Source organism: Paenibacillus sp. FSL R7-0048 (genome assembly GCF_038004505.1).
In the GTDB taxonomy this organism is placed as follows: domain Bacteria; phylum Bacillota; class Bacilli; order Paenibacillales; family Paenibacillaceae; genus Paenibacillus_AQ; species Paenibacillus_AQ odorifer.
In genome coordinates, this window is record NZ_JBBORF010000001.1 from 519,045 (window position 1) to 576,715 (window position 57,671).

The window sequence follows — 57,671 nt, forward strand, 5'->3', positions numbered from 1 at the left end:
TGATAATATTACCTCGTTCTCCATCGATAGTGAGAGTGGCAGATTAATCCCTACAGGAAATGAATTGGAAATGAAGTCACCTGTTTGTGTGCAAGCGTTGTAGGCTGAGACTAGGTTATTGTATGTCGTAAAAATAAGGGCTATTCCCGTATCCATTCATTTTTTCGTGAGTGGAGGTTGGGAATAGCCCTATTTTGCAAATGAAGACCTAAGGATAATAGCAAGTGATTTTTTAAAATGTATTTCGGATACCTAAATCGTAAAAACCGATGTCATCCAGCATGATCCGGTCGCCTTCTTCATCAAGATAGAAGGTGATTTCCGTCAGGTTGTCAGGATCCAGCTCTGGTTCTTCCTCTTGAAATTGTTCGAACGGCATCTCGTAGGTTTGAAATACAGCTTCGGAAAGGTCACCGTATTTGCCATCGTTTATCCGCTCTTCAAGCCATGGGAATAACGTGAACTGAGTTTGTGGAAGCGGCAGTATGTCCATTACTTCATCCAGCGTCAAGCGGGCTGAGGTATCATTATGGTCAGTTAACTCCACCTCAACCTTTGGAGGTAGTGGAACATCCATTTCTTCACTAATGTCACCATTCAGATTTGCCATAGAGAACGTAAGGCCATCTGCCCCTAAAAGAGCAGTTTCAGTACGGACACTGTCGTTAAGCTTAATGTTGTAATAAGCTTCTTCGTTTTTGCTGGCTGTGCGTTCAAGGACAACACCATAGGTGGCTTTGCTTTTCGACTCCCGGTCTTTAGCTAGCTCTTCTGACCAAGAAACACCCGATGCTTCTGCTGTTCCTAGTTCTACTGTGTTTTTGTTACGGTCATCGTCGAATGTGGCTACAGGACGATATCCCCCGCTTTGGAATCGATTGTAGTAGGCGGTATCTGGTAACCACTTCAGCCCGCTGCGATAATCCCGGAACAAGCTTTGGTATTCCTCTTTTTTATGCAAGGTGGTCTCCAAGAAAGCTGATACATAGACCTTAGCGATTTGCCGTTGTTTGTCTGCATCCATGATTTGTGCCCGATTTAAAAAGAGTCCAGCTGGCAAGGTCTGATCATACCCGCCCCAATCGCTGTTGAATTGACTGTGATTGGCGTCCGCAATATACAGCGAGCTTTTGAAAGCAGACGATCCTTGGGAATAGGAGGTACGTATATACTGCCGATCACCATAGAAATCATGTACATCTCCATCGCGGGCTCCCTGCAGGGTCAAATAATTGATGTCTTTGAGACGGGCTTGCTGGTCATCTATCGTTTTGTCCGTTGGTGCAAGCGCGATTACAGAGGTTATATTAAAGCGATTAACTGCCGCCATCACCGGATCATCCTTGAACCAACGAGTGGCATCCGCGGCCATAGCTACGGCTTGTCCTCCGCGGCTATGGCCGAGCAGGGCGGTTTTTGTGAAATCTATTTTCTGATAAAAAGGACTGCTCGGATCATCTGAAAAATCTGCTAGCTGCTCTAAATGTTTCAGTAGGATCCAAGTCCGTACTTTAAAATCATTGTCCGGAATACCGGACCAAGCAGAATAATTCAGAAAATTCTCATCGAGCGAGATCGCGATAAATCCCCGGCTTGCCAATAGTTCGCCAAGATAAGCGTACCCGCCATCAGAGTAATCTTCCATCATATGATTGCCGTGCACCATCAGTACTACTGGATATGGGCCTTCGCCTTCTGGCATCCATACGCGACCATTCAAGGGAAGTGCCTTATAATCGAAACCCCAGAATAAAGTGCGCAGCTTTGACCAATCCTTAATATAAGCAGAAGCATCGGCCGTAGAGGATATCAAGCTTGTATCCTTACCGTATTCGGCACGATGTAGATCGGTACCACTGGCATAGGTGAAGGTCTGATAAGCTAGATTACCTGGTTTTCCCGGATCGGAGGCTGTAAGTGGAACAACTTCCGTATCGTTGATGTCGACCGACTCTGAAATAGGCAGTTCTTGCACTCCGCTTGCCAGCGCAAGTGGGGAAAAAGTCACTGCCACTGTTAGCAGAAGTCCTAATGTTATTCTTTTGCTGCGGAGCAGGCCAATGGCTAATCCGCCTAGTGCTCCTAGCAGTGCAAGCACGACCGCAATGACAACCGCAGCCTCAATTTCAAAATCTGCATAATATAAGATTAGTAGAATAGCTCCAAAATCACTCAATACACAGCCTGCGAATAATCTTGGGATACGCAGTCCGGTCAACGCTAGCAGAACAGCCAAGATATTGCCGGAAATCGCCAGCAGGACAGTGCCTGCACCTGCAGCAAGAGCGATATCGGTAGGTTTACCTAATCCAGTAGGAATGCCTAACACGGCAGTACTAAAGGCTAAAAAGCATACTATCCACAGACCGGCTATAGCTGTTCTCCAAACTGCTGTATCGTAACGGTAGGTTCCCCTAATTCTTCGTCCAATTTCTTGAGCCATACGTCTGTGGAGCCGCGGTTTCAACGGCGCAGGGACGTACTCTAAATCCATACCCATGACTCTCTCCCCTGACATAAAGCGGTAATTTCTCTTAACCCATAAGCTGTAGCAATAATATTACTTTATAGCATCAATAACAAGTGGATCTTACAGGAACCGACCCCATAGCTTGTATGGTGTGGTGTGTGTGAGTTTTCTTTGACATAGGCTGGAAAAAAAGGTTTGACACAGTTAAAGGGTTTCAGTATTATATCCATATAAACCAACTAAGTAGATAGGAATAATTGAAGAAAGTTCTTACCGTACGAACGGAGGAACGCCTGCATTAGGCTCGCAGACACGGTCTTAGGACCGGTTTGACCTGCCATACGTAGGCTTTCCTCCGTTCTTTTTGTGTTACCCAAGGGTTTGTCTGGTACGAAAAAACATGGGGGAGTGGAAAAAATGAAGAAAAAGATGAATAAAGGGCTTCTTGTAGGGTTTAGCTTGTTGCTGACGGCAGGGCTTACTGCTGCTTGCGGCAGTAATAACAATAACGGCAATAGTGCTAGTCCGGCAACAGACGCACCAGCAACAACCAATTCAGCGGAGGCCACAAATGCGGCTGAAGCCACCAAAACTCCATCTAAAGATCCAGTAGAACTACTGAACGTATCTTATGACCCTACTCGCGAATTGTACGAGAATTATAATAAAGCTTTTGCTGCCTATTGGGAGAAAGAAACAGGACAGAAGGTCACCATTAAACAATCCCACGGTGGATCGGGGAAACAAAGCCGTGCTGTGCTTGATGGCCTGGAAGCGGATGTTGTGACATTAGCACTTGGTTATGATATTGATGCCTTGCAGGAAAAGGGACTGATCAACGAGGGCTGGCAAAGTAAATTCGATCATAACAGCTCGCCTTACACCTCGACTATCGTGTTCCTTGTACGCAAAGGGAATCCGAAAGGAATCAAGGATTGGCCAGATCTGCTCAAAGAGGGCGTAGAGGTTATTACACCAAACCCGAAAACATCAGGTGGAGCACGCTGGAACTACTTGGCGGCTTGGGGTTATGCACTAGACCAGAACAATAACGATGAGGCTAAGGCTGAGGAATTTGTAAAAGAACTGTTCAAGCATGTGCCAGTGCTGGATACCGGCGCGCGTGGATCTACGACAACGTTTGTGGAACGTGGAATTGGTGATGTGCTGATCGCATGGGAGAATGAAGCTTATTTATCCGTGGAAGAGCTGGGACCAGACAAATTTGATATCGTGAATCCTTCGGAGAGCATTCTGGCTGAACCGCCAGTAGCTATAGTAGATAAGGTTGTGGACAAAAGAGACACGCGTGAGGTATCCGAGGCGTACCTGAAGTATCTCTATAGTGAAGAGGGACAAAAAATCGCGGCTGAGAACTATTACCGTCCTACATTAGATAGTGTGAAAGAAGAATACAAAGATAAGTTCCCGGAAATCAAGCTGTTTACATTGGCTGACAAATTCGGAACCTGGAAAGAAACGCAAGAGAAGCATTTTAATGATGGCGGGATCTTTGACAAGATTTATGTGCCGGGTGCCAAATAACAGATGAATGAAATGCAGGATATGATCATTGAGATTTGTCCCGGTAGGGGCTGATCGGCTAAAAGGCCGAAGGCGAGAAAGGATGAATAGGGGATGAATGTCACCACTACGGCTGCACCAGCAGCAACGCGGCGCAAAATACTGCCCGGCTTCGGGCTGACGATGGGCTACAGTGTTTTATACCTGAGTCTAGTGGTTCTACTGCCACTTTCGGCGCTACTGTTCAATTCTACAGGTCTGAGCTGGGCGAAATTCTGGGATGTAGCTACGGACCCGCGGGTATTAGCTTCGTATCGTGTGAGCCTGTCGACAGCTGCTGCGGCTGCTTTTGTAGATGCAATTCTAGGTCTTTTGCTGGCGTGGGTACTGGTACGTTATGAATTTCCGGGCAAAAGAATATTTGATGCGCTGATCGATCTCCCGTTTGCCTTGCCGACAGCTGTAGCTGGTGTCTCCTTGACGGCGCTCTATGCAGGCAATGGCTGGATTGGGTCTTGGCTTGAGCCGCTGGGATTAAAGGTGGCATTCACTCCGCTCGGGATTACCTTGGCTTTGATGTTCATCGGCATACCGTTCGTTGTCCGGACGGTGCAGCCGGTGCTGGAGGATTTGGACAGAGATATGGAGGAGGCTTCGGCAACCCTTGGCGCAGGCCGCTGGAGAACCTTTCGCTCAGTAGTCCTGCCCGAGCTGTTCCCGCCATTGCTAACAGGTTTTGCTCTAGCTTTTGCTCGGGGCATCGGTGAATTCGGCTCCGTCGTGTTCATCTCCGGTAACATGCCGATGAGGACGGAGATTGCTCCGCTGCTTATTATGTCTAAACTGGAGCAATATGATTATGCCGGAGCTACCGCCGTAGCCCTGCTATTGCTCCTCATCTCTTTCTTAATGTTACTTGTTATTAACACACTTCAGCGCTGGGTTCGTAAGACTTCTCGTTGAGGTAATTGCCATGACAGCAGACGTCCGAACATGTTCAAACTTACTCGGAGACACTCGATATCTGCCGTCGATACTGAATTTTCCAAGCTATCTTGTCTTCGTAAAACCCTTTAAAGGAGGAATAATTTTGGCCGGTACCGTCCCTCTCCATACCCCCCGGCTACAAAAGAATGCGTCCTCGTCCGCGACAACGGAAACCCCAATTGTAAAATGGGTGTTGATCGGAGCGGCTGGGCTAGTCCTTTTTTGGCTGATTGCTCTGCCATTAGTTGTTGTGTTAACCGAGGCACTTAAGAAGGGCTGGGACGTATATATTGCTGCCCTGACTGATCCGGATGCCCGCTCAGCGCTGCGATTGACGCTGCTTGTTGCGGCGATAACTGTGCCTCTGAATACCTTTTTTGGTGTAACAGCGGCGTGGGCTGTAACCAAGTTCCGTTTCCGCGGCAAAGGGTTTCTGATCACCTTGATTGATCTCCCTTTTGCAGTCTCGCCAGTCATCGGCGGCCTAATCTTTGTACTCGTCTTCGGAGCAAACGGATGGTTTGGCCCTTGGCTGAGCGCCCATGATATTAAGATCGTATTTGCGCTTCCGGGTATCGTGCTAGCCACGTTGTTTGTGACGTTTCCTTTTGTAGCGCGTGAGTTAATCCCGCTGATGGAGGATCAGGGTACACAGGAGGAAGAAGCGGCAATTACACTCGGCGCACATGGGTGGCAAATCTTTTTCAGAGTCACGCTGCCTAATATTAAATGGGGGTTACTATACGGCATTATTTTGTGTAATGCGCGGGCCATGGGTGAGTTTGGTGCGGTTTCTGTGGTGTCCGGGCACATCCGTGGGGAGACGAATACGCTGCCGCTGCATGTTGAGATTTTGTACAACGAATATCAATTTTCAGCATCTTTTGCAGTAGCTTCTTTGCTCCTGTTATTGGCTTTGGTAACGATGATTATTAAAAGCTGGTTGTCGCGAAAAAATGCCCATTGACATGACTTTTAGTTCCATGCTAAGTTAATTCATAGTATACTGGTTGGTAATAACGGAATTGAGGAAAAAAGGAATTTAGGCGGATATAATCCTTTGGTGAGAAAGGGAGGCTAGAGAATGGCTAAACCGCTGAAAGTGGACGATTTATGGCTTACGCGGATTGCAGGACTTCTGGATGATATGGAATTTGGCTCATTGCATATTGTGGTTCATGAAGGTCAGATTGTTCAGATGGAGCGTACGGAACGCAAACGGTTTGAGAATAGCAGTGGCAACGCAAATGGACGTTATATTGGTGAAAGCGGCAGCCGGCGGGCCGATTCTCAATCGGCGGGACGTTGATTCAATCTCTGGGCAATCATAAAGGTATATATCATCTTTTTGGATAAAAGATTATGGAGTTGTCACATAAGCCACGAAATGGCTGCTGGGGCAACTCCTTTTTCTTCGTATGCTTGATATTTGGCACGTATGACGCACCATATGACGCACCCCATCGGACTCAGTTGACACTAAACGCAGTATTATGCCACATTTGCCCCGCTAACGGACCGCATAGCCGCTATTGGCATAAAAAACACCACATATGGACCTGATTCTAAGCAATAACGTCCCTGGAGTCCGAAACCACGCTCCAAAAGCTGAAAAGGTGCAAATAACGTCATCTGGGTCCCTAGGTTGCAGGAATGATGATTGTTGAAGCAGACCGCTCATGAGTAAAAACACAGCAATATGTCATCTGGGTCCGCAGGTCGCCGGGAATGATGATTGTTGAAGCAGACCGCTCATGAGTAAGAACACAGCAATATGTCATCTGGGTCCGTAAGTCGCCGGGAATGATGAGTGTTGAAGCAGACCGCTCATTAGTAAGAACATACAATACGTCATCTGTGTCCGTAAGTCGCAGGAATGATGAGTGTTGAAGCAGACCGCCCATGAGTAAGAACACACAATACGTCATCTGGATCCGTAGGTAGGTCGCAGAGGATGATCTGTCTTTTTACGACTTTTACAAATGATTCGGCCCGTGGGATAGCTACATATTTTGATGACGCAGTACGTTTGTTAATAACGAGGGGCTTGGCGTGAGGCGGATACGCCCTCCATCAACAGGATGAACGCAGTAATGGCGTGCATAATCCAACCAACGATCGGAACAAAAGCTAAAATCGAGGTGATAATGCCCAGAACGTTCCCCATGAATGGTTTATGTTCTCTTTGCAGCACAACAACGGCTACAGCATGAAGCAAAAAGGCAATGGCCAAAGGGACCCAACCATTAGCAATGATAAAGAGTCCGCCAATCAACGGCAGAGCCAGAAAAGCTTCATAAAGGCATGTTCCCCATTTAAACAGCTTGGCTACAGGAGACATAATGCTTCACCCACCCTTTTAAAAATATTGTTACAGATACTATTCCACACAGTCAGTAAAGGAATTCAAGAATATAATGCTTATCCCTCAGTTTCAAAAACATCCCTAGCAGTGAGCCTTGCCTGTGAACCATGCAGTCGTATATAGTGGGAACAGCAATGCTGAACGGAGGAGTGCGGATGGAAACAACTAGTAAGCTTGATATACGCCATGAACAGCCTTCAGTGGAACAGTATTTGGCGCTGAGAAAAGAAGCTGGGCTGAGTGAAATGAGTGTGGAAGGTGCAGCGATCGGTTTGCCTCGTTCTATTTTTGCGGTAACTTTGTATGAGGAGAATAACTTAATCGGGATGGGACGGGTGATTGGCGATGGGGGATGCTTTTTTCAGGTCACGGATATCGCGGTCAAGCCTTCACATCAAGGACGAGGTTTGGGAAAGCTGATCATGCGGGAAATCAGGGAGTTCCTTAATACTGTACCTGACAAGGCTTATGTAAGTCTGATTGCAGATGGAGAAGCCTCGAAGCTCTATGCACAATACGGATTTGAATCGGTTATGCCACGTTCTCAGGGAATGTTTTTGCGTCGCTAAGCTAAGGCGAATTCATGCTGCTTTTTTAGTAGGAGTGCCCCTTGTATTGGTTAAGGGGTTTTTGGTCTGGAAGTGGAGTAGTAGGTGCGATCTGGTTTCGATTGGATCTCAGGGGATAAATAATGTTTAAAGGCTGTAAGGGAAAAGCTATTCAGATGAGCATCAAAAAAATAATTGAGCAGAAGGCTGCACGATAATGGTCTTGCTCGTAGAATGTGAGGAACAACAAGATGGATGTTGTAATATTGGGCGCTTCAGGAACGATTGGAAAGGCAATTGTACAGGAGGCATTAAAAAGAAAACACGAAGTAACAGCTGCGGTACGCAATCCAGAGTCAGTAACTCTCGAACACGAGCGTTTACATGTCACAACGGTGGATATTCTTGATCCGGCTTCAGTAGCAGCTGCGGTCCGTGGCCATGAAGAGGTAATCAGTGCTTATGGACCAGGAGCGGGCCACGAGCAGGATCTGATTACGGCGGCAAAAGCGTTGGTGGAGGGTATGCAGACGGCAGGGTTAAATCGGCTGTTGGTTATTGGAGGTGCAGGTAGCTTAAAGACTGAAACTGGAGAGCTGCTGATGAATACACCGGATTTTCCGGAAGAGTTTAAACCAGTTGCAGAGGCGCATGCGCAGGCTTATGAGATTTACAAAAATACAGAATTGGATTATACGTATCTCAGTCCTGCTGCGGTAGTTCATCCAGGTCGTCGTACAGGTCATTTCCGCATCGGATTGGACCGTCTTATTCTAGATGAGAATGGTGAAAGCAAGATTAGTGTGGAGGATTTCGCTGTAGCTATGGTGGACGAGCTGGAGGAAGGGAATTTTAGTCGGGCCAGATTTACTGTCGCTTACTGATATCAGACTTGCGCCGGACTTGCGCTCGGGATTGTACTTGGAATTGCGTGTGAAGCTTTGGAACGGTAGATAGCGGAAAGGGGCTAAATCATGTATCTGGTAACTGCTGAGCAAATGAGGCAGCTGGACAGCGAAACGATCCAGCAGCTGGGGATTCCAGCGATTGCGCTGATGGAGAATGCGGGAAGAGTTATCGCAGAGGAGATCATCGCGCTTTGCCGGGAGAGAGGCGGGGCAGGCTGCAGAGATGCAGCCGAAGGGAACGATGCCGGGCTAAAGCAGGCCGCGCTGGGTGACCCAGGCAAGGCATTTAAGGTCAGCGCAGATCATGCGCTGACGCTTGCCTCTGCCGCCGCCGAGCGATGGTTCATCCTCGTCGGCAAAGGCAACAACGGCGGCGATGGCCTCGCCGCCGCACGGTACCTTCGCGAGACCGGCATCGCCGTCACGCTCGTCTATGCGGTGCCGCCGGAGTCGCTCTCCGGCGAGGCCGCCCTGCAGCGCGATGCGGCTGCAGCCATGGGCCTGCCTGCCGTAGTATACGGCAGGGATCGGCTGGACCTTGCCGAGTGCAGCGGCATCCTGGATGCGCTGCTCGGCACCGGCGGCGCGGGAGCCCCGCGCGGCGCCTATGCGGAGCTGATTGCCGCAGCGAACAGCAGCGGCAAGGTCATTGTGTCCGCGGACATCCCCAGTGGTCTGAACGCGGACACAGGAGAGACGCATGGGCCTTGCATTCATGCGTCAGTGACGGTATGCCTCGCGTTTCTCAAGCGAGGCCTCCTGCAATACCCCGGTGCAGGCGCAGCGGGGCATGTCAAGGTACGGGCCATCGGCATTCCGACTGCTCTGGCTCTTAACAGCGGTGTGCAGACTCATCTGCTGACACCGGAAGTGCTGCATGCCCATCTGGGGGTCGATCTGGCCCGGCGGCGGTCGCCAGAAGGCCATAAGGGAACTTATGGGCATGTACTCCTTGCTGCCGGCACCTTACGGATGAGCGGCGCCGGACTACTGGCAGCCCGTGCTGCGCTGCGCACGGGCTGCGGATTGGTGACGTGGGCGCTTCCTAAGAAGCTGTTACCTTCCGTCATCGGTGTTGTTCCTGAACTCATGCTGGCTGATGTAGGTGGCAGTGAAGAGGGAAACTGGGAGGCTGAGACCGCGCCCGAGCTACTGAAGTTAAGCGAAGAGCGAGATGTAATCGCTGTGGGACCAGGTCTTGGACGGTTCCCGGGTGATACAGATTGGCTTCGCAGTCTTTGGGAAGGCAGTGATTGCCCGCTGGTTATCGATGCGGATGCTTTAAATATTCTGGCTGACTCCGATTATAAGAGTTGGGCGCGGCGCCGTCATTCTGTAATTCTGACACCTCACCCAGGCGAAATGGCTCGCCTGGCTAACCTAACTACGGCTGAGGTCCAACGTGACCGAATCGGTCTGGCTATGGACTATGCCAAGGAGCATGGGGTTACGCTTGTGTTAAAAGGAGCACATACCGTGATAGCAACTCCTGAAGGGCAAGCTTATGTAAATACCACAGGCCATCCCGGCATGGGCACTGGTGGAGCTGGTGATGTGCTAACGGGCATGATTTCCAGCCTGCTGGCTCAGGGACTTCATGCTACGCAGGCAGCAGCTTTTGGGGTATACCTGCACGGATTAGCAGGAGAGGAAGCAGCCCGTCAGCGGAATAATCCGGCGGCTATTATTGCCGGAGATATCATTGAAGCGCTTTGAGTATCCCTAATAAGGCTTATGACAGCAGTAAGCAGAGCAGTGGCAGAAATAGGGCGAATACTGGCAGCAACAGAGGAAACCTTTCTACACCAAGCTGGGTCACTCTGAGAAGGAGTAGTCCAAGGACTCCACCCAGACCCCATAGCAGATACTCTGCACCTTGTTCCGCTGCCAGCCATAGACCTGCACCAAAACCCGTGACGACATATACAGCAAGGGGCAGGATAGGGGATTTGGAGCGCAGAATACGCAGCAGTACATCTGCTACTAACGCCGCAGGCAATCCATAAGCATAAATGGCATAAGGAATCGATAGTGGCCAGCCTTCAGGAATTCCATCGGATTGTGGAAATCCAAGCATAAGTAAGGTAATAAGGACGTAAGTTAGCCCTGCGCAGGCTAATTTGGTTAATGCGTACATGCCACTGCTTAGGCGGACAGAAGAGATATCATAATCATTTATCTTATTCATTTGATATACATTCCTCTCGTGGTGTAATGCATCAGCTGGTGACCATGTCTCCACCATTGACATGAATACATGTCCCGGTAACATACGAAGAATCCGGTCCCGCTAAATAAAGATAGGCTCCTGCTAACTCATATGGCTGTGCGGCACGTTTAAAGGGTGTATCCGTCCCAAATACACTAACCTCATCTGCAGAGTAGCTGGAGGGAATTAGTGGTGTCCATACAGGTCCGGGAGCTACGCTATTGACACGAATGCCAGAGTCTACGAGTGATAAGGCTAAAGAGCGGGTAAAGGAGACGATCGCGCCTTTAGTTGAGGAATAATCTATAAGCTCTTTATTTCCTTGATAGGCAGTAATGGAAGCAGTGTTGATGATGGCTGCGCCTTTTTTTAGATGTGGAAGTGCGGCTTGTGTCAGGTAAAAGAATGGAAATATATTCGTCTGAAACGTTTGGTAGAGCTGTGCTTCCGTGATATCCAGAATACTTTTTTGCGGATACTGGACACCATGATTGTTGACGAGGATGTCCAGCTTGCCAAAAGTGCGAAGGGTATGCTCCACAGCCTTGAAGCAGTTTTCCTTATGGCGTAAATCAACTTCGATCCGCAAACAACGTTGCCCTAATTCTTCAATTCGCCGCTGAGTGACCTCTGCATCTGAAGCTTCGTATAAATAAGCTATAGCGACATCTGCGCCTTCCTTTGCAAAAGCAATGGCCGCCGCTTTACCAATTCCGCTGTCGCCTCCGGTGATGAGCGCAATTTTTCCTTTTAGCTTTCCGCTGCTGGTGATCTCCGGATTTTCACTGATGGGGCGAGGATTCATTAGACTCTCTAGACCAGGCTGACGGTCTTGGTGCTGTGGGGGAAAAGCAATAGGCTGTTCCTTACATATCGTTTGTTCCCCATAATAGGGGTAGGTGGGGTTCATTTTTACATACACTCCTCCTTGCCTTCTATCTTCCGTATATTTCTATGCATGCGCCTAGAAAAGCGTGCGCTGTTATCCGGTCCTGCCTGTGTTTATAACCTAGTTCGAGGGAGCGTTTGTCAGAGATGAATGATTGGCGAAACATAGATTATCTGAATTGTGGAACTCCAGTGCAAAAAGAGGTCTATACCCTGTTAAGAAAATTAAATATTATGAGTTTGCTGGCCGACTATAACCCGGTGCTGGTTGGCACAGTGCCGCTTGGAATTCAGGTGAAGGGCAGCGATCTGGATATTATTTGTGAGGTGCATGATTCCGTAAAGTTTACGGACGTTGTTAGTCGATATTTCGGAACCATGGATGAGTTTACTAGTGTATCGCGTGTGGTTGATGGGGTCCCACGAACGAAAATTAACTTTATGGCCGGTGGCTGGCCTATAGAACTGTTTGGGCAGCCGCGACCCACAGCTCTGCAGAATGGTTACTTACATATGATCATTGAAGCGGAAATTCTAGCTCAGCTGGATAATGATTTTCGCCAGCAGATCATTACAATGAAAACAAACGGGTGGAAGACCGAACCTGCCTTCGCGCAAGTGCTGGGCTTGGAAGGTGACCCTTATGAAGCGCTGCTGATGCTGGAAAAGCTTCCGCGGAGTGCTCTTTATGCTTTTTGTCATTCTATACAAGCGAGGGGATAGACATGAATTATCGAGAGATGATTGCGGATGATTATGAAGCTGCCTACCAGCTATGGGAAAATACAGAGGGAATGGGACTTAGTGAAGCGGATTCGAGACTGGAGATTGCGCGTTATCTGGAGCGTAATGCTGGCTTCAGCCAGATCTGCGAGAATGAAGACGGCCGGATTGTAGGAACTGCATTGTGTGGACATGATGGGCGAAGAGGTTATATGTATCATGTTGCAGTTAGTAATGACTGCCGAGGCATGGGCATCGGGCGTGAGCTTGTAAAGCGTTGCCTCGGTAATTTACATGCAGCTGGTATCGCAAAATGTCATCTGATGGTGATTGGAACCAATGAACAAGGAAGAGGATTCTGGGAAGGGATAGGCTGGCAGTATAGAGGTGGAATTATGTTATACTCCCAGGATATCTTGTGATACATAAGATGTGAAATGAAAATACTATCTAAGTAAAATATCATTAGATTAGAAGTGGATATATCACAGCAAATGTAACGGTGAACTCCGACTGCCAGTGCAGTATACTATATATGAGTTTGATAATTGCCTATTTTGCAGGCAGGAGGTCTTTTATGCGTTTTAAAGATGTGTTTTCAATTATTGGTCCGGCCATGGTCGGGCCTTCAAGCTCGCATACAGCCGGTGCGGCACGGATCGGAAGGGCTGCAAGGCAGGTGCTGGGTGAAGTGCCGCGTGTGGCAGAAGTGACGTTTTTTGGTTCTTTTGCAGCTACTTATCAGGGCCATGGCACAGACAGGGCTATTGTCGGAGGACTTTTGGATTACGCTACCGATGATCATCGGTTACCCGACTCTCTGGAGTTAGCGGCTGAAGCTGGGATGGAAGTATCTTTTGAGCAAGGAACGGGATTGTTTCCTCATCCTAACACAGTTAAACTGCATCTTATCGGACAAGAGACAGGAAGTGAGCTGACTTTAACGGGGACATCCATCGGTGGTGGAAACATTGAGATCGTCGATGTGGATGGTTTTGGAGTAAAGCTTACGGGAATGTATCCGACGGTATTGATTCATCATATGGATTATTTAGGTGTTCTGGCGAGTGTTACAGAAGTGATGCGTAACGGACAATTTAATATAGGGCATATGTCTCTGGATCGGAAGAATCGCAGCGGTGCAGCCTTAACGGTACTGGAGCTGGATGAAGCTGCTACTCCAGAGCTTATTGAAGCGCTTAAAGCGCTCACTGCGGTGAAATCAGTGAAATTGGTTAATTTAAACGAGGGTAAGCAAGATGAGAAGGGGAAGGAAAGCTTAACATGAATTTTCAAACACTTAGTCAACTGGCTGTATTATGTGAGGAACGTGGCCTTACCATTGGAGCCCTTATGCTTGAAGAGCAAAGCGCGGAATCGGGACGTTCCAGTGAACAGGAATTTGCCACTATGCGTGAATATTATGGGGTGATGAAAGAGGCTGTTCATCGTGGGATGCATGAAGATACCACTTCGCGCAGCGGTCTTACGGGAATGGATGCCCAGCGTGTAGGAGCCTATAACGCAGCAGATGAACCATGCCTAGGTGGACCCGCTGGTCAAGCAATGGCCTATGCCTTGGCTGTGTCCGAGGTTAATGCCTCAATGGGCCGCATAATTGCTACACCTACCGCAGGTTCATGCGGAATTATTCCGGGTGTATTTCTCAGCTGCCAGGAACGGTTTGGCTGGGATGATGACTATATGGTTTCCGGTTTGTTCGCTGCAGGAGCGATCGGTTATGTCATTGCCAACAATTCGTTTGTATCTGGTGCAGAGGGTGGCTGTCAGGCGGAGGTCGGGTCGGCCATCGGGATGGCGGCAGGAGCTTTAACCGAACTGCGTGGAGGAACGCCTGCACAAGCAGTGCATGCTGTTGGACTGGCGCTTAAGAACACATTAGGACTGATTTGTGATCCGGTGGGAGGACTTGTAGAGATTCCTTGTATCGTTAGAAACGGATTCGGTGCAGTGACCGCGCTCGCCGCCGCCGATATGGCACTGGCTGGCGTACGTAGCGTGATTCCTTCAGATGAAGTAATCAAGGTCATGCTTGAGGTAGGCTCAGCTATGCCAGAAAAACACCGCGAGACCGCAGGTGGCGGATTAGCACAGACACCTACCGGCCGCAAGATCATGCAGGATTTACGTAAAAAGAAGTGATTTTAGAGCATTTTGAAACGTTCCAACTGTTCCCATAATCCTTCCTTCCGAAGGATTTCTGCTTGTTTGGGTCCCAAAAGGTCAAAGTGGGGGAATGGCGAACGATTATGAATATATTTAGCCGGCAGTCCATTTTCCTCACACCAATATGTTAGTCTGGTTAGGTCACTACAGCCGACCTTGGTGACAGTAGTCATGCCGGGAAAACGCGGGTCTAGCCAGTAATGGGTTAAGAAAGCGATCTCTCCTGCGGAGACAGCCTTTTTCCAGCGGGTTAATTCTTCTCTGTTGATGCCAAAGGCCATTACGTCTCCTCCTTATGTAGTATAGTTGACAACATTATAACCCATTGAAAGGGGATTACATCATGAACGGACAGGTAAGAGCCGATATTCGTCCTGGGCTTGAAGTGGATATTGTGCTTAAGCAGGATCAGCCGACGGGTAAGCTAACACATGGAACGGTAAAGGATATTCTCACGAACTCACCTCGACATCCGCATGGCATCAAGGTGCGTTTAACCAGTGGACAGGTAGGACGAGTTAAGAATATTGTTGCTAACTAACAACAATAAACTTTACTTTTGATTTTTATAAAAAAGCGCCCCTAATCAACAGAGATTGGGGCGCTTTTCTTTTTTATCTGCTCATAAAATCCTCAACGGACTGATCGGCTTTGGTCTGATTACATAACGTACAAGCGCAAACGCAATTATCCGGAGTAGTATGGCCACCTTTAGCACGGGGGAGCAAGTGATCTATAGTGTCTCCATAGGAGCCACAGAAGTAGCAAGTATAGTTGTCTCTGGTCAATATATAAGCACGGAAATCCTTATTGCTGTAAATCCGGCGGATGGTTCGGCGATTCACTACGATAGCGGCATGTTCTCTGACTAGAGTAACTGCAAGCTCGTAGTCAATTTCCTGATGCCAGCGCCGTCCTTTATCACTGTGGCCACGCATTAGAATTTTCCCTTTGGCAGAGGGAATCAATTGCGTTGGATCTTCGGGACTCAGTTTCGCGCCTTGAGAATGAGAATGTTTCCTTCGTTGTTCCAAGCCCCGTATGCGCTGATTTGGGTTGGATTGCGGTGAAGAAGCAACCGTAGGCTTTCCTTGTTTGGAGCGTTCCTTGACAGCCAAAGAAGGGGATTGAATGGTATCAGTTTGTACTGGAATGGGACCTGCTGCAAGAGTGAGATCTATGTTTTGTCGTTGATTGCGGCACTCCCGACAAGCGCCACGGCGAGACTGACCTTTGGAACGTTTGCCGGTACGTTTACGAAATTCAGAGAGCGGCTTCTGTTGCTGGCAATAGGTACATTGTTTGGTGGATAAAAGATGGGTATCGTTCATAGATATGTTAGGTTCAGCGCAACTTAGCGCCCGTCCTGTCTCCTTGTTTTTTAGGATCCAATGTATTTTATTTATTAGATTCAGTCGGCAGGGTTAACATTTCGTTCTAATCTTAGTATAGCGTAAAATACAATCGTTCACATCGCACTCAAAAAAAGCTTAAATACGGCTTTTTGTGTGATATCTGTCTTGGTGACATTCAGGAAAAACATGTAAAATCGAAAAGAGCTGTAAGGAATGCTCTACTTTTTAAACATGGGAAGGGGTACTGAAATGAAGCCAACCAAAAGAAGGCCGTTTACGGTAACATTGCTTTATATTTTTCATATATTTTTGGGGGTTGGAGCGTTAGCAGGAGGCGGGTCAATGGTCATAGATCCTAGTGGTGATCTGATACACATACCCACATCTATGCTGGAAAGATCGCCATTTTCAGATTTTTTAATTCCGGGTATTTTGCTATTCATCGTATTTGGTATCCTGCCCATGCTCGTGTTATATGGGTTGATCAAGAGACCAGAATGGCATTGGGTGAATACTTTGAATCCCTTTAAGAAATTATATAGCTTCTGGGCATTGTCCCTATATATCGGCTTTGGTCTAATTATTTGGATTATGGTACAGACGTATATGCTCGACAGTGTGGTAATCATACATCTGGTCTATATGAGTCTAGGGCTTTTGATCCAAGCTGTTACGCTGCTTCCTTCCGTACAAAGTTACTTTTTGCTGGACGGCGGTACCGAAAGACGTTAAAATTGCAGTGAACAGAAGGTATTTCATTAGTCTGGGCAAGGAGTGAACCGGATTGACAACTATATACGATATTGCCAAAAGAACCGGTTACTCTCCTACAACGGTATCCAAGGCGTTTAATAATTATTCCGATGTACGGGAGAAGACTCGCCAGGAAATTTTTCGGGTTGCCCAAGAAATGGGATATTTGCCGAATTCCCATGCCCGTACACTGACTACTAAGAAATCATGGACCATTGGTGTATTGTTTGTAGAGAATACGGGATTTGGTATTCGCCATCCCTTTTTTAGCGCTGTGATTGAGAGCTTTAAGAAGGTTGCTGTGGATAAGGGGTATGCCCTCATGTTTATTTCCAAGGATGTTGGGGGTAAACAAAGTGGGTATTTGGAGAATTGCCGAATCCGTGGTGTAGATGGTGTTGTCGTTTTCTTGTCTGATTACGAGGACCCCTATTTCCGTGAGCTGCTAGAGAGTGATATTCCTACTGTGATTCTGGATTTTGAGACTAACCAGTCGCATACGGTATGTTCGGATAATACGGCTGGAGCTCAGCTTGCGATAGAGTATTTAATTTCTTTGGGTCATCGCAAGATTGCTCATATTTCCGGGGGGATGAACACTTTTCCCGGTAAAACTCGGGAGTTAGGGTATAAGAACGCTATGAAGCAGCAGGGGCTTGAAGTGCCGGCGTCCTATGTTGTGAATGGAGCTTTTTATTCTCGTGAAAGTGGTTATAACGCGATGCTGGAGCTTCTTAAGCTGCCTGATCGGCCAACCGCTGTTTTTGCTTCGGGTGACATGTTAGCTTTAGGGGCTATTATGGCGGCAAAAGATAGTGGACTTTCCGTACCGCGGGACCTTTCAGTTGTGGGTTACGATGATATTGATCTAGCTGAGTATGTTACACCTGCATTGACAACCATTCGTCAGGATACGGCACTTTTAGGAAGCCGGGCAGCGGACATTCTTTTAGCATCGATTGAAGGGAAACAGTTGGATAAGGAAGCGGTTTTAGTTCCGGTAGAAGTGATCGAACGGGAATCCTGTGCGCCTCCGGCTAGAAGGAATTAGAGCTGTATCAAATTCCATAACTACAGAGAGCGGGCTGCTATCCACAGGATAAATCTTGACGTAGAGAAAAGAGTCCTGATAAAGTAGAGGACATCATAGCTTGAATTTTTTCTATGCGGTATTTGCTACAGCGTATTCAGAGGAATAGGGCTATAATGGGCATATTGTTATGCCGCTTTTTACCTGCTCTCGTTAGATCATTTTTTTTCGTTATAATCGAAACCGGTTTCGATTATAGGTTTCGAATTGAGATGAAATCAAAATTTACCGAGGGCTTCCTTGAATTTTCTCAAACGTTTCAGTGGCCCATCGCTTCGAACCCTAACATCGGATGGTGATCCAGTAAAGGCAGTGCTTGTTGTTAGTAACAAAACAATTAGAGGAGATGGATGAAATGGCAAAAGTTCAAACTGTAGTAACTGCAAAAGATACAGGGGAACGCTTAACTCCGAAAGAGGCAATTGTTTTTAGCACAAGAGTAGATTCTGGATCTGCCGATGTAGAGCTTAGGCCAGAGCAGGAGTTCCAAAAGATGATCGGATTTGGCGGCGCTTTCACAGAAGCTGCGGCCTATACGTTGTCACGGCTCAGTCCTGAGAAACGGGCAGAGGTTATTCACCGCTATTTTCATCCGGTAGAGGGATTAGGCTATAACATGGGTCGTGTTCATATCCATAGCTGTGACTTTGCTCTTGGAAATTATACTTATGTCGCTGATCATGATACGGAGCTGGCTACCTTTGATATCTCTCATGATCATAAGTGGGTGCTTCCGCTGATTAAGGATGCAATGCAGGTAAAAGGCGGACCGTTCACGATGTTGGCGTCTCCTTGGAGCCCTCCGGCATGGATGAAAACAAATGGTGAAATGAATAATGGAGGATCACTCAAGCCAGAATACGCTGAAGTTTGGGCACGCTATTATACCAAATTTATCGAAGCTTATGGGAAGGAAGGCGTACCTATTTGGGCGGTTTCCGTGCAAAATGAGCCGGCTGCTGTTCAAGTCTGGGATTCTTGCATTTATAGTGCGGAAGAGGAACGCGATTTTGTTAAAAATCATCTCGGTCCAGTGATGCAGCAGGCAGGCCATTCCGATGTGAACATTGTCATCTGGGATCATAACCGCGATATTATGGTCGAACGTGCTTCGGTCGTGTTGTCTGATCCTGAAGCTGCACAATATGTGTGGGGTACAGGTATCCACTGGTATGGTGGTGAGGAGTTCGACAAGGTAGAGAAGGTACATGATCTATTTCCTGACAAACATCTATTGTTCACTGAGGGCTGTCAAGAGGGCGGCGTCAAGCTTGGCGAATGGTTTACAGGTGAACGTTACGGCAGAAATATGATTGGGGATCTCAATGCATGGACAGAAGGGTACCTGGACTGGAACCTGGTACTGGATGAGACCGGCGGGCCCAATCATGTAGGGAATCTCTGTGATGCCCCAATTATTGCAGATACAACAACAGACGAATTGCACTATAACAGCTCTTATTATTATATCGGGCATTTCAGTAAATTTATCGCGCCAGGTGCGGTACGGATTGGCTTTACTTCTGAAGCGGAAGGAATCCTATCCACAGCATTCCGTAATCCGGACGGCAGCATTGCTGTCATATTGATGAATGAGAGCGAAGAAGTTCGCACAGTAACCCTGGGGCTTGGCGATGAGATTGCCAACTGCGAGCTATCCCCTCATTCTATCGTAACGCATCTGATTTCATAAATAAGTAACAGTTTAGGAGGACATTAACGTGAGTAATTATTATTTCCAATCAGGTAACTTTGTAATGGAGCAGTTTGATACAGGAAAGCCTTTCTCTAGTTTCCTGCCAGGTCTTGCAGGTCTTAAGGGAATTCCAATGTGGACTTTTTATGTAAACCGGGGGCAAGCGATTTGCAGCTTTGGGGTACGCGACAAGAACTCGCCAATCATGGAATTCTCTCCAGCAAATATCTCTTATAAAGACGTAGGAACCACCGGATTCCGAACCTTTATTAAAATAAAAGGCGAGCAAGAGATTTATGAGCCATTTCAATCGGCACGTCCAGATTCTGCCGCCAAGCGGATCATGACCATTTTGCCTAACGGACTGACCCTTGAAGAAAGCCATGCCGGGCATGGGCTGAAGACGACTGTACACTATTTCAATCTGCCTAATGATGATTATGCCGCGTTGGTACGTCGGGTGGAGATTGAGAATATCGGTGGCAAAGAGATTGAGCTGGAGCTGATGGATGGTCTGCCTGAGATTTTGCCTTACGGAGTAGAAAACAGCGGCTACAAGGAGATTGGTAACCTGCTGCGCAGCTGGATGGACGTATACAATCTGGAGAACGGTATTCCGTTCTATAAGCTGCGTTCCAGCACCAATGATAGTGCACAGGTTAGCGAAATCACAAATGGACATTTCTATCTGTCGTTTACTGGAGAAGGAGAAAAAGTCGCGCCAATCGTTGATTTCGAACTTATTTTCGGCGGCAATACCTCTCTTACTTACCCAGACCGTTTTGCGGAATTAACGCTTTCGGAGCTGAGTGAGCTTCCACAATATCCAGTCAATAAGGTTCCTTGCGGCTTCAGTGGTGTGGCTAGACGTTTGGCACCCGGCAGCAGCTTGACCCTGAATACTTTGGTTGGGCATGTAAATGACATCGACAAAATCAATAAAAAGGCGGAGCAGTTATGCCGGGATGAATATATCCTGTCCAAATCCAAGGAAGCCGCAGGTCTGACAGAGCAATTAACAGAAGACATTGCCACGCACACTTCATCGGCTGTGTTCGATGCTTATTGCCGTCAGTCCTATCTCGATAACTTCCTGCGCGGAGGCTATCCTTTTATTTTTGACAATGGCGGAGATGGCTTTGTAGTTCATTTATATTCCCGCAAGCATGGCGATTTGGAGCGCGACTATAACTTCTTCTCACTTGCCCCAGAATATTATTCACAGGGGAATGGTAACTTCCGTGACATGAATCAGAACCGCCGGAATGATGTGTTTTTTAATCCGAAGGTGGGCAGCTTCAACATCAAAATGTTCTATAGCTTGATTCAAGCAGATGGCTACAACCCACTAAGTGTTCAAGGAACAACCTTTGAAGTGAAGCCAGACAGCAAAGCGAAGGCTGCGGAATGGATCGGAGAAGCGGCTGCGGATCATCAAGCTGAGCTTGTTAAGCTATGCAACAGCCGGTTCACCCCAGGCAGCCTGATCAATTACATTGCGGATCAAAACGTTACGCTGAAGGTTAGTGAGCAGGAGTTTCTGTCGGGTCTGCTGGCTCTTTCACAGCAAAACATTGAGGCTGCTTTTGGCGAAGGCTTCTGGTCTGATCACTGGACATATAATTTGGATCTCGTAGTAGGTTATTTGGACATTTTCCCTGACAAGAAGCAGGAGCTTTTATTTGGGGATAGTACTTATGCGTTCTATGACAGCCCAGCATATGTGCTGCCACGTAGTGAGAAGTATGTAATTAGTGACGGAAAAGCCCGGCAATATGGCGCCCTCCTTGAGGATGAGGAGAAGCTGCATAAGCTGAAATGGAAAGCTGGAGATACCCATTGGCTGCGTACCAAAGGTGGGCAAGGTGCTATTTACCACACCAATCTGTTCGTGAAGATGTTGTCTCTTGCTTTGAATAAATTTGCTACGCTTGACCCTTACGGCATGGGTGTGGAGATGGAAGGCAACAAGCCGGGCTGGAACGATGCTATGAACGGTCTGCCGGGATTGTTTGGCTCCGGAATGAGTGAGACTTTTGAGCTGAAGCGTACTGTAGTCTTTTTGCTGGATGTGCTGAACGGTGCTGAGAATGTACAGGGAGCTGTAAAGCTGCCAGAAGAAATCGCGGAGCTGCTTGAAGCGGTATATCACGCGGTAACTGCTGTCCTAGCAGGAGAAGTGGAACAATTCAACTATTGGGATACAGTAGCTTCAGCCCGTGAAGCTTATAGAGCAAGTATCCGGTTTGGAATTACTGGTGCTGAAACTGAAGTAACCTTGGAACACATCCGCGAAGCCCTTTCCAAGTTCCTGGTTAAAATTGATGAGGGGATCAACAAGGCGGTAGAAATGGGCAATGGACTTACCCCAACCTATTTCCGTTTTGAAGCGGAGAAATTCCATCAGGTAACAGATGCTGAGGGTCAGCCAGTCATTAGCGGATACGGATTGCCAAAGGCTGTGGTAGAGGAGTTTAAGGCTTATGCCTTGCCTTATTTCCTTGAAGGACCTACCCGCTGGTTGAAGACGATGAAGAACCCGGTGCAGGCAAAAAAAATCTATAATCTGATTAAGCAAACAGAGCTGTATGATCAGGCAACATCTATGTATCAGACCTCTGTTAGTCTAGAAGGTGAATCGCATGAAATCGGACGGATGAGAGCCTTCACACCAGGCTGGCTAGAACGGGAGTCTAACTTCCTGCACATGTCCTATAAGTATTTGCTTGAGCTGCTGAAGGGCGGGCTGTATGAGGAATTCTACGGCGAGCTGAAGACGTCGCTGGTGCCATTCCTTGATCCTGCTGTTTATGGACGCAGTACACTGGAGAATTCATCATTTATCGCAACTGGAGGCAATCCTGATCCAAATAACCATGGTAGGGGGTTCGTAGCGAGACTTAGTGGATCGACCGCGGAATTCTTAAGCATGTGGAGAACAATGATGGCTGGAAGCCATGTTTTCAGAATGGAGGATGGAGCGCTTACGCTGTCTCTCGATCCGGTATTGCCAGGATGGCTGTTTGATGAAGAGGGCAAACTGTCTTTCACTTTCCTAGGGAATACGGAGGTAATCTATTCTAACCCAAAACGTGAAAATACCTTTGGCGAGAAGAAGGTCAGCATTCAATCTTTGATGCTTGTATACCGTAATGGAACTGTGACTAAAATATCTGGAGCGTTCGTGCGCGGTGAAGAGGCAGAGGCTCTGCGGCGTGGAGAAATTGCACAAATTCAAGCAGTATTAGCATAAAAATAGAGGGGCGAGCTGCGGCTCGCCCTTAAATTTTCACTCAATCCGAAAAATGGTACCTATAATCCGAAATTCAAAGCCTTACGGAGACAGGCAAAAGCAAATACAATGGATACATAACCATTGTAAGCGCTTTAGATTAAATACAGATATAGAGCCTGGAGGTCCAAAGGATGGAGAACAAAAAAAGCATGGAAGTAAGCTCAGCGATGAAGCCGTTAATTCCTGGCAATTTCGAAACCGGTAAAGTAAATCGGAGCCCGCTTTGGAAGAGGTTCATTGCCCAGCGTCATTTGCAGACAATGGCTCTACTCGGCATTGCGTGGATGATAATCTTTAACTACATTCCCATGTATGGAATTATCATTGCTTTTAAAGATTACAACATCGTTAAAACGATTGCAGAAGCCCCATGGGTGGGACTCACACATTTCAAAGAGTTCATGGATGATGACAATCTCTCGAATGTAATTAAAAATACGCTCGGCATCAGCTTGTTTAAGCTAATTATCGGATTTCCATTGCCAATAATATTTGCTCTATTTCTGAATGAAGTTCGTTCAATGAAATTCAAGAAGACCATACAGACGATTTCGTATTTGCCCCACTTTCTCTCATGGGTGGTACTCGGAGGGATTTTGGCTACATGGCTTGCTGATGTAGGAATTATCAATAACATTTTGCTAGCGCTTCATCTGATTGATCAGCCAATTACATACTTGGCTGAGCCTGGTTACTTCTGGACAATTATTATCTCCTCTGATATCTGGAAAGAACTTGGATGGTCAGCGATTATCTATTTAGCAGCAATTTCCGGTGTATCTCCTGAAATGTACGAGGCGGCGACAATCGACGGCGCGGGCAGATTTCAGAAGATGTGGTATGTTACCTTGCCGGCGATTAAATCGACAATCAGCATTCTCTTCATTCTCGCGGTCAGCGGAGTGCTGAACTCCAACTTTGATCAGATTCTGGTCCTGCGCAACTCACTGAATGATAGTGCAAGTAATGTAATTGATTACTATGTGTACTATACAGGGATTCTCTCAGGCCGATTCTCTTACTCAACTGCAGTTGGATTGTTAAAATCGGTTATCGCTCTAATATTGCTGCTGATTGCCAACCAAGTATCTAAAAAAATCAACGATACATCGTTGTTCTAGGATAAGGAGGACCATATATGTTTGCACTTAAGCGTAAAACCAAGGGCGAGGCCCTGTTCGATATCATCAATAACCTCATCATGTTATGTATCTGCTTCATAACGCTTTACCCGATCTGGTACGTATTGGTTAACGCCTTCAATAACGGTAATGACGCCATGCGGGGAGGAATCTACTGGTGGCCGCGGATGTTCAGCTTTGAGAATTTCGAGGCCGTGTTTGCCAGCCCCGGCATCATGCAGGCGATGTGGGTTACTGTCGCCAAAACACTTTTGGGTACTGTACTGCATGTATTTTTCACAGCGATGGTAGCTTATGCATTCTCCAGAAAAAACCTCATTGGCGGTAAGTTCTACATGCTGATGGGTACAGTGACTCTCTTTTTTGGCGGGGGACTCATTCCTACCTTCCTGCTGATGAAGGACCTTCACCTATTGGAGAATTTCCTAGTCTATATTATTCCGGTTATGTTTAGCTTCTTTGATCTTATTATCTTCATGACCTTCTTCCGGGAGATTCCCGATGGGCTGGAAGAAGCGGCACGGATTGACGGTGCTAATGATTGGTCCATCTTTCTAAGAATCGTACTTCCAGTATCCATGCCTGTAATTGCTACCATTGCGCTGTTCCATGGCGTGTATCAGTGGAATGATTACTTCACGGGCATGATCTATATCAATAATACTGATCTGCAGCCGATTCAGACGTATTTGTTCCGGGTCGTCGCACAATCGAGCTCTAGTCAAATGATGGTCGCTGTACAAGGCAGCAGCGTTACGAGAAGCGTAACGTCACAGTCCATTAAGCTGGCGACGATGGTAGTGACCACATTGCCGATAGTATTCGTGTATCCGTTCCTGCAGCGTTATTTCGTTAAAGGGATGATGATCGGCTCCATTAAGGGCTGATATCTAGCAGTGATAACTCCTCCGGTTGCCTACAGCTGTAGGCACTGGGGTTGAGCTTATAATTAACATTCATAGAAAAGGGGTAAACAAGCATGGGCATGAAACGTAAGCCAAAAGCAATGGGAGTTCTGCTTCTCGCAATAATGATGTCATTGTCAGCCGCAGGCTGCTCCAGCGGGAATAATGCTGGCAAGAATGCCGAAGGTAATGCTAACAGCGCTAAAGCTACTAATACGGAGGCAAGTGCTGAACCGACTGCTGCTGCATTATCAGCAGATGAACCGGGATGGAAGATTGATACTTCACCCATTACATTTGACTGGTACCTGAACTTCTCATGGTTCCCTAATAAATGGGGCGTGGACCCAACCTCCCAATATGTAACTAAGAAGACCGGAGTTGATATTAATTTCATCGTTCCGGCTGGTAACGAGAATGAGAAGCTTAACACGCTGATTGCATCCGGTAAATTGCCTGATTTCATCACTTTGGGCTTCTGGGAAGATGCGATTAAGAAAATGGTCGAAGGTGAACTTGTTCTTCCATTGAACAAACTTGCTGATGAATATGATCCGTACTTCTTTAAAGTATCCGATGCTGATAAGCTGGGCTGGTATACACAAGAAGACGGCAATGTGTATGGCTATCCTAACTCTTCTTCCTCTCCTGCCGACTATGAGAAATATGGAGAAAATTACGTATCCAACCAAGTATTCGCTGTCCGCAAGGATATGTATGAAGCTATTGGAAGTCCAGATATGCGCACACCAGAAGGTTTCTTGAATGCGCTTAAATTAGCGAAAGAGAAATTCCCTGACGTAAATGGACAGCCGCTTATTCCACTTGGTTTGCATGAATTTACCGAGAACGGTAACGATTCTTTGGAAGGTTACCTGCAGAACTTCTTGGCAATCCCAAGAGAAAAAGATGGCAAGGTATATGCTCGTGAAACCGATCCTGAATATATCCGCTGGATGAAGGCACTTCGTCAAGCGAATCAAGACGGTCTGCTGGCTAAAGATATCTTTATCGACAAACGCCCACAAATGGAAGAAAAAATTGCCCAAGGCCGTTATTTCGCAATGCTGTATCAACGTACAGACTTTGCAGCACAACTAGGAACGATTTACCAACAGGATCCAACTAAAACGTATATCGCTGTTGACGGACCTTCCAATACCAACTTGGATAAACCAACCCTTGATGGCCCTGGTATCTCCGGTTGGACGGTAACACTGATCTCCAAAGATGTTAAGGATAAAGCACGTGCTATCCGCTTCCTCAGCTACTTGAACAGTGAAGAAGGCAACAAAGACTTGTTCTTAGGCGAAAAAGGTGTCAGCTACGATACGATTGATGGAAAAGATCAATTTAAACCAGAAGTGTTTGATTTGATGAATAAAGACCGTTCGACGTTTGATAAGCAAATCGGATCTTCCTTTACATTCTGGATGCTGCAAAATACGAATATCACAGACCAATGGGCTCCTAAATCGGTAGAACCATTTAAGCAATTGGAAGATTGGACTAGAGGTAAATCCATAGGCTCCTCGGAGTTCCAACAAATCGAACCAACAGGAAACTCTCCTGAAGGTATCATCGCTTCGAAGCTGAAACAGCTGCGCGGTAAAACTATGCCGAAATTGCTCATGGCTTCCTCCGATGCGGAATTCGATAAGATTTGGAATGAGTATTTAGAGAAGAGAAAGAAGGAAGGCGAAGATGTATTTGATGCCTACCAACAAAAGAAATATGAAGAGAATAAAGTGAAGCTGTCCATAAAATAAAAAGTATGACCCAAAATGCCCGCTAACTGCGGGCTTTTGGGTTATTTTCGAATTATAATAAGGAATAGATATTAAGTATTTGAATATTCACTATTTTAGCGAGGTGGACAGGACAGAAGTGTATAAAGTGAATAGGCGAGATCGAACCAGAGCATTATGGCATTCTTTTAGTTATTGGTGGGGGCGAAGATCACTTCAGAGCCGTTTAATTGCAGCTTATGTTTTTATTGTTTTAGGCCCGTGTATGCTGGTTTCTGTCTACTCCTATAAAGCCATTAATAATACCTATCTCCGCGATGCCGTCGAGAAAAATGATTATTTGTCGCAAATGGAGAAGCTGCATATTCATAATCAGATCGAAGCGATGGAACGGGCGGCGCAAATGGCTTATTCTGATGCCGAAGTAGAAAAATTCTTAGCGAATGAAACCGAACCGCAGCTAGTAGATTTGGTTGATTTTAATACAAATGCTTATGTGAATATGACTCGTATTCAATTTAATAATCCGAATATTGAGCATTTAAGACTGTATTCGAGAAGTAATAAGGTGCATGAAATTTGGCCGATTATCTTTCGCGAAGAGCGGGTTTCTTCCACCCCATGGTTTCAGAAAGCGCTTCAATTGAAGGGGCAGGAATACTGGTCTTTTCAGAAAAATGATCCGGATTTGATGCAGAGATACTTGGGAGCACCGACGGAGAGTCTGCCAAAGGTTTCTTTGCTGCGTGAGAAGAGTCGGCCAGCAGACAATCATATCGGCATGGTGCAGGTGGATATGCTGCTTAGTCGATTTACACCCAAGACGTATACAGATGTACGGGATAATCAGACCCAGATGTTTCTTGTGGATAGTGAGCTGCAGCTTTTCACCAGGCCGGACAATTCTTTTTTGCAGGATAATCTAGAGATGGCTGATATGATTGCAGAACGGTATAAGCAGTTCCGGGAAACTGGCGAATGGGACAGTAATTACTCGGAGAATGGTAAATCGTTTTTGTTAATTAACACTCCGCTAGAACGAATTGATGCTTATTTGTTAAATGTAGTGTCAATGGAAGGAGTGATGAAGGATATCTCCCGCACGCGCAACTTAATCATTGGAGCCAATGTTGGTTTTATTACTTTACTAACGCTGATCGCTTATGTGACAAATGCCTTTATTCTAAAAAATCTGCGTAGATTGACCGAAACGATGAAAAAAGTGCGTAGAGGTGAAGCGTACACTGGAATAATGATTCGTGGTGGAGGGGAAGTCGGGGAGCTTGCCCATCATTTCTCCAAGCTGATGAACACCATCAATACGTTGGTGGCTCAGGCAGTGAGCAAGCAGGCGTTGTCTAAAGAGGCTGAGCTGCGTACGCTGCATAACCAGATTGACGCACATTTTTTGTATAATACGCTGGAAAATATAAAAATGCTGGCTGAAATTGAGAACCAGCGAACGATCTCGGACGCACTGACCTCGCTGGGTGGGATGATGCGCTATAATTTTAAATGGTCCGGAGAGTATGTGAAGCTGCGGGATGAAGTCCGCCACATTGAAAATTACATTGAAGTGATGAATATTCGTTTTGAATATCCGGTTAAGTTAGTGCTTCATATTGAACCTCGATATTTGGAGCTGGAGGTGCTGAAAATGTCACTGCAGCCTATTGTAGAGAACAGTGTTAAGCATGCTTGGTGCGACGAGAAAGAGAATTTACAGGACCCGAACATTCATATTCATATTTCGGAAACGGAAGGTGATATTTGCATAGAGCTTCGTGATAATGGCATCGGCTTAACTCCAGAGCGTTTGGTTGCTTTGAACGAGGCGATTTATGCGAAAGATGAGCGCTGTGAGAGTGCTTCAGAACAGAGGGATGTTGACCGCCGAACAGGTGGTATTGGACTGAGAAATGTACATCAGCGACTGCAAATCTTTTATGGTGATGAATATGGGCTTGTAGTACAGAGTGAAGCAGGGAGTTGGACGATGGTACGTCTGACCTTGCCGAAAGTTCTTTTGACAGGAGAAAAACAACTATGAAGAAGCTACTGATCATTGATGATGAAAAGAATATCCGTTACGGTCTCAAGACTATGATAGAAAGAGAATTTCCGTCCATGTATACCATCACAATGGCGAGTAATGGCGCAGAGGGTTTCGAGATATTTAAGACCGAAGGTGCAGATATTATTATTACAGATATACGTATGCCAGTGATGGATGGAATTACACTGTTGGAGCAGATATCTAAGCTAACAAGTGGTGAGAAAAGCCCAGCAGTGCTCATCTTAAGCGGTTATGATGATTTCGAATATGCCAAAAGCGCGATTCGTTATCGCGTAAAGGATTACTTGCTGAAGCCGATTCGCCGAGATGAGTTGTTCGAAATTTTGAAGAATATCGATAAGGAACAGGAAGAACAGGATCTCAGCGCAAGGCAGCTGGAACAGGAAACGGAACACTTCCGCAGGGAACTGCGGTCCAGTCGTTTACGGGGACTGCTAATGCAGCAGGAGGTTCCGCTGGAGCGTGAGCAGCAAGAGTGGCTAAGTGATCTGCAAGCACCTTTTACAGTTGGTGTGTTGAATTACTATTACAATGACGGAACAAGAATGAAGTCGGGGGATGTTCAGGGACTGGCGGAACGATTGATCGGACCGCTTGAAAAGTTTTTCTCGGAAATCACAACGGATTGGGATGGCAAATTAGTCTTGATCGGGAGCAGAAAACAGGATTTTATAGAGCTGTCCAGACAAGCTGAAGCTAAGGAAATAAAGGGATTATCGATTGGGATTAGCAGCGAAGGAGGAAGTCTTGAGGACCTCCGTTCCTGTTATAAGGAAGCATGCCGGGCACTGCAATATACTTTTTTATATCCGCAAGTGAGTTTGTTGGATTATGGGGATGTTGGTCAGGGACGGTCTAACTTTCCGTTACCTAAGGAAGAGCTTCGCAAGCTGCTCAATATGCTGGGAACAGAACGCGAGAAGGAGATGAAGCATCTTCTATCTGTGATTTTTCAAACTGAGCATTTGAAGGAACTGGACCTAGCTTATCTGGAGTCCGTGGGACAGAATGTAAACGAACTGGTGTTGGATGAAGTATTTCGGGTACATGGCGAAGCCTCGGTAGAGGTATTGAAGCTGTATCGTACGGTAGGCAATATGTACAACTATCGTCATTTCCACGAATATTATCGTGCGCTGGAGAACTTACTCTTGAGTGTGAATGAATACATTGTAGGCGTAAGGTCCGCGCATACCGAGCATGCGGATATGGAAGAGGCACTGAGCTATATTGAAGCCAACTATGCCCGTCCACTGAATATGGCTATGGTCAGCAATCATGTATCCTTGAATTATTCTTATTTTAGCGAAGCCTTTAAGGCATATACCGGTGAGAATTTTGTTATCTATTTAAAAAAGGTCCGCATCCGTCATGCTAAAGAGCTATTGGCAAAAGGCTGCAGTAAGCTCGCAACAGTCTCAGAAGAAGTAGGCTTCGAGAACAGTAAACAATTTGCCCGTGTTTTTAAAGAGCTGGAGGGGATTTCCCCAGGTGATTATAGAGCGAAAATAGTATCCGAAGAGTGTTGAGGCTATTGAAGATGCATTTAGAAGCGGCCCTCCTATATAATGGATTTGAGAAGATTCATTGGAGGAATGAAGGGTGGAAGAAATACAAGGCAATTTGATTACGGTTCAGACATTAGCAGCGGATTTTCGTCGACTGGGCGTTAAGGCGGGCATGACGATTTTATTGCATTCTTCTTTTAAATCGTTAGGCCAATGGGTAGCCGGGGGCCCGGTCGCTGTTATTTTGGCATTGGAGGAGGTCCTCGGAGAATCTGGCACGCTAGTAATGCCCACACATTCCAGTGACCTGACTGATCCCGCAGGCTGGAGCAACCCACCGGTGCCGGAGGCGTGGTGGCAGAGTATCCGCGAGCAGATGCCGGCTTATGATCCAGACCTGACCCAACTTAGAGGAATGGGGGTTATTCCGGACTGCTTCCGTAAACAAAAAGGAGTAAAACGCAGTGACCATCCGATTCATTCGTTTGCCGCTTGGGGCAAGCATAGAGACGAAATTATGTATGGTCATTCGCTTGAAATGGGTCTGGGGGAAGATTCTCCGCTGGCTCGGATTTACGATTTGGGCGGACATGTACTGTTGCTGGGTGTTGGCAATCTTAATAATACTTCTCTGCATCTTGCCGAATGCCGCGCATCTTATGCTGGCAAGAAGGAAACCCTTGGCGGGGCGCCCATTATGGTGGATGGAGTTAGGCAGTGGGTGGAATTTAAGGAGCTGGATTGGGATTCTGACGATTTCGTTCAGCTGGCAGATCAGTTTGGACAAGAGACGGGACTTATTACATATGGACAGGTTGCTTCCGCAACCGCTCAATTGATTCCGCAACGGGAAATCGTAGATTATGCAGTGAACTGGATGGAACAGAACAGGAAGTAAAACCTCATTGGATAGGGGAAACGGAAGGAGAAGCTGGCATGAGTACAACAACGATATTTTTAACCCGGCATGGTCAAACGGAATGGAACGTGCAGCATCGGATGCAGGGACATATGGATTCTGAACTGACGGCTCTTGGTGTGCAACAGGCAGAATGGCTGAGCCGGGGGATGCACACTGAACAGCTGGATGTCATCTATGCAAGCCCCAGCCCAAGGGCGCTGCGCACAGCTGAAATTATTCGAGGAGAGCGGAGTACTCCGCTTAAGACCTCTGAGGCGTTCAAAGAGATTGGCATGGGGGTATGGGAAGGCCGTGATTCTACTGAGCTGGAAAGCGAGTATTCGGAGCAGCATCGCAATTTCTGGCAAGACCCTGAGCAGTTTAAAGTGGAGGGTAGTGAGACCTTTGCAGAGGTGCAGGCACGGGCGCTGGGCAAGCTTCAGGAAATTCTCATTGCCCATCAGGGTGAGACCATTCTTATCGTCACACATACAGTAGTGATTAAGCTGTTAATGGCCTATTTTGAGGGCAGAGCGTTGCCTAAGCTCTGGGATCTGCCTTACATTTATCCGACCTGCTTATGCAGGGTTGATTTTACGGATGGTGTGCCGGAAATCCTGCTGCATGGGGATACGAGCCATTACGAAGAGAGTGAAGCTGGGATGGAATCATAACACTTCCTACAGATCAGATTGGGTTTATAAAAAAAGGCGGTTCCTCGGGTGCATTACGCACTCGAAGAACCGCCTTTTTGACTTCAGAGCTGGAGATCAGCTTTTGCTAGTTGATAAACTGGAGAGATTTCAATGTCTTCTCCAGCATCGTAACCGCTTCGGCACGAGTTGCCAGCTTCTGTGGAGCAAAGGATCCATCTGTTGCTCCTTGGATAATTCCCTCAGCAGCGATTTCTGCTACTGCTGCTTGGGACCAAGCTGGAATGCTTGCTGCGTCACTGAATTTAGCCAGTGCTGCAGGGTCGGCATTTAAGGTTTTCCCTGTGTACTTAATAGCTTTCGCTAATACCGAGGCCATTTCCTGACGAGTGATTGGGCTACCCGGCTTAAAGCTGCCATCGGTATAACCGGAAATCAATTCGGCTTCTGCTGCGGTGCGAATAGCATCAGCATACCAAGCACTTGGGTTTACATCTTTAAATGTGGTCTCACCATTAGCTGTCGCAAGTCCCAGAGAACGCGTAATTAATGCCGCGAACTCAGCACGCGTGATCGACTGTGAAGGAGAGAACGTATCGTTGCTTGTTCCGCTGACAATTAGTTTGGTAGCTAATAGATCAATGGATGATTTAGCCCAGTGTCCGTTAGTATCTGCGAACGTTTTGGAAGACTTAACAACGGTGTAGTAGCTGTTGCTGTTCCGTTTAATCGTAACGTCCGTTGTTCCATCTGCTTTAGGAACAAAGATAGCAGGCACGAAGGAGATCTTACCTGAAGCAGGATCGAAGACCACTGCCGTTGCGTTATTTGAATTTAAGACGGCAGGTACATTGATCGTGCGCTTCACGTAAGTGCTGCCGAAATTGTTCAACTGCACACTCTTAGTTCCGGCTTGTGCTGAAACGCTGAATTCGATTACTGGAGCAGCTAAAGTAGCATTACCCAGCTGTGAGGCTATAGCTTGGTTTGTGCTGCTTAGTGTTCCCGAATTCGCTACTTGAATGGATACCGTAATTGTAAAGTCGCTGGTGCCTAATTGAGCGGCAAGTGCTGCGCTGTTTACAACACGGAGTGGCAAGGAATAAGAAGCACCATCAGTAGTAAAGGTAAGAACTGTGTTAGGTTGTGCTGCTGCTTGTTTTACAAGCACACTGCCTGGAAGCACTACTTGAGCGCCGCCTGTAGTGGCTTTAACCGGAATAACCAGCTCTTGGCTACCCGCTGGCAGTTCAGCAAGTTGTTTGGTTAGATCAGCAGCATCAATTGTTGTTACTTGTGCTGAAGCAATTGGAGCCACAGTTGGAGCAACAGTTGGTGATGGTGTAGCTGTTGGTACTGTTGGAGCCGATGTTGGTACTGATGTTGGTACTGAAGTTGGATCTGGTGTTGGTACTGGTGTTGGGTCTGGTGTCGGAGTTGGATTTGTCTCCGGCAGTGGTGCACCTTTTAGATCAACAATCCGGCCTTCAACGGTGGAAGTGTTCGCAGTGACCGTTCCAACCTTCTGCAGATACTTCGTAAATACATCAAAGTCCGGTAGGTACAGCAGATTCACGCGGCCTTCTTTATAAGCCTTTTCAAGTGAAGTATAGAAATCTCCACCCTTAGCTGTGAAAGCATTAGTAGCTACTTCATAAGATGCTTTTAGATCTAGAGGAACGTATTTCTCCCCGTTTTTCACTTCAATACGCAATACACGTTCGTTCACAGGTTTCGTAGAGTCGTAATAGAATTTCAACCCTGCAACGTGTGGGAAACGTCCGTCTGCTGCCGGCGTTTTGGAAACCCCGTTCTCCATAGCATCCTTAATTTCTTGTCCAGTCAAAGTGATCGTAACCAGATCGTTGTTGAATGGAAGTACGCCGAGTACTTCGCCTTGTGTGATCGGTCCTTCGTTGATGGATTCGCGAATACCGCCGCCGTTTTGCAAGGCGATTACGGCATTAGTGCCCGCTTTTTGAGCTGCATAAAGCATGCCATCGGCAATCAGGTTACCAAGATTAGTTTCCTTTGTGCGCACATTATCACGAACTCCGTTTAGAACAACCTCTGAATTTCCTACTACCTCATTGGTTAGTTCTTGAATACCCGGCTTATACTCGGTATCCAGGATCTTTTTAGCTTCAGGATCCTCTGCGATAACGTAGTTAGTACCGTTTTTAGCATCGATGGAGATTAATTGGTCTTTCCAATCGGTCAGTACGCCATCTTTGTTAAATTTAACTTCAAGTTGGCCAAGGAAAAGACCTTTTTCACCAGTTTGTACAATTAGCTTCGGTGCTTTTGGATCGGTGTTATCAACAACGGCTTGATTCAGTTGCGTGTGGCTGTGACCCCCAACGATAATATCAATGCCGTTAACGGCTTTGGCTAGCTTGAGATCTTCTTCATAGCCAAGGTGAGAGAGAACAATGATCTTGTTAACTTTCTCTTTTTCAAGCATAGCGACCGTTGCTTCCGCTTTAGCGAAGGCATTCTCAAAGGTCACTTTACCTGGTGAAGCAATGTTCGCCGTATCTTCTGTCGTCAGACCCATGATACCGACCTGTTGGCCGTCTACTTCTTTGATCAGCGCAGGGTAGATGGTTCCAGCATTACCTGACCGGCCGATTTCATTGGTGAACATTTTGCTAAGAATATCATCCGCTGAGAAGTTCACATTGGAGGAGACAAATGGGAACTTTGCGTTGCCAATGAATTTGGACAGTACATCTGAATCTTTATCAAACTCATGATTACCGAAAGTCATAGCATCATATTTAACCAGATTCATAAAGGCCAGATCTGCTTGACCCAGATACTTATTGAAGTAAAGCGTTCCGGAGAACACATCACCTGCGTCTACAAGAATAGGATTCTCTGTAGTCGCCTTGGCATCTTTGATTGCTGTTACACGGCGCAAGATGTTGTTTGGCGAGCTGACAGTATCTAATCCTGCATGTGTATCATTGGTGTGCAGAATGGTTAGTGGGAAGTCTTCAGCAGTATTAAAATCAATCTGTGCCAAAACCGCATCATGATCGGATACCCGACCGTTCGATGGTGAGAAGTCGGCATTTAGATGAACGACATCTACTTTAGAAGAAGCCGTTAGATTTTTACTGACAAGAATATGATCTAGCACTTGAGAGTTTCCATCATAGGTGTACGTATACTGCTCATTTAAAGGTAATGTATCGATCAAATTGTCTAGTTCTGTACCTTTTAAGAGGGTTGCAGTTTTAGTAAATTGGAAATCATTCAAATCGCCAAGAGCTACGATATTGGCTTTAGGATTTGCAGTCAGAACCTCTTTGACAAATCCGTTTACGACCGCCGCGATTTTATGTCGTTGTGTTTCACTGGACAATACAGGGGGCTGAACGTTTCCGAAAGGACCGGTATCGCCGCCTTTTGAATTGAAATGGTTAGCGATCACAATTACTGTTTCGCCACCGAATACGAACTGTGCAGCAAGGGGTTTACGTGAACTTGCAAAGGCAGAGTTTGTTGGATCAATTCGTCCTGGATTGTAGGTCAATTGATCTGCCGCTGCGTTATATCCAACGGATTGTGTAGCTGTACCTTTTTGTCCGCTCACACTGTCCGCAAGCTGTACTCTTGCTGGATTGTACAGGAATCCTACGCGAATGTTTCCGCCTGGGGCACCGCCATCCATATTGTTCTCCGGAGCGATATCTGTGTATTTATATACAGGACCGCCAGCGGTTTCAATAGCCTTAATCAATTCGGCTGCACTTGCTTCAGTGATACCATTATTGGCTTCACCATTGCTGTCCTGCATTTCGACAACGCCGATAATGTCAGGTTTTTTCATATTGTTTGTGATGGAGTCGGCTAGTTTCTGGATTTTTGTTGCTCCGACACCCGGGTAGAAGTTTTCAATGTTGTACGATGCGATCAACAACTTACTATCATTGACTTCAAGAGTAGTTGTTTCTTGCTTAAAGGTACTTGGAGTGATGGCTGGAAGCTTACCGTTTTCCGGAATCACTTTGAAGTTACCGTTGTTGTATCCGATGACGCCAGTTACATCTCCCGCGAACTTATCTCCGGTGATGACTTCTTGACCCGGATTTCCGTAAGCAATGATGAGGCGCTGAGGATTGTATTGGTTGTATTCTTTGAGAACTAATCCACCAGCTGGTGTGATGACATCAGGTGTTTCATTTTCTACTCTTGTAGGGATGTTATACAGCATGGAATTTCCGCTACCACTTGTCCAGTAAGGACTGATAATCGTAGGGGTAGGGAGCTTGACGAGCATACCTTCTAACGATTCGTAGAAATCAATTGCATCTTCATTAGGCTCAAAATCAGCCATGCCGTCATTGTCAATTATGGAAGACGGAATGGCTCTCCCGCCTTTACCAAGTACGACAGGCTCTGGCACAGTATAACTTGAAGAGGAGTCTACTTTTATTGAAGTCATAGTAATTTGAGTAGAGGTTAAATTACTTGCGTTACCTTCGTTGTATTCGGAAACAGCTCCACTAACTTGGACTAAATCTCCAATTTGAGGCTTAAGGGATGAATTAGTGCTGTATACAAAAATACCTTCCGAAGTGTTTACATTATCGTCTGGCTGAGGGTCTTGCATAAAGAAACCTCTATAAGCACCAGTGGCGAAGGTGTACCCATATTGGGTAACGATGCCTTCTACATCGGAAACGTTCTGACCTGCATACTCAGAAGTATGAGATTCTCCTTGAATATCATGTATACGAGGGAGTTCAGATGCTTTATATGCAAAGGTATAAACCTTACTTGTCTTGCCATCTGCTACGACAATTGCATGGATGGTAAGATCTTGATTAACTGTAATCGGATCTGAATAAAGCTTACTTGCTGTTGTTGGTTCAGTTCCGTTGGTCGTGTAGTAAATCTGTGCTCCAAGAGTAGGGCTGGATAGGGTCACAGAACTTCCTTTGATGATGCGACCTGCGCCAGGGCTGGCCATAACGGAAAAAGTTTCTTCCACCAAAGCATTTTCATTAAGTGGAATGAATTGATAAGTCGTACTATATTGCTCGATAACCCCAGTGATATTGTCAAAGGTTTTACCCTTAACTAGTTTAGGCAGGGTTGAAAAAATTGTGAATTGTTGTCCACCTTGGCTAGCAGTCACCGTGCTGCCATTTACATTGTCTATGGTCACATTATTCATAGTTACCAGCTGAGCTTCGTGGCTTTCGCCGTTCGCGGCAGACAAGTCGGTTGCTGTAATCAATTTTGGTGCAGGCACCCCAACATTTTGTGCAGCTACATTGTATTGAAGTCCACTTTGGAATTTGATTTCTTGCAGGTTGCTGTAGATATCCATTGTGCCGCTTACTTTAACACGATCTCCAACGTTTGCGAACTCTGGGAAACCATAAAGTACGATCCCGCCGGATTCATCCTGAATATACATTTTTGCTGCATTAATGTGAGTTACGATACCTTCTGTTAAAATATTCTGACCTTTACTAGCAAGGCGTGCTGTTGCAACATCTGTTTTGGCCAGAATAGTGTAATCAAAAGTCGATATAGGGCTGTCTGGCATATTTGGTTCTGAAGCATACGCTTTAATCGTAGTGTCCTCAGTTAAGGTAATAGGCCCTGTGTAAGGTTGGAAATTAGTTGAACCACCTGATCCATAAACAGCTGCATAGACGGATGCTCCAACCGTTGGAGAATTCAAAGATATTTCTGTACCAGCCGGCCAGGCATTAGGGGCTGGTAAAGCTACTGCGGAACTAGCAGTTTCCGGTAATTCAGGGAACGTACCGTAGGTGCTGTTCCGTGGACTTGGTGCTTGGACAACAAAATCCGTAGAGTTGTTATCCGTATCTAGACCGCGGCTGTCAGCCGGTGCACCAGCCGCAGCTTTACGGATAGCGGCTGTCGTATTGGAGAGAGCAGCGGTCGCACTTCCCTCGACATTTGTAGCTGTTCCGTAGCCAACTAAATCAATTGTTGTACCTGATTTATCAACGAGGTCGACTTTGCCGTTTGTACCACTCATAGCAAGGATTCCCTTGCTAACATCAGGAGTAGGCAAGTCGGTAGTTCCTCCCGTTCCAGCGGCCTCCTCAATAAGGAAGTATCCATTTGCCGGGATGGTTCCATTTAAGTCTGTTCCGCTACTAAAGGTTCCGGCAGCTGAGGTATAGCGAACTTTCCATCCAGTCAAATCTACTGGATGATTTGTAGGATTGTATAATTCAATAAAATCATTTTTAAGTTCCGCTCCGCCGTTTCCACCACCACCATAGACCTGCGAGATAACAATATTGCTATTATCCGGTGCTGCCTCGGCAGTCTGGACAGCTGGTAACACACTGCCGGCAACCATTAACATTGCCAGTCCAGTAGCGAACCATTTCCTTACTCTTGAAGAAATAATCATTTGGATAAGTCATTCTCCCCTCGAATCTTTTATTTACAACCTATTAAATCTTAGCATTCAAATGTAAAATGAAAGGTTGTCTTTCATGAATATAAATTAAAGTTTGCATCATTTAAATCTAAAAATTGAAATGTTGTGATTTTAGTATAAAAACAGTGCATAAATACAATATTAATTATAAATTTAGTATTTTTATGGTTAATAGATCACCGATATTTTAATTTTATGTTATATATATTGTTGAATTTATTATGGATTGCGACAAATTTATTCTAGAGTTTTGTTAATTTTTACATAGGGAAAACAATAGTGATTAGAATTATATAGAATGTATCGGAACAAAAATAATGCCCCTCCAGCTTCTTATCGAGAAGTGGAAGGGCATTATTAATTTTAAATCTACTTGGACAACACATCACTGCTGGTGCGGAAGCTCAAGCCGTTCAATTCCATCCATATATTTACGCAGTGCCTGCGGAATGTAAATGGATCCATCCTCCAGTTGATGATTCTCCAGCAGCGGAATTAGGATCCTTGGTGTAGCCACTGCGGTGTTGTTTAGGGTGTGGCAGTATTGCAGCTTACCGTCGGCATCCCGGTAACGAATGCCCGAACGACGAGCTTGGAAATCGAGCAGGTTGGAAGCCGAGTGTGTCTCTCCGTATGCCTCTCTGCTTGGCATCCAAGTCTCGATGTCATACTGCTTATGTGTCTTCAGGGACATATCTCCTGTGCAGACAGACATGATCCGATAGGGAAGTTCCAAGAGCTGTAGAATATGCTCTGCATTCGCAAGAATCTCCTGCAGCATGCCCTCTGATACGCCCTCATCATTCCGACATAAGATAACTTGTTCAATTTTTGAGAATTGATGAACACGGTACAGGCCACGCACGTCTCGTCCCGCCGATCCTACCTCACGTCGGAAGCAGGCCGACATTCCGGCGAGTCGCATTGGCGATTCCAGTTCGACAATCTCATCGCTATACAGCGAGACAAGCGACACCTCCGATGTGCCTACCAGCCAGCGATTGTCTCCGTTTAGCTCATAGGTCTGATCCATCCCGCCGGGGAAGAAGCCCGTACGTTCCAGCGCTTCCGGACGGACAATCACGGGAACATCCATCACCGTGAACCCGCGGGCAGTTAGTACATCAATGGCCAGCCGCTGTACAGCGAGATGTAACAACAACCCTGCACCCTTCAGCACATAGCTGCGTGGGCCGCCTGCTTTGACGCCACGGGGGATATCGATGATATTGTGGAGCTCGCCTAGCTCTACATGATCACGCGGTTTAAAGCCGAATTCCGGCAACGTTCCGGTTCGTCGCAGTTCTACATTATCTTTATCATCATGGCCAATCGGTGTATCCTGCGATACAGGGTTTGGTGCGAGCAGCATGAGTTCTCCACAGCGCCGGTCTGCCTCAGTTAGTTCTGCCTCATAGAGATTCAGGCGGTTGTTCAGTTCTCTTACTTGTTCTTTAACTGCTTCTCCTGCCACGCTGTCACCCTGTCGTAAAAGTCGTTCAACCTCTTTGGTCAGCCCGTTACGCTGGGCTCTCAACTGTTCCGTATCTTGGCGCAATTCGCGCCGTTTCTCATCCCATTCCAGCAGTTCATCCAGTGGGAAGTCGACTCTTTTCCAAGCCGTAATGTTTCTTACAAGTTCCTGATTGTCTTTGATCCAGTTCATATCCAGCATACCGTTTCGCTCCTTTTTGGTTAAAAAAACGCAAAAAACGCCCTCATCCATGGGACGAGGAGCGTCAGCTCGCGGTGCCACCCAGGTTGATCGAATCTCCTTAACTGCAGGAACAATCCGACCCTCTTTGGTCTTCGCGATAACGGGCGAAACCCGGTGAACTTAGGGAGTTGTTGTAGACTCCGGTCGCAGACGCCTCACGGTTGGATGCCGATCATTGGCCTGATTGTTGGATTTAATATTGTTGCTTAGTATAACGTAAGAGTAGGAGGAGCGCAAGTGGTTATGGTTTGACAAAAATATCAATTCTACGTTAGGATTAGTATTAATTTAAAGTAATTTTGTCGGGATAATAAATAAAGCAGTGTGAGCTGCTTAAGTGGGATGGAAGAGGTGGAAAAGTGGCTAAAATTGTTGTGATTAACGGAACGCCTTCCCTGGTATCGCGTATCAATGCAGCTATAGAATATGCGGAGGCCAGCTTAACCAATCAGGGCTTCGAGGTTGAGCGTATTAACGTAGCAGAACTACCAGCGGAGGATTTGATTCACACTAAGTTTGAAAGTGAGTCTATCGTCAAAGCCAATGGCCTTGTAGCGGAAGCTGATGCGGTAATTGTGGTTAGCCCGGTTTATAAAGCTTCTTATACAGGCGTGTTGAAGACCTTTTTAGATCTGGTTCCACAAAAGGGATTGGCCGGAAAAGTTGTACTCCCGCTGTTCATGGGCGGCAGTCTTGCACATCTGCTCACAATTGATTACGCATTGAAACCTGTGTTGTCTGTACTGGGCGCGCGTTACATTCTTGGCGGCGTCTATGCCGTGGATTCTCAAGTGGTTCGTAATGATCACGGAGTGGTAGAGCTTGCTGAGGAGCTGAAGCTGCGCCTGAACGATGCATTAGATGAGCTTGCAGAAGAAACTACACATCGTGTGGAACGCAAGGCATAAGACTAAGTAGCAAGCCTTCTGTGCTTAGTGCTAATAACAAACGTATAAGCGTCTCTTTCATCCCTGATACCAGGGGAGAGGGGCGCTTTTTGCATTATATAAGCTATAGCAAAAAGGCCATCTCACTAAGAAAGTAGAGAATGGCCTCTTTTTTATATAGGGATCGTTATATATCCGGTCTTACAAATCGTCGAATCCGTTATCGTCGCCAACCTTACCATAGTTGCGGGACTTAGCTTCGAAGAAGTCAGTTTTGGTAGCATTAAGCGCATCATCGGAGAAGGGTTTGATCCAAGGCATACAGTTAACGTCAACACCTTGATAAGCTTTTTCCATACCCATCAAAGTCAGACGTTTGTTCGCTGTATATTTGATGTAGTCGCTAAGCTCGTTAAGATCAATACCACGCACGTTAGTAAGTGTGTAATAAGCCCAGTTGGTTTCGAGCTCTACCGCGCGGTCGATGGTACGGTATACGTAATCCATGTTTTCTTTGGTGTTCAGCTCAGGGAAGTCTACAAGCAGCTGCTTAAATACTTCTGCGAAGAAGTAGCAGTGCTGATTCTCGTCACGTTGAATATAAGAGATCATTTGGCTAGTTGCCATCATCTTCTGGTCACGGGCCAGATTGTAGAAGAAGGCGAAAGTACTGTAGAAGAAAATCCCTTCCAAGATGAGATCTGCTACCAGCGCATGGAAAAAGGTCTGTCTCGTAGGGTTATCACGGAACTCTTGATAAATATCAGAGATAAACTGATTACGTTCCAGCAGGACAGGATCTTTTTTCCAATATTCAAAAATTTCCTTCTGCTCACTCTCCGACACGATAGAGGAAAGAACATAGGAATAGGATTGGTTATGCACCACTTCTTGCTGCCCGATAATAGCGGAGATAGCTTCCAAAGAGGAATCGGTGAAATAACGCTTCACGTCGCTCACGAACATCGTCTGCATCGAATCCAGCACAGCGAGTAGGGAGATATTAATCTTAAATACGCGTTGTTCCTCGGCATCCAGCATCGGGAATTGTTGCGCATCCTTGGACATTGGAATTTCATCCGCGATCCAGTGATTAAGCAGCAGTACCTTATACAGCTTGTACATATGAGGCATGCGAATATCATTCCAGTTCAGAATACCTGAGCATTCACCGTCGATAATGCGTGTGGATTGGTTAGGTGCTTCAGTATTAAAAATCTTTTGTAATTGCATTTCTTATCCCTCCATTTTTTGCGCGGGTAATCTTTCTTGGTGTCTTGTTCATAGAAAGACGGTGATGGAGTAACGGAGAGGAAGTTTGGAGCTGTAGGAGCGTCAGCGTTCGCCCGAAAGCTTTCCGTAGGAAAGCTCGCATCGAAAGCATATGCTGTCATCGGATGTCATCCGCTAATAGCGGTAAAGATCTAGACCTCTGATGACAACAGCGGCCGGAAGCCCAAACATTCCTCGCAGTTACGAAATTCATCATCGTTTTTCTATTCAGGGCACTAAGATAATTAGCTAGCGCAAGATTCACACTCTTCTATAGTCAAAGCACGGCTACGCACATAATAAGTTGATTTCAAGCCGCCCTTCCAGGCATTCAGATGCAGTTCCAGGAACTCGGTAGCCTTGATGTCAGGACGGACATACAGGTTGAAGCTTTGACCTTGATCGACGTGACGCTGGCGAGCAGAAGCCATGCGGATCGACCAGTTTTGGTCAATCGTAAATGCTGTCTTATAGTACCAGATCGTTTTGTCGGACAGATCCGGTGCTGGGTTAGCAATCTTATAAGTTGTTTTTTCTTCATAGGAAAGCAGTTCATACAGCGGATCAATGCTGGCGGTGGAGCCGGCAATAATCGATGTAGATCCATTCGGCGCAATGGCGAACATCCAAGCGTTACGTACGCCGTCCTTAGCTACTTCTTCTTGCAGCTCGCGCCATTGCTCAGTCGTTACATATTTACCTTCTTGCTCACCGCTAACATAACCGCGGGAAGTGAAGTATGCGCCAGTCTCCCAATCGGATCCAGCAAATTTCGGATAACGGCCTTTTTCACGGGCAAGCTCCATGCTCGAACGAACCAACAGGTAGTTGATATGTTCATATAAATGATTGTTATATTCTACGGCTTCATCGGATTCCCAACGAATGCCCTTGAGTGCCAATAGGTGATGCAGGCCGAATGTGCCGAGACCTACTGCGCGGTACTGGCTGTTCGTGTATTGTGCCTGCAGAACTTCAATATTATTAATGTCGATTACGTTATCAAGCATACGAACTTGGATCGGAACAAGTCTTTCTAATACGCCAGCTGGAATCGCCCGTGCTAAGTGAATCGAATTCAGATTGCAGACTACGAAGTCGCCAGGGATTTTGGAAATAACGATCCGGGTCTGGCCATCTTTAGTTACTAATTCTTCTTGCTCAATAACTGTTGCAGACTGATTCTGCATAATTTCTGTACACAGGTTGGAGGAGAAAACCATACCTTGATGACGGTTTGGGTTAGTCCGGTTCACGGTATCGCGGTAGAACATGTACGGTGTACCTGTTTCTAGCTGTGATTTCATAATCCGTTTCATGATGTCGATCGCAGGAACAGTGATCCGGGATAATTCCAGGTTCGCTGTAGCTTCAGCATATTTTTCACGGAAAGTACCTTTGCCAAGCTCTTCATCGTAGAAATCTTCCAATCCTAGTGGACGGCCATTTTTATCTGTCCAGCCCATGACCTTTTTCACCTCATGAGGGCAGAAGAGGTTCCAATGGCTGCGCGATTCTACAGCTTCCATGAACAGGTCAGGCAGGGAGACGCCATGGAACACGTCATGTGCACGCATGCGCTCGTCACCGTTGTTCAGCTTAAGATCGAGGAAAGCGAGAATATCTTTATGGAATACATCAAGATAAACAGCTACAGCACCTTTACGTGTGCCCAACTGGTCTACACTGACTGCTGTATTGTTCAACTGGCGAATCCAAGGGATTACACCGGAGCTTGTGTTCTTGTGGCCACGGATATCCGAACCACGTGCCCGTACTTTTCCGAGGTAAACGCCGATGCCGCCGCCCATTTTGCTAAGACGTGCTACGTCTGTATTGGAGTCAAAGATACCCTCTAGGGAATCGTCTACAGTATCAATAAAACAGCTGGATAGTTGTCCAGCGACCTTTTTGCCGGCATTGGACATTGTAGGTGTAGCAGCAGTCATATAGATGTTGCTCATAGCCCAATAAGCTTCTTTTACAAGCTCAAGACGTTTCTCAGCTGGCTCACGGTGCATCAGGTACATAGCAATAATCATATAACGTTCTTGTGGAAGCTCCATTACACGGCCGTCAAAATCATGCGCCAAATAACGGTCGGATAGCGTAAGCAGACCGATATAGTCAAACAAAAGGTCGCGTGTATAATCGATACACCCGCCTAGTTCGATAATTTGTTCTTTGGTGTAATGACTTAGAAGTTCTTCGCGATAGATTCCTTTTTTCACGAGATCCGTAATTAGTGGATACAATTCACCGTAAGGCTCTTCTGGATAAGCTTTGTAGCGGCGATGAACGGCAGCTTTTTTATAAAGGGTAGTCAGAAGGGCGCGGGCAGCTGCGAACTTCCAGTTAGGCTCTTCTTTTGTTACAAGCTCTAGAGCGCTCATGGTGAAGGCGTTGCTGATTTCTTCTCCGCTTACCGAGTCACGACGCAGTTTGGAATTCACTCCACGCAGCAAAGTTTCTTTATTTAGTTGATCGAGACCTTCCAGAATACGGTCAGCGTAGACGGAGAGACGGTTCTCATCAAAAGCCAGTTGGCGATTATCCGGTTTTACTACGAATTGCGGCATGGTTAGTTCATCCCTTCTTATTTCAAATTAATTTTCAATATCAAAAATTGATATATTATAGCGCAGCAGGCTGCCACAGAAAGACCTCCGAGCCGTTCATGCTGGCCGGAATGTCGATAATGCGTTGGTTGGAGCTTCCCCGGTAGAGAAGCGTAGTATCTTTCAGTTCTTCTACAAATCTTCCATCTATTAACACCTGACACTGTTTAAGTAGATTCCACTCCGGCGTACCGGGAAGGGCTGTAAGTTCTTCGTACGTATAACCACTGTAAATCCAGATTGAGAACCCTGGCAGTACAGTGCGAAGCTCATGAATGAACCCCAGCAACTCTTCTGCTGAGAAAAAAGGATCGCCGCCTGCCAGTGTCAGACCATCCAGCAAAGGGTTAGCGGCGATTTCTGCAATGATTTCATGTTGTCGTTCTAAGGTGAAGACTTCTCCATATTTAAAGTTCCATGTCTCGGGATTAAAACATCCCGGGCAACGATGGCGGCAGCCGCTGAGAAAGAGGACGGCCCGCATGCCCTCTCCCTCGTTAATCGACTCCGGATAGTAACCGCAAATATTCATAGATGCTTAACGCGATCCCGAACTTCAGCTTGTTTGGCGGCATTAAAGCGGGTCTGATAGTCGCCGGTTAAATAACCTGTAACTCTGCGCAAACGGCGGATGTGCACATCATTCTCATTTGCGTTGCAGGAAGGACAGTTTGTCCCAATTACGCCTTCGTATCCACAGCTGGAGCAGCGGTCAATCGGATGGTTAATGCTGAAATAACTGACCTGTTGTTCGAGCGCATATTTAATGATTTTGATAAAAGCCGATGGGTTGTTGCGGGCATTGCCGTTTAATTCGACATAAGAAATAGCCCCGGCATTGCAGTATTCATGGAAAGGAGCTTCCAAGCTGATCTTCTGAGCAGCACCCAGATCGAAGTATACAGGGATGTGAAAAGAGTTCGTATAATATTCACGGTCGGTTACGCCCGGAATGGAACCCAGTACCTTGCGGTCAACTTTGGTGAATTTACCGGACAAACCTTCTGCTGGAGTAGCGAACAGGGTGATGTTAAGATCCAGTTCCTCACTTTTCCGATCGCAATAGTCCCGCATATGACGCACGATAGCCAGCGCCTTGGCATGAACTTCCATATCCTCGCCATGGTGTTTGCCGTACATAGCTTTCATACATTCCGCCATACCGATGAAGCCAAGAGACAGACTGCCATGCTTCAGCAGATCGCCTACAGTGTCATCGGGTGCAAGATGTTCGCCGCCTTCCCAAACGCCTTCTCGCATCATGAAATCGGAAGCTTTAGCTTTTTGTGCGGTTTGGATGTGGAAGCGATGGAGAAGTCCTTCCAGCGCAATATCCATATAATGATTTAGATCTTCATAGAAGCCAGCTTCGTCTGCGACGGTACGTCTGCCTGTTACTGTGCCGTGTGCCAGACCTAGCCGAACCAGATTTAGTGTATTAAAGGAAAGGTTGCCCTTCCCAGAGCAATGATTACGCCCAAAACGGTCACCGAGCACTCGGGTTCGGCAGCCCATTGTAGCGAACTCCGTATCAGGATCACTTGAATCATAATACTGCAAGTTGAGCGGAGCGTCCAGATTAGCGAAGTTTGGATATAGTCTGCGCGCAGAACATTCAGCTGCTTTTAGGAACAGTTCATAGTTAGGATCGCCTTGCTGTTGATTGATTCCTTGCTTGCATTTGAAGATTTGAATCGGGAACACTGGTGTTTCTCCGCTGCCAAGTCCGTTCATAGTTGCGGTTAGCAGAGAACTGATCACAAGCTGACCTTCTGGTGAAGTACAAGTACCGTAGTTGATGCTGGTAAACGGTATTTGTCCACCGGATCGGCTGGACATGGTATTCAGATTATGTACCATACTTTCAGCCGCTTGCAGGGTTTCGATTTCGGTTTCCTTTAGTGCAAAACGGAACGCTCTTGGATATGACTCCGCCAGATCGGTCCGGCTCATCGTAATCTCGCCCAAAGATTCGTCAGCTTGTCCTTCTTCAAAATAATCCAGACCCTTGCGGAACAGCTTGGCGAAGGATTTGGTTACATAAGGTGCCAGATCGTAATCGAGTTTATTGGCGGATACACCACCATATTGAGCATTTTGCTGGGATTGGAAAATAATCGCTACCAGAGACATAGCTGTCATTATTGAGTTCGGAGGACGAACGCTGCCGTTGCCGGTATTGAAACCTTCACGGAGAAGTTTATCAAACGGGATAAAAATACAGTTCGTCGTTCCAATCGCGTATTGATCCAGATCATGCACATAGACGACATTGTCATCAATAGCCTGCACTAGCTGTGGCGGCATCGTAAAATTGCGGGCGTACCATTTTGAATATTCACTGCCGAACTTGCTCATTTTACCGGAGAAACTCTCTCCATTCAAATTGGCATTCTCGCGCAATAGGTCCATATCCCGACTGTCGATAATATCCCGGCCTAAATCAATGAGCTCTTCTAAAAGAACTTCCCGTGCATTTTCTACTCCATTAAATTGTCTCTCCAACAACGTCATTGTACAGCTCTCCTCTCAGTATAAAAGAAAAACATCTATCATCAAATCCATATATCCATAAGAAGTTGGACTGCTATAAGCAGTCGTATATTTGTTCAGATTACATAAAAAAAGCATCCCCTACCCGAGGATGGCAGAAAATGCCCGATGCGTTATGTAAATATCCACACGGATATTTGCAGAGGTCTCTACGTAGATGACCGCATGCGGACACCATCCCTGTTCCTCGCAGGCATCAATAGTTGGTGTCGTCGAAACAGGTAGGTCTCCTGGCTTCCGTGGGATCTCTCGGCGCCTTCCCAAGGGTGTTCCTAACCCTCAGTGGCATTTGCCGGGAGATGTGGATTCTCAAGCTTCCCAGAAGCTTAAGAAGGCCATCCGGTTACAGTGGCGGGACCGCAGCGGATTCTCACCGCGCTTCCCTATTAAGCTCTAAATCCGGTTAAGGATCAAAGCGCCTGTCTCCACTATATTTTGTTGTCGTTAGATAAAAATAACCCAAGATGTTGTGTTTGTAAACAGTTTTTTAGAAAACCCGCGCGGGGAGCGGGTTCTTTAAAAGTACTCCACAAATGATCCACAGGCTGTCCATAAGTAATCCACAATTGATCCACAGGGAGATGCAAAATGATTCATAAATTGTCCGAAAAGATGCCACAAAGAGTCCATAAATATAGTGCAGATGACCCTAGAATTTGCTCATGAGAAAATACTCTTAGCCCAAAGTCATATTTTGGAGTATTCAGAAGAAATAGAAGAGATAAGGGAGGATAATCTTGCTTAGTTTGTGACAGAGCGGTGGAATTGTTACAATGGAAGGAGACAGCTACTATAAAATTTCGAGGAGGTATTCTCATGCCTATTGCTGAAGTTACAGTTATTCCAATTGGAACAGGCAGTACCAGTCTTAGCAGCTATGTTGCGGATATGCAGCGGGTGCTGAAGACAGTAGAAGGGATTACTTATGAACTTACGTCTATGGGTACGATCATCGAAGGGCCTCTGCAACGCATTTTTGCCGCGGTAGAGGCTTTGCATGAGTCTCCTTTTGCCGCAGGTGCAGAACGTGTCTCTACCTCACTTAAAATAGACGACCGCCGCGATAAACCCTCTACTAGCCGTGGAAAGTTAGAGTCTGTGGAGCGTAAGCTACAGGTGGATTAGCAGTTTAGGAGGGCGGAAAACAGGGAGAAATAGGCTTGCGTTTCTGGCTGAAAGTTGTATAATATTTTTTGTTTGGCAGAAAAACAGCGTTAAGCTGGTGTAGCTCAGGGGTAGAGCAACGCACTCGTAATGCGTAGGCCGGGGGTTCAATTCCCTTCACCAGCATATCTAAGAATGGCGCAATGGCGCGGTTTTCCGGGATTCCGGGACCGTGCCATTTTTCGTTAAATCCCCCTGACTTCTTCCATTCTTCTACCCTTTATCCGAGTAAAGTGGGTGTCTCGTCAATTTTCTCCACTTCTTTTCGGGTTCCTAGAATAGAATCTCCGATACATCGGGGCACCGCTTCCTGCAGATTGGGGAGAACATGTGAATAAGTATCCAGAGTGATATTTATTGATGAATGGCCTAATCTTTCCTGAAGTCGAATATGATGGACAGCCAATGCCGTTCCCTGTTCTTCTGGAGAAACGTATCAAGGAAGATAAGACATGGCGCGAAATCGCTAATGAAAACGGTATGACTAGTGGTCACTGTCGAGCAGATGGAAGGTGTGGCGCAAGCTGACAGCAATCAGAATGAAGAATGGTGGAGGAGGAGCAGCATAAGCTGCTTTTCTCTTGCGGGGGCAGATCGGTTAGATGGTAATTACTATAAAAATAAAAAAGACACCACAAGGTGTCTTAGTACAGATACTTTTCGCTCGAATTTCACGAGCTCGTCAGTGAACTGAGTTCATAAGCAAGACTGGCTACGGCTAACAGATGAAGAGATAAAGTAATATCAATGTTAAAATGTGCGGTAATATTAATTTTCATAGATAACCACGCTCCTAAAGTATAAATACACATAAAGAAAACTTTATAAAGCGCTTGGCCTGCCATCATCAGTGCCAGGTAGCCATCCTGTACAGACGCCTTAGCGTTTCGACAATAACATTATACTTAATATTTTGTGTTTTGCCAAAAAAAGGACCCCCAATTCTTGGTCGGGGTGGCGGTTCTGTGTGGTTTCTCAGCGCTTTGGAATCATGATGGTCATTGAGGCTCCACGCACGCGGCTGCAGAATGATCAAATGGAAGTTACGTTTCGGTATTCATATCTGCTGCATGCTCTGAAATTGATTATCCAAAATAACGGGCAGCAAGTTCAGAAGGTTAACGGATTTTTTATTGATACAGGTTGAATTTAATGTTTGATACTGTTGTTATGCTAACGGGAAAGGATAGTTTAATAAAGGAGTTACTTAAGATTGGAATAATGAGCAATGTGACAATTATGTCATTCTGAATTGAATATTGTTAGGTTAATCGATGGGGAAGTTTACTTGTCTCCCTTATACTGGAAATTAAATGATTTTATTTCCGAAAGGGGACAATGCACTAATGACTGATGTAATTAAAGCAATAATACTTGGCATAATAGAGGGCTTAACTGAATTTTTACCAGTATCATCTACTGGACATCTTATTCTAGCAGGCGATTTGCTTAGCTTTGAGGGAGATGCTGCAATAACTTTTAAAATTGTTATTCAGTTGGGTGCAGTGATGGCAGTTTTAATTCTTTATTGGAAAAGGTATTTGGAGATTGGGGTTAATATGATTAGAATGGATTTTTCCAAAAGCAAAGGATTAAATGTCATTCATATGATTTTGGCTATGTTACCAGCATTAACCCTATATCTTCTCTTCAAGGACACAATAAAAAGCCAATTATTTGGCCCAACCCCTGTTTTGATAGGTCTAGTTGTTGGTGGCGTGTTGATGATCATTGCAGCGCGGAATAGGCGGACTGAAACCGCTGGTACTATCGATGGGATTAATTATAAACAGGCTTTCGGAATTGGTCTGTTTCAATGCTTGGCGTTATGGCCGGGATTTTCGAGATCAGGTTCGACGATTTCAGGTGGCCTGTTGCTTGGCACTAGCCAAAAAGCCGCTGCAGATTTTACATTCCTTATTTCCGTGCCTGTTATGTTTGGTGCAAGCTTGTTAGATTTGTACGATAGTCGTGATTTGCTGAGTTCTGACGATTTGCTTCTAATGTTAATTGGCTTTGCGACATCCTTTCTTGTGGCAATGATTGCAGTAGTGACGTTCATCAAACTGATTAAGAGACTTCGATTGGAGTGGTTTGCTCTATACCGGTTTGTTTTAGCAGCGCTCTTCTATTTAATTGTCATACAGTAATTAGGCAAATGTAAAGAAAATTGTAGCCTTAATGGATTACGAGGGAAACCCTATCGAAACCGTTATTCAAAATAGCGGAATGGAATGGACAATCTTAAGGCCGTCAGAATTTATGAAGAATGCATTATATCTTTGGGCAGAATCCATTCAAAAAGAAGGAATTGTAAGAACGGGATTCCCTGATGCTTTGGGCGTTAGAATTCACGAGGCAGATATTGCCGCTGTTGCAGTCAAAGCGCTCACTGAAGAAGGCCACCATGGGAAAATATACGCTTTAACTGGTCCGCAATCGTTATCTAACGGTATGTATTGTAAAATTACGAACTTCGCAACTTGCTAGATTTCTAAATTATTCCTAAGGATAATTTGCTAATCAACTGCTTAAAGTTTATATACAAAATAGTCCAGACGAACCATACTTAACTTATTGATTCGAAAGTGCCGAAACCCTGCCAGATGGCGGGGTATTTCGTTATCAGGAGGTTATGAGATGTGAAGCAATGTATGATTACAAAAAAATGTATAAATTTTATATTGGAAAAACGATCTAAAGGTAAGAGACCAGTCTAAAGATTCGTTATTTTACATAGGAGTGATCATGTTGAGTAATGTATACAAAGTCCTTAAGACAGACTCTGAATTTTTAACGGCTGCTCTGTCACAGTCTCATATACTGCGTGTCCATCAAAATTGCTGGAGCCCGGTTCGTTCGGGACCGATTTGAACTCAGAGCATACATAAAATACCCCCCCCAGTGAGTTTGCACTAGGAGTTCCAGTGAAGGAAATGAGGTTAGAGTTTCCTTATCAATATATGCACTATAAAGGTTGTAATCGGACATATTTTACTACCCAAAGCGGAAATGAAATAATACCATTACCTGTGTTTAAATGGACGAATTGGTCACTAAAATTTTCTTCGCAAATGCCTTCAAAGGTTTCGCCACTGATTAAGTATAGGCGCACTGGTGAATGTTCTTTTATTGACTCCTCGACTCTTTTGTTGATCAAAACAAGCCACCTCTTTTTTTAAGTGATTACATTATCACTTATGCTATACCTATAAACACATTTATCCCAACTCAACAATAAGTGTGAATTTATATGTGAAAAATAATACATATATTTATGTTTCAAAAGAGTATATACTGGATTCACTATCAAGTTGTGATTACCAACTAGAATTTTTTTGGTGAGTTTAGATCACATCTTCTTATCATTTGGGGAGGTGTCTTATTTGGAAAAAACCCTTAATTATGTACAAGATTTTAAATTCCTTGAAGAACGAATTAATGCATTTATAAATTATGATTCATGCATTGAATACGTAGAAGGATCTGAAGAAGTTGTAGCTGGTGGGGCCTTTGCCTGGACCAAGTTAAAATCGGCGGAGAGCTATAAACAAGAGCACATTGATGCTGACTACGTAGAATTAGCAGAAAGGGTACGTACAGTACTGGAAAACGAACATAGTCCTAACATTGAAAAGTTTGAGCGTAGTTATGAGCTAGTAATGAATTATATCCGACAAGATACTTTTCTCTGGGTACCTGGTTTGAAAAATGTTATTGAGAGTATAAAATCTGAATTGGATTTGCAACAATTTTTTCTTAATCAATAGTAATAGTAAATTTAATGCGTCAATCATAAGTGGTGACTAGCTATTTCATAGGTGTCTTATAAAAAGTTTAATTATATAAATTGAGAATGATACTTTTAATTCAATTAATTCTACATACAGTTTTCTTCCTTTGAATTTGGGAACAATACTAAAGCCTCCATTGATAACTCCATAAAAAAGCCCGTCAATTTTAATGGTTGGCGGGCTTTTTTTGTTTATTGAATTGTATACTCACTGACTTCAAATGTAAGTATTTTATCAAATATTACGTACTCTTTGCGCTTGCTAAAAGGCCCTTTGTTGTTGGAATGCTTATTAATTCCATATGATCCTGTACCTCTTCCTGCATCACGAGCATCGTACCAGTTTAAGAATGCATCTACTTCAGCAATTGGTAGGTCGTATTCTTTTTCTGTTCCATTCACCAGAGTGATGGTAAGAATAGCTCGATCCCCTGATGGCTGCTCTGGAGTTGTTGTAGGTTTAGGCGTCACTGTTGGTATTGGGTCTTCTGAATAAGTGCCGAATATATCAAATTCGTATATACGAGCAGTAAAAGGGCTATAAGTATTAACGAATTCAATATATACAACACCTTTTAAATCAAGCGCATACTCAGCACCGGAGGTTACTCCAGGCGAATTATTAAACGAAATTTTCTTTAAAAGTTCTCTTTTACTATCAAGAAAGTTCATATAATAATATGAAGATGTCTCAGTCGACTTTAAATAAAACTTAGTAATATCAGCGCTATAGTAATTTGGAAATTAAGATTGATACGTTACCTTGTTTGATCGGTTTCGATAAAAATAATAATAATTCAGCAAATCTTTAGACGGGCTTCATACTTATTTAAGCTAAGAGGATTATAGTAATTACATAACCCCCTTATAATATAGATCTAGACCCTGCCGGAAGTTGGTGGGGTCACTTTTTTGCACAGAGTAATTTTATAAATATGGATTTCTCTTTAAATCTACTATAAAGAAGCGCCATCCCTTTTGGAGATACCGCTTCTTTATAGTAGATTCTATTCTTTTTGCTCAATTCTTGATTTTGGTGATCTTTTTGGCGGTAACTTGTGCAGGGAATGAATCATCACTTACTTCAAAAAACACTTTAATCTCATCTCCTTTTTTATATTTAGAAGGTGCAACTTTATTTACCCAAATGGCTTGAGAGTACTCATTAGATTCGAGAATTTCCTTGTATTCCTTGTTCAAGTCTTCTTCTTTTAATTCAGAAATTACTAAAATTCTTTTATTTTCTACATCTATTGTGTGTACAATTCCTTTCAAAACTTCATCATTCTTACTACAGGCGGTGACTAATAACAAAAAAACAAAAATAAGAGTCCATTTAATAGTAGTAGGTGGTTTTTGAATCATGGACCTTCCCCTCCAGTGGTTACGACATTAGTTTAAAATCGGTTGCACAGGCATAGCAGTTAGTACATTACCAATATAAGAATAAACAGCAGCCTTTCCATTATGACGACCTTTATTGATTCTGGGGAGTTACAGGTGAATGTCTGTAGTATTGATATTTTCATAAGAACTTTTGTTTGTATATAATAAAAATAAATGTTCTTATTTTAGAGGCGATCAATGATGGAAATGAGTATCGACCAAACGGTTGGGATTATTTAATTTATCAGGTCAAGGTGAGCAAGATTACACAACGCGAGATCGAGATCCGTGCATCCGTGACAAACGTCCAACATAAACGAAGGGGATAAATATCATGCGGTGTATAACAATACGGCAGCCTTGGGCGACCTTAATTGCTCTTGGTGAAAAAGAGTTTGAAACTCGTTCATGGAGAACAGCCTACCGCGGCGAGTTAGGCATCCATGCCGGAGTGAGGATTGACAAAAAGATTTGTGAACAGGAACCGTACAAATCAGTATTGGCGAAACATGGCTATACAGCGAATAATTTGCCGACAGGAGCTATTATTGCTACAGGTCAGCTCGCGGGATGTTATGTGGTTACTCCAGAGGTGGATTTAAGGGAATGGATCAATGGGAATGAATATGATTTTGGCGACTATAGTGAAGGACGGTTTGCCTGGAAGCTTGAACGGGTTCATCCATTAAGCCATCCAATTCCAGCTAAAGGTCGGCTAAGCTTGTGGGAGCACTCTAATCACTTCTGAACGGCGAACAATATTTTTAATGTAATTTTTATGTGCCTATCAGCTATTTTTCAGGTTCGAGGTATATATTAGAGACACCAAACACCCCCCAGTGTTTTGTGGTATATCTCTCTCAGGTCTTGCCAACTCCCATGGTAAGGCCTATTTTTTTGTTCACTAATTGATTGGGGGGAGAGAGCGCAGCGGCTTCTATACAGCTTTACTTAATCTGGTACTGTTCTTCGTAACTCTTAAAAGATGAAATATCCAGCCCTAGGTATCTGCGCATATGGATGGCAGCCTGAGCCGCAACAATGTCATTCAACAGCAGCATTCGTTCATGATAGCCACGACATATATACTTGGCTTCAATTCCCGTATTAAGTCTGTTTTGCTCATACACCTTGATTCCCCGTCTTCTCATTTCTGCACGAACATCCCTTAGATCTGTTGTAGCTACTGCAGCAGCTGTTCCAAGCACCTCCAGATAAGGGGCGGGTGTTCGTAAGTGTGTAGATAAAATGGCGGAGTCCCGTTCGAAAGCTGATAAAATCATCGGAAGCAATAAATAAGATTTCACCAGCATGTTGTCCCTGCTTTCTGCTCTATGCATGAATCTCATCACCTCTAATAGGAACGTATATTCGTATTCTACCCCGATATTCCAAAAATAATCAATGGTATTTCTAAACAGCTTATCCAATGTGATTAAATTCACAACTTAATAACGAAGAATAAATTATATTAAAAATTGTAATAATAAAAATTAATGTATCGAACGCAAATAAAGGAGAATTATGATGGAAAAAGAGGGCAGCCTCCAGCGTGGATTGTTTTTTGGTTTAATTTTGAGTGTTCCCTTATGGATATCCATATTGGGCTATATACAGTTACTTTAAAATTTAATGAAAAACCTTATGCGAAGCGCCTTTAGGCGCTTTTTTTGTGTGGTACTAATGCGGGGAATTATCGAAAGGAATTGATTGACAATTGTGGGTGTCGGGAGCTAAACTGTTATTAATTCAAAAGTATTAAAAGTCATAGACTGTTATTGGATAGAATGCTTCAGCTACCAGTTCTGGACTTGCAGTGTAATACATATATATAGTCATGATAATAGCAAACCGTCTGAAAGGGCGGGACGCAAAGTCCAGGAGTCTAAAGTGTCTTAAAGGCACAATGACCGTCCGACTGCCATGAGAAGGGAATTTCACTTCTTTTTGGCGGTCTTTTTTGTTGTTAGGTCCTTTAGAGTTTCTGGTAATTATTCTGATTAATATAAATCATAGTTTTAGGAGGTGTGCCATTTGAAAAGAAGAATAAAACCGTTACTCTCGCTTGTATTAGCTGGGATTTTGACGGTAGGTAGTGGGCTTTCCTCATTAGGAGCTGGAGTTGCTGGAGCTAGTAGTTCTTCTACATTGGGAATTGCAGCGGTCTACAACGTGTTTATTCTAGGGGATATAACAACAGTTTCGGATACGGAAGGAAGGTTTGCTGCTGGAGGTAACGTTAACTTAACCAACTATAGTGTTGGAGATAGGTTGACCGCTGCAGAGGTTTCCCTGACTGACACACTTGTTGTTGGAGGGCATCTTACTTTCAACGGAGGTACTGTTTATGGGAATATCGTGCACGGGGGAGATTTTTCAGGGAATGTAACGCTCCTCAAGGGTGGTACAAAAAGACAGGGGAGTACGATTGACTTTTCAGCCGTAGGTCAGTCTTTGAAGGACAAATCAGCAGAACTTGCAGCATTGCCGGCGAATGGAACAACAGTGTACCAATATGGCAGCCTTACCCTGACAGGTACAGATCCTGCGGTCAATGTTTTTAATGTTTCAGGAGATAACGTCTCTAATACCTACGGAATTACAATAAATGTTCCTTCAGGATCTACTGCAATTATTAATATTGATGGTTCTAACGTAAAAATGAAAAACTTCGGATTTCTACCTAATAACGTGTTGAACAGCAAGAAAATTTTGCTTAACTTTAGCCAAGCTGCGTATCTTGATATGGCAGGCATAGGTGTAATGGGAAGCATACTTGCCCCCTATGCTCATGTTGATTTTATTAATGGTCAGATTAACGGTACTTTAGTGGCGGCTTCACTCAAAGGTACTGGTGGTGGTGAATTTCACCACTATCCATACGATGGTGATGAACCTGGACCAACACCAACGCCAACGCCAACGCCGACAGTGACGCCGACACCAACAGTGACACCAACGCCAACGCCGACAGTGACGCCGACACCAACAGTGACACCAACGCCAACGCCGACAGTGACACCAACGCCGACAGTGACACCAACGCCGACACCGACGCCAACACCATGTCCGACGCCGACAGTGACACCAACGCCGACGCCGACAGTGACACCAACACCAACGCCGACGCCGACGCCGACAGTGACGCCGACACCAACGCCGACAGTGACGCCAACACCGACACCAACGCCGACAGTGACGCCAACACCGACACCAACGCCGACAGTGACACCAACACCAACACCAACGCCGACGCCGACACCAATACCGACACCAACGCCGACAGTGACACCAACACCGACGCCAACGCCGACACCAACACCAACACCAACGCCGACGCCGACACCGACACCAACGTCGACGCCGACACCAACACCAACACCAACGCCGACACCAACACCAACACCGACGCCGACAGTGACGCCGACACCAACACCAACGCCGACGCCGACAGTGACACCAACGCCGACACCAACGCCGACAGTGACACCAACACCAACGCCGACACCAACACCAACGCCGACAGTGACGCCAACACCAACGCCGACGGTAACGCCTGAGGCAACACCGACACCGACGGTAACACCAGAGGCAACACCGACACCGACGGTAACGCCTGAGGCAACACCAACACCGACGGTAACGCCTGAAGCAACACCAACGTCGACACCAGAGACTTCTGTGTTCCCGACACCAACGCCATCATCCGTAATTGGCACTATAGTTCTTGCAGAAGATCCCGTGCCGCTTGGGCCTGTAGCTTCGCCGACACCAGCGCCAGTACCAACACCGTCGAATAGCACAGAAGTACTTGTTGATGATGATGAGATCCCATTAGGTCCGGTACCGGCAGTGACACCAACGCCAACACCAACACCTGATGAAATCATCGTAGTGGACGATACGA

The 57,671-nt window shown here is 45.6% G+C and carries 48 protein-coding genes, 1 tRNA gene and 2 riboswitches (2 of these 51 cut by a window edge); of the genes, 34 read left to right on the plus strand and 15 right to left on the minus strand.

Annotated features, from left to right (window positions below; all coding sequences use genetic code 11):
* On the plus strand, positions 1–103 hold the 3' portion of the coding sequence (locus NSQ91_RS02275) for a lactonase family protein (RefSeq protein ID WP_076304330.1). 947 nt of this gene lie to the left of the window's left edge; only the last 103 of its 1,050 coding nucleotides appear in the window; its start codon lies beyond the left edge, outside the window; it ends in the stop codon at positions 101–103.
* A 129-nt stretch (positions 104–232) separates the two neighbouring features.
* Here the strand turns inward: NSQ91_RS02275 and NSQ91_RS02280 are convergent, their stop codons facing one another.
* Positions 233–2,500 (minus strand): alpha/beta hydrolase family protein, encoded by a 2,268-nt coding sequence (locus NSQ91_RS02280; protein ID WP_076304331.1) that lies wholly within the window; start codon positions 2,498–2,500, stop codon positions 233–235.
* 387 nt (positions 2,501–2,887) lie between these two features.
* On the opposite strand from NSQ91_RS02280, the gene NSQ91_RS02285 reads away from it, so the two are divergent.
* The 4 genes from NSQ91_RS02285 to NSQ91_RS02300 all read left to right on the plus strand — a co-directional run bounded on the left by NSQ91_RS02285 (position 2,888) and on the right by NSQ91_RS02300 (position 6,290).
* Positions 2,888–4,015 carry a sulfate ABC transporter substrate-binding protein gene (locus tag NSQ91_RS02285; RefSeq protein ID WP_036682645.1) on the plus strand — a complete coding sequence of 376 codons (1,128 nt, stop codon included), beginning with the start codon at positions 2,888–2,890 and terminating at the stop codon, positions 4,013–4,015.
* 93 nt (positions 4,016–4,108) lie between these two features.
* Entirely contained in the window at positions 4,109–4,957 is an 849-nt protein-coding gene (gene cysT, locus NSQ91_RS02290; protein ID WP_076124574.1) for a sulfate ABC transporter permease subunit CysT, read from the plus strand.
* Positions 4,958–5,084: 127 nt separating this feature from the next.
* Positions 5,085–5,948, plus strand: coding sequence for a sulfate ABC transporter permease subunit CysW (cysW, locus tag NSQ91_RS02295; protein WP_076101318.1), 864 nt, complete (start codon positions 5,085–5,087; stop codon positions 5,946–5,948).
* Between the two features lie 117 nt (positions 5,949–6,065).
* Positions 6,066–6,290 carry a YezD family protein gene (locus NSQ91_RS02300; RefSeq protein ID WP_076101319.1) on the plus strand — a complete coding sequence of 75 codons (225 nt, stop codon included), beginning with the start codon at positions 6,066–6,068 and terminating at the stop codon, positions 6,288–6,290.
* Between the two features lie 723 nt (positions 6,291–7,013).
* On the opposite strand, the gene NSQ91_RS02305 is transcribed toward NSQ91_RS02300, so the two are convergent.
* Positions 7,014–7,322, minus strand: a complete 309-nt coding sequence (locus tag NSQ91_RS02305) for a hypothetical protein (protein WP_076134873.1) — start codon at positions 7,320–7,322, stop codon at positions 7,014–7,016.
* A gap of 179 nt (positions 7,323–7,501) precedes the next feature.
* On the opposite strand from NSQ91_RS02305, the gene NSQ91_RS02310 reads away from it, so the two are divergent.
* From NSQ91_RS02310 to NSQ91_RS02320, 3 genes are all read left to right on the plus strand, one after another.
* A complete protein-coding gene (locus NSQ91_RS02310; protein ID WP_081383325.1) occupies positions 7,502–7,915 on the plus strand; it encodes a GNAT family N-acetyltransferase in 414 nt (137 codons plus the stop codon).
* Between the two features lie 230 nt (positions 7,916–8,145).
* Positions 8,146–8,778, plus strand: a complete 633-nt coding sequence (locus NSQ91_RS02315; protein WP_076306498.1) for an NAD(P)-dependent oxidoreductase — start codon at positions 8,146–8,148, stop codon at positions 8,776–8,778.
* A 90-nt stretch (positions 8,779–8,868) separates the two neighbouring features.
* Positions 8,869–10,518: an NAD(P)H-hydrate dehydratase gene (locus NSQ91_RS02320; protein ID WP_340916293.1), complete on the plus strand. Its 1,650-nt coding sequence runs from the start codon at positions 8,869–8,871 to the stop codon at positions 10,516–10,518.
* Positions 10,519–10,534: 16 nt separating this feature from the next.
* On the opposite strand, the gene NSQ91_RS02325 is transcribed toward NSQ91_RS02320, so the two are convergent.
* Both NSQ91_RS02325 and NSQ91_RS02330 read right to left on the minus strand, forming a co-directional pair.
* Complete coding sequence (locus NSQ91_RS02325) at positions 10,535–10,990, minus strand: hypothetical protein (protein WP_076142073.1); 456 nt, start codon at positions 10,988–10,990, stop codon at positions 10,535–10,537.
* Positions 10,991–11,021: 31 nt separating this feature from the next.
* On the minus strand, positions 11,022–11,921 hold the full coding sequence (locus NSQ91_RS02330; RefSeq protein WP_076304333.1) for an SDR family oxidoreductase: 900 nt from the start codon (positions 11,919–11,921) through the stop codon (positions 11,022–11,024).
* A gap of 125 nt (positions 11,922–12,046) precedes the next feature.
* Here NSQ91_RS02330 and NSQ91_RS02335 point away from each other — a divergent pair, with 125 nt between their 5' ends.
* The 4 genes from NSQ91_RS02335 (at position 12,047) to sdaAA (ending at position 14,785) form a co-directional block, all read left to right on the plus strand.
* Positions 12,047–12,622, plus strand: a complete 576-nt coding sequence (locus NSQ91_RS02335; protein WP_076304334.1) for a DUF4269 domain-containing protein — start codon at positions 12,047–12,049, stop codon at positions 12,620–12,622.
* Between the two features lie 2 nt (positions 12,623–12,624).
* Positions 12,625–13,044 (plus strand): GNAT family N-acetyltransferase, encoded by a 420-nt coding sequence (locus tag NSQ91_RS02340; RefSeq protein WP_076304335.1) that lies wholly within the window; start codon positions 12,625–12,627, stop codon positions 13,042–13,044.
* 155 nt (positions 13,045–13,199) lie between these two features.
* Positions 13,200–13,910 (plus strand): L-serine ammonia-lyase, iron-sulfur-dependent subunit beta, encoded by a 711-nt coding sequence (gene sdaAB / locus NSQ91_RS02345; protein ID WP_076142076.1) that lies wholly within the window; start codon positions 13,200–13,202, stop codon positions 13,908–13,910.
* On the plus strand, positions 13,907–14,785 hold the full coding sequence (gene sdaAA, locus NSQ91_RS02350) for an L-serine ammonia-lyase, iron-sulfur-dependent, subunit alpha (protein WP_036682621.1): 879 nt from the start codon (positions 13,907–13,909) through the stop codon (positions 14,783–14,785). Before sdaAB ends, sdaAA begins: the two co-directional genes overlap by 4 nt.
* A 2-nt stretch (positions 14,786–14,787) precedes the next feature.
* Here the strand turns inward: sdaAA and NSQ91_RS02355 are convergent, their stop codons facing one another.
* Positions 14,788–15,090, minus strand: coding sequence for a hypothetical protein (locus NSQ91_RS02355; protein ID WP_076124555.1), 303 nt, complete (start codon positions 15,088–15,090; stop codon positions 14,788–14,790).
* Between the two features lie 62 nt (positions 15,091–15,152).
* Between NSQ91_RS02355 and NSQ91_RS02360 the strand changes: the two genes are divergently transcribed.
* Positions 15,153–15,350, plus strand: coding sequence for a YwbE family protein (locus NSQ91_RS02360; RefSeq protein WP_036682616.1), 198 nt, complete (start codon positions 15,153–15,155; stop codon positions 15,348–15,350).
* 73 nt (positions 15,351–15,423) lie between these two features.
* On the opposite strand, the gene NSQ91_RS02365 is transcribed toward NSQ91_RS02360, so the two are convergent.
* Positions 15,424–16,140, minus strand: coding sequence for an HNH endonuclease (locus NSQ91_RS02365; RefSeq protein ID WP_076124553.1), 717 nt, complete (start codon positions 16,138–16,140; stop codon positions 15,424–15,426).
* A gap of 366 nt (positions 16,141–16,506) precedes the next feature.
* On the opposite strand from NSQ91_RS02365, the gene NSQ91_RS02370 reads away from it, so the two are divergent.
* The 11 genes from NSQ91_RS02370 (at position 16,507) to NSQ91_RS02420 (ending at position 31,953) form a co-directional block, all read left to right on the plus strand.
* Entirely contained in the window at positions 16,507–16,896 is a 390-nt protein-coding gene (locus NSQ91_RS02370; protein ID WP_249267764.1) for a hypothetical protein, read from the plus strand.
* Between the two features lie 52 nt (positions 16,897–16,948).
* Positions 16,949–17,968 carry a LacI family DNA-binding transcriptional regulator gene (locus NSQ91_RS02375; RefSeq protein WP_076124550.1) on the plus strand — a complete coding sequence of 340 codons (1,020 nt, stop codon included), beginning with the start codon at positions 16,949–16,951 and terminating at the stop codon, positions 17,966–17,968.
* Between the two features lie 394 nt (positions 17,969–18,362).
* Positions 18,363–19,700: a glycoside hydrolase family 30 protein gene (locus NSQ91_RS02380; protein ID WP_076142079.1), complete on the plus strand. Its 1,338-nt coding sequence runs from the start codon at positions 18,363–18,365 to the stop codon at positions 19,698–19,700.
* A 28-nt stretch (positions 19,701–19,728) separates the two neighbouring features.
* Positions 19,729–22,956 (plus strand): cellobiose phosphorylase, encoded by a 3,228-nt coding sequence (locus NSQ91_RS02385; RefSeq protein WP_076304336.1) that lies wholly within the window; start codon positions 19,729–19,731, stop codon positions 22,954–22,956.
* Between the two features lie 173 nt (positions 22,957–23,129).
* Entirely contained in the window at positions 23,130–24,119 is a 990-nt protein-coding gene (locus tag NSQ91_RS02390; RefSeq protein WP_036682605.1) for an ABC transporter permease, read from the plus strand.
* A gap of 17 nt (positions 24,120–24,136) precedes the next feature.
* Positions 24,137–25,027, plus strand: a complete 891-nt coding sequence (locus NSQ91_RS02395) for a carbohydrate ABC transporter permease (protein ID WP_036682603.1) — start codon at positions 24,137–24,139, stop codon at positions 25,025–25,027.
* Between the two features lie 92 nt (positions 25,028–25,119).
* Positions 25,120–26,814 carry an extracellular solute-binding protein gene (locus NSQ91_RS02400; protein WP_036682600.1) on the plus strand — a complete coding sequence of 565 codons (1,695 nt, stop codon included), beginning with the start codon at positions 25,120–25,122 and terminating at the stop codon, positions 26,812–26,814.
* 118 nt (positions 26,815–26,932) lie between these two features.
* Positions 26,933–28,843: a cache domain-containing sensor histidine kinase gene (locus NSQ91_RS02405; RefSeq protein ID WP_081387132.1), complete on the plus strand. Its 1,911-nt coding sequence runs from the start codon at positions 26,933–26,935 to the stop codon at positions 28,841–28,843.
* On the plus strand, positions 28,840–30,399 hold the full coding sequence (locus NSQ91_RS02410; protein WP_076304337.1) for a response regulator: 1,560 nt from the start codon (positions 28,840–28,842) through the stop codon (positions 30,397–30,399). The genes NSQ91_RS02405 and NSQ91_RS02410 overlap by 4 nt, the downstream gene beginning before the upstream one ends.
* A gap of 73 nt (positions 30,400–30,472) precedes the next feature.
* Positions 30,473–31,276, plus strand: a complete 804-nt coding sequence (locus tag NSQ91_RS02415) for an aminoglycoside N(3)-acetyltransferase (protein ID WP_036682594.1) — start codon at positions 30,473–30,475, stop codon at positions 31,274–31,276.
* Positions 31,277–31,314: 38 nt separating this feature from the next.
* Entirely contained in the window at positions 31,315–31,953 is a 639-nt protein-coding gene (locus NSQ91_RS02420) for a histidine phosphatase family protein (protein WP_076302339.1), read from the plus strand.
* A gap of 106 nt (positions 31,954–32,059) precedes the next feature.
* Here the strand turns inward: NSQ91_RS02420 and NSQ91_RS02425 are convergent, their stop codons facing one another.
* Positions 32,060–38,344, minus strand: a complete 6,285-nt coding sequence (locus tag NSQ91_RS02425; RefSeq protein ID WP_340916299.1) for a 5'-nucleotidase C-terminal domain-containing protein — start codon at positions 38,342–38,344, stop codon at positions 32,060–32,062.
* Between the two features lie 415 nt (positions 38,345–38,759).
* Positions 38,760–40,049, minus strand: a complete 1,290-nt coding sequence (gene serS, locus NSQ91_RS02430; protein WP_340916301.1) for a serine--tRNA ligase — start codon at positions 40,047–40,049, stop codon at positions 38,760–38,762.
* Positions 40,050–40,450: 401 nt separating this feature from the next.
* On the opposite strand from serS, the gene ssuE reads away from it, so the two are divergent.
* A complete protein-coding gene (gene ssuE, locus NSQ91_RS02435; protein ID WP_036682586.1) occupies positions 40,451–40,999 on the plus strand; it encodes an NADPH-dependent FMN reductase in 549 nt (182 codons plus the stop codon).
* A gap of 180 nt (positions 41,000–41,179) precedes the next feature.
* Here the strand turns inward: ssuE and NSQ91_RS02440 are convergent, their stop codons facing one another.
* From NSQ91_RS02440 to NSQ91_RS02455, 4 genes are all read right to left on the minus strand, one after another.
* Complete coding sequence (locus NSQ91_RS02440; protein WP_036682584.1) at positions 41,180–42,211, minus strand: ribonucleotide-diphosphate reductase subunit beta; 1,032 nt, start codon at positions 42,209–42,211, stop codon at positions 41,180–41,182.
* Positions 42,212–42,495: 284 nt separating this feature from the next.
* A complete protein-coding gene (locus NSQ91_RS02445; protein ID WP_076142084.1) occupies positions 42,496–44,829 on the minus strand; it encodes a ribonucleoside-diphosphate reductase subunit alpha in 2,334 nt (777 codons plus the stop codon).
* A gap of 55 nt (positions 44,830–44,884) precedes the next feature.
* The gene (gene nrdG, locus NSQ91_RS02450; RefSeq protein WP_076124537.1) at positions 44,885–45,400 is read right to left on the minus strand and encodes an anaerobic ribonucleoside-triphosphate reductase activating protein; all 516 of its coding nucleotides are present in this window, start codon (positions 45,398–45,400) and stop codon (positions 44,885–44,887) included.
* The gene (locus NSQ91_RS02455) at positions 45,397–47,382 is read right to left on the minus strand and encodes an anaerobic ribonucleoside triphosphate reductase (protein ID WP_076124534.1); all 1,986 of its coding nucleotides are present in this window, start codon (positions 47,380–47,382) and stop codon (positions 45,397–45,399) included. The genes nrdG and NSQ91_RS02455 overlap by 4 nt, the downstream gene beginning before the upstream one ends.
* A 242-nt stretch (positions 47,383–47,624) precedes the next feature.
* A riboswitch (cobalamin riboswitch) is annotated at positions 47,625–47,859 on the minus strand.
* A gap of 378 nt (positions 47,860–48,237) precedes the next feature.
* Between NSQ91_RS02455 and NSQ91_RS02460 the strand changes: the two genes are divergently transcribed.
* The 7 genes from NSQ91_RS02460 (at position 48,238) to NSQ91_RS02490 (ending at position 52,355) form a co-directional block, all read left to right on the plus strand.
* A complete protein-coding gene (locus NSQ91_RS02460) occupies positions 48,238–48,546 on the plus strand; it encodes an MTH1187 family thiamine-binding protein (protein WP_036682575.1) in 309 nt (102 codons plus the stop codon).
* Positions 48,547–48,639: 93 nt separating this feature from the next.
* A tRNA-Thr gene (locus tag NSQ91_RS02465) sits at positions 48,640–48,711 on the plus strand.
* A gap of 234 nt (positions 48,712–48,945) precedes the next feature.
* A complete protein-coding gene (locus tag NSQ91_RS02470; RefSeq protein ID WP_175617348.1) occupies positions 48,946–49,113 on the plus strand; it encodes a hypothetical protein in 168 nt (55 codons plus the stop codon).
* Between the two features lie 439 nt (positions 49,114–49,552).
* On the plus strand, positions 49,553–49,732 hold the full coding sequence (locus NSQ91_RS02475) for a hypothetical protein (RefSeq protein ID WP_076124531.1): 180 nt from the start codon (positions 49,553–49,555) through the stop codon (positions 49,730–49,732).
* A 199-nt stretch (positions 49,733–49,931) separates the two neighbouring features.
* Positions 49,932–50,735 (plus strand): undecaprenyl-diphosphate phosphatase, encoded by an 804-nt coding sequence (locus NSQ91_RS02480; RefSeq protein WP_076282328.1) that lies wholly within the window; start codon positions 49,932–49,934, stop codon positions 50,733–50,735.
* Positions 50,736–50,847: 112 nt separating this feature from the next.
* The gene (locus NSQ91_RS02485) at positions 50,848–51,075 is read left to right on the plus strand and encodes a hypothetical protein (RefSeq protein WP_254847741.1); all 228 of its coding nucleotides are present in this window, start codon (positions 50,848–50,850) and stop codon (positions 51,073–51,075) included.
* Between the two features lie 896 nt (positions 51,076–51,971).
* Positions 51,972–52,355, plus strand: a complete 384-nt coding sequence (locus NSQ91_RS02490; RefSeq protein ID WP_076304340.1) for a hypothetical protein — start codon at positions 51,972–51,974, stop codon at positions 52,353–52,355.
* A 215-nt stretch (positions 52,356–52,570) separates the two neighbouring features.
* On the opposite strand, the gene NSQ91_RS02495 is transcribed toward NSQ91_RS02490, so the two are convergent.
* Together NSQ91_RS02495 and NSQ91_RS02500 are read right to left on the minus strand one after the other, a co-directional pair.
* Positions 52,571–53,050 (minus strand): hypothetical protein, encoded by a 480-nt coding sequence (locus NSQ91_RS02495; protein ID WP_305953691.1) that lies wholly within the window; start codon positions 53,048–53,050, stop codon positions 52,571–52,573.
* Positions 53,051–53,398: 348 nt separating this feature from the next.
* On the minus strand, positions 53,399–53,743 hold the full coding sequence (locus NSQ91_RS02500; RefSeq protein ID WP_076304341.1) for a DUF3221 domain-containing protein: 345 nt from the start codon (positions 53,741–53,743) through the stop codon (positions 53,399–53,401).
* A 355-nt stretch (positions 53,744–54,098) separates the two neighbouring features.
* Here NSQ91_RS02500 and NSQ91_RS02505 point away from each other — a divergent pair, with 355 nt between their 5' ends.
* Positions 54,099–54,512 (plus strand): ASCH domain-containing protein, encoded by a 414-nt coding sequence (locus NSQ91_RS02505; protein ID WP_076124521.1) that lies wholly within the window; start codon positions 54,099–54,101, stop codon positions 54,510–54,512.
* Between the two features lie 199 nt (positions 54,513–54,711).
* On the opposite strand, the gene NSQ91_RS02510 is transcribed toward NSQ91_RS02505, so the two are convergent.
* Positions 54,712–55,104, minus strand: coding sequence for a hypothetical protein (locus tag NSQ91_RS02510; RefSeq protein ID WP_051491249.1), 393 nt, complete (start codon positions 55,102–55,104; stop codon positions 54,712–54,714).
* Positions 55,105–55,599: 495 nt separating this feature from the next.
* Positions 55,600–55,690, plus strand: a riboswitch (cyclic di-GMP riboswitch).
* 108 nt (positions 55,691–55,798) lie between these two features.
* Between NSQ91_RS02510 and NSQ91_RS02515 the strand changes: the two genes are divergently transcribed.
* On the plus strand, positions 55,799–57,671 hold the 5' portion of the coding sequence (locus tag NSQ91_RS02515) for a choice-of-anchor A family protein (RefSeq protein WP_340916306.1). 137 nt of this gene lie beyond the right edge of the window; 1,873 of the gene's 2,010 nt are visible here — the first part of the coding sequence; the start codon lies at positions 55,799–55,801; its stop codon lies off the right edge, out of view.

What these genes read in the sequence shown, in the direction of transcription:
- NSQ91_RS02280 (WP_076304331.1), bottom strand. Translation starts at nt 2,500, where the DNA reads ATGGGTATGGATTTAGAGTACGTCCCTGCGCCGTTGAAACCGCGGCTC.
- NSQ91_RS02285 (WP_036682645.1), top strand. Translation starts at nt 2,888, where the DNA reads ATGAAGAAAAAGATGAATAAAGGGCTTCTTGTAGGGTTTAGCTTGTTG.
- cysT (WP_076124574.1), top strand. Translation starts at nt 4,109, where the DNA reads ATGAATGTCACCACTACGGCTGCACCAGCAGCAACGCGGCGCAAAATA.
- NSQ91_RS02300 (WP_076101319.1), top strand. Translation starts at nt 6,066, where the DNA reads ATGGCTAAACCGCTGAAAGTGGACGATTTATGGCTTACGCGGATTGCA.
- NSQ91_RS02305 (WP_076134873.1), bottom strand. Translation starts at nt 7,322, where the DNA reads ATGTCTCCTGTAGCCAAGCTGTTTAAATGGGGAACATGCCTTTATGAA.
- NSQ91_RS02310 (WP_081383325.1), top strand. Translation starts at nt 7,502, where the DNA reads ATGGAAACAACTAGTAAGCTTGATATACGCCATGAACAGCCTTCAGTG.
- NSQ91_RS02315 (WP_076306498.1), top strand. Translation starts at nt 8,146, where the DNA reads ATGGATGTTGTAATATTGGGCGCTTCAGGAACGATTGGAAAGGCAATT.
- NSQ91_RS02320 (WP_340916293.1), top strand. Translation starts at nt 8,869, where the DNA reads ATGTATCTGGTAACTGCTGAGCAAATGAGGCAGCTGGACAGCGAAACG.
- NSQ91_RS02325 (WP_076142073.1), bottom strand. Translation starts at nt 10,990, where the DNA reads ATGAATAAGATAAATGATTATGATATCTCTTCTGTCCGCCTAAGCAGT.
- NSQ91_RS02330 (WP_076304333.1), bottom strand. Translation starts at nt 11,921, where the DNA reads ATGAACCCCACCTACCCCTATTATGGGGAACAAACGATATGTAAGGAA.
- NSQ91_RS02335 (WP_076304334.1), top strand. Translation starts at nt 12,047, where the DNA reads ATGAATGATTGGCGAAACATAGATTATCTGAATTGTGGAACTCCAGTG.
- NSQ91_RS02340 (WP_076304335.1), top strand. Translation starts at nt 12,625, where the DNA reads ATGAATTATCGAGAGATGATTGCGGATGATTATGAAGCTGCCTACCAG.
- sdaAB (WP_076142076.1), top strand. Translation starts at nt 13,200, where the DNA reads ATGCGTTTTAAAGATGTGTTTTCAATTATTGGTCCGGCCATGGTCGGG.
- sdaAA (WP_036682621.1), top strand. Translation starts at nt 13,907, where the DNA reads ATGAATTTTCAAACACTTAGTCAACTGGCTGTATTATGTGAGGAACGT.
- NSQ91_RS02355 (WP_076124555.1), bottom strand. Translation starts at nt 15,090, where the DNA reads ATGGCCTTTGGCATCAACAGAGAAGAATTAACCCGCTGGAAAAAGGCT.
- NSQ91_RS02360 (WP_036682616.1), top strand. Translation starts at nt 15,153, where the DNA reads ATGAACGGACAGGTAAGAGCCGATATTCGTCCTGGGCTTGAAGTGGAT.
- NSQ91_RS02365 (WP_076124553.1), bottom strand. Translation starts at nt 16,140, where the DNA reads ATGAACGATACCCATCTTTTATCCACCAAACAATGTACCTATTGCCAG.
- NSQ91_RS02370 (WP_249267764.1), top strand. Translation starts at nt 16,507, where the DNA reads ATGGTCATAGATCCTAGTGGTGATCTGATACACATACCCACATCTATG.
- NSQ91_RS02380 (WP_076142079.1), top strand. Translation starts at nt 18,363, where the DNA reads ATGGCAAAAGTTCAAACTGTAGTAACTGCAAAAGATACAGGGGAACGC.
- NSQ91_RS02390 (WP_036682605.1), top strand. Translation starts at nt 23,130, where the DNA reads ATGGAGAACAAAAAAAGCATGGAAGTAAGCTCAGCGATGAAGCCGTTA.
- NSQ91_RS02395 (WP_036682603.1), top strand. Translation starts at nt 24,137, where the DNA reads ATGTTTGCACTTAAGCGTAAAACCAAGGGCGAGGCCCTGTTCGATATC.
- NSQ91_RS02400 (WP_036682600.1), top strand. Translation starts at nt 25,120, where the DNA reads ATGGGCATGAAACGTAAGCCAAAAGCAATGGGAGTTCTGCTTCTCGCA.
- NSQ91_RS02410 (WP_076304337.1), top strand. Translation starts at nt 28,840, where the DNA reads ATGAAGAAGCTACTGATCATTGATGATGAAAAGAATATCCGTTACGGT.
- NSQ91_RS02420 (WP_076302339.1), top strand. Translation starts at nt 31,315, where the DNA reads ATGAGTACAACAACGATATTTTTAACCCGGCATGGTCAAACGGAATGG.
- NSQ91_RS02425 (WP_340916299.1), bottom strand. Translation starts at nt 38,344, where the DNA reads ATGATTATTTCTTCAAGAGTAAGGAAATGGTTCGCTACTGGACTGGCA.
- serS (WP_340916301.1), bottom strand. Translation starts at nt 40,049, where the DNA reads ATGCTGGATATGAACTGGATCAAAGACAATCAGGAACTTGTAAGAAAC.
- NSQ91_RS02440 (WP_036682584.1), bottom strand. Translation starts at nt 42,211, where the DNA reads ATGCAATTACAAAAGATTTTTAATACTGAAGCACCTAACCAATCCACA.
- NSQ91_RS02445 (WP_076142084.1), bottom strand. Translation starts at nt 44,829, where the DNA reads ATGCCGCAATTCGTAGTAAAACCGGATAATCGCCAACTGGCTTTTGAT.
- nrdG (WP_076124537.1), bottom strand. Translation starts at nt 45,400, where the DNA reads ATGAATATTTGCGGTTACTATCCGGAGTCGATTAACGAGGGAGAGGGC.
- NSQ91_RS02455 (WP_076124534.1), bottom strand. Translation starts at nt 47,382, where the DNA reads ATGACGTTGTTGGAGAGACAATTTAATGGAGTAGAAAATGCACGGGAA.
- NSQ91_RS02460 (WP_036682575.1), top strand. Translation starts at nt 48,238, where the DNA reads ATGCCTATTGCTGAAGTTACAGTTATTCCAATTGGAACAGGCAGTACC.
- NSQ91_RS02470 (WP_175617348.1), top strand. Translation starts at nt 48,946, where the DNA reads ATGAATGGCCTAATCTTTCCTGAAGTCGAATATGATGGACAGCCAATG.
- NSQ91_RS02480 (WP_076282328.1), top strand. Translation starts at nt 49,932, where the DNA reads ATGACTGATGTAATTAAAGCAATAATACTTGGCATAATAGAGGGCTTA.
- NSQ91_RS02485 (WP_254847741.1), top strand. Translation starts at nt 50,848, where the DNA reads ATGAAGAATGCATTATATCTTTGGGCAGAATCCATTCAAAAAGAAGGA.
- NSQ91_RS02495 (WP_305953691.1), bottom strand. Translation starts at nt 53,050, where the DNA reads ATGAACTTTCTTGATAGTAAAAGAGAACTTTTAAAGAAAATTTCGTTT.
- NSQ91_RS02500 (WP_076304341.1), bottom strand. Translation starts at nt 53,743, where the DNA reads ATGATTCAAAAACCACCTACTACTATTAAATGGACTCTTATTTTTGTT.
- NSQ91_RS02505 (WP_076124521.1), top strand. Translation starts at nt 54,099, where the DNA reads ATGCGGTGTATAACAATACGGCAGCCTTGGGCGACCTTAATTGCTCTT.
- NSQ91_RS02510 (WP_051491249.1), bottom strand. Translation starts at nt 55,104, where the DNA reads ATGCATAGAGCAGAAAGCAGGGACAACATGCTGGTGAAATCTTATTTA.